54 protein-coding genes and 1 pseudogene (2 of these 55 cut by a window edge) are annotated in these 55919 nt (G+C 72.9%); 24 read left to right on the top strand and 31 right to left on the bottom strand.

All coding sequences use genetic code 11. The features are described 5' to 3' along the window. The 4 genes from OG462_RS27420 to OG462_RS27435 all read left to right on the top strand — a co-directional run. Positions 1 to 220: the 3' portion of a biotin--[acetyl-CoA-carboxylase] ligase gene (locus OG462_RS27420; protein ID WP_406061570.1), read on the top strand. Its footprint begins 626 nt before the window's first position; 220 of the gene's 846 nt are visible here — the last part of the coding sequence; the start codon falls outside the window, past its left edge; it ends in the stop codon at positions 218 to 220. Between the two features lie 240 nt (positions 221 to 460). Beyond that, a complete protein-coding gene (locus OG462_RS27425; RefSeq protein ID WP_406061572.1) occupies positions 461 to 1600 on the top strand; it encodes an adenylate/guanylate cyclase domain-containing protein in 1140 nt (379 codons plus the stop codon). 59 nt (positions 1601 to 1659) lie between these two features. Further along, a complete protein-coding gene (locus tag OG462_RS27430; RefSeq protein WP_406061573.1) occupies positions 1660 to 2454 on the top strand; it encodes an enoyl-CoA hydratase/isomerase family protein in 795 nt (264 codons plus the stop codon). Positions 2455 to 2534: 80 nt separating this feature from the next. After that, positions 2535 to 3776: a diguanylate cyclase domain-containing protein gene (locus OG462_RS27435; protein WP_406061575.1), complete on the top strand. Its 1242-nt coding sequence runs from the start codon at positions 2535 to 2537 to the stop codon at positions 3774 to 3776. Positions 3777 to 3832: 56 nt separating this feature from the next. Here OG462_RS27435 and OG462_RS27440 read toward each other — a convergent pair whose 3' ends face one another. Next, positions 3833 to 4603 (bottom strand): transposase, encoded by a 771-nt coding sequence (locus OG462_RS27440; protein WP_406061577.1) that lies wholly within the window; start codon positions 4601 to 4603, stop codon positions 3833 to 3835. 40 nt (positions 4604 to 4643) lie between these two features. After that, a complete protein-coding gene (locus tag OG462_RS27445) occupies positions 4644 to 5111 on the bottom strand; it encodes a MarR family winged helix-turn-helix transcriptional regulator (RefSeq protein WP_406061578.1) in 468 nt (155 codons plus the stop codon). Between the two features lie 67 nt (positions 5112 to 5178). Here OG462_RS27445 and OG462_RS27450 point away from each other — a divergent pair, with 67 nt between their 5' ends. The 4 genes from OG462_RS27450 (at position 5179) to hutH (ending at position 9233) form a co-directional block, all read left to right on the top strand. Then, positions 5179 to 5835 (top strand): TIGR03086 family metal-binding protein, encoded by a 657-nt coding sequence (locus OG462_RS27450; protein ID WP_406061580.1) that lies wholly within the window; start codon positions 5179 to 5181, stop codon positions 5833 to 5835. Then, positions 5829 to 6221, top strand: a complete 393-nt coding sequence (locus OG462_RS27455; RefSeq protein ID WP_406061581.1) for a hypothetical protein — start codon at positions 5829 to 5831, stop codon at positions 6219 to 6221. Before OG462_RS27450 ends, OG462_RS27455 begins: the two co-directional genes overlap by 7 nt. 1032 nt (positions 6222 to 7253) lie before the next feature. Continuing rightward, on the top strand, positions 7254 to 7535 hold the full coding sequence (locus tag OG462_RS27460) for a hypothetical protein (protein WP_406061582.1): 282 nt from the start codon (positions 7254 to 7256) through the stop codon (positions 7533 to 7535). 156 nt (positions 7536 to 7691) lie between these two features. Beyond that, positions 7692 to 9233, top strand: coding sequence for a histidine ammonia-lyase (hutH, locus tag OG462_RS27465; RefSeq protein WP_406066741.1), 1542 nt, complete (start codon positions 7692 to 7694; stop codon positions 9231 to 9233). A gap of 69 nt (positions 9234 to 9302) precedes the next feature. Here hutH and OG462_RS27470 read toward each other — a convergent pair whose 3' ends face one another. Next, positions 9303 to 9572 (bottom strand): hypothetical protein, encoded by a 270-nt coding sequence (locus OG462_RS27470; protein WP_406061584.1) that lies wholly within the window; start codon positions 9570 to 9572, stop codon positions 9303 to 9305. A 111-nt stretch (positions 9573 to 9683) separates the two neighbouring features. Here OG462_RS27470 and OG462_RS27475 point away from each other — a divergent pair, with 111 nt between their 5' ends. Then, positions 9684 to 10025 (top strand): hypothetical protein, encoded by a 342-nt coding sequence (locus tag OG462_RS27475; RefSeq protein WP_406061585.1) that lies wholly within the window; start codon positions 9684 to 9686, stop codon positions 10023 to 10025. 211 nt (positions 10026 to 10236) lie between these two features. Then, positions 10237 to 11508 (top strand): Ig-like domain-containing protein, encoded by a 1272-nt coding sequence (locus OG462_RS27480; protein WP_406061587.1) that lies wholly within the window; start codon positions 10237 to 10239, stop codon positions 11506 to 11508. A 97-nt stretch (positions 11509 to 11605) separates the two neighbouring features. On the opposite strand, the gene OG462_RS27485 is transcribed toward OG462_RS27480, so the two are convergent. Then, entirely contained in the window at positions 11606 to 12466 is an 861-nt protein-coding gene (locus OG462_RS27485; protein ID WP_406061589.1) for a helix-turn-helix domain-containing protein, read from the bottom strand. Between the two features lie 128 nt (positions 12467 to 12594). Here OG462_RS27485 and OG462_RS27490 point away from each other — a divergent pair, with 128 nt between their 5' ends. Then, positions 12595 to 13647, top strand: a complete 1053-nt coding sequence (locus OG462_RS27490; RefSeq protein WP_406061591.1) for an NAD(P)-dependent alcohol dehydrogenase — start codon at positions 12595 to 12597, stop codon at positions 13645 to 13647. 70 nt (positions 13648 to 13717) lie between these two features. Beyond that, entirely contained in the window at positions 13718 to 14074 is a 357-nt protein-coding gene (locus OG462_RS27495; RefSeq protein WP_406061592.1) for a DUF1330 domain-containing protein, read from the top strand. Here the strand turns inward: OG462_RS27495 and abc-f are convergent. From abc-f to OG462_RS27515, 4 genes are all read right to left on the bottom strand, one after another. After that, the gene (gene abc-f, locus OG462_RS27500) at positions 14057 to 15694 is read right to left on the bottom strand and encodes a ribosomal protection-like ABC-F family protein (RefSeq protein WP_406061594.1); all 1638 of its coding nucleotides are present in this window, start codon (positions 15692 to 15694) and stop codon (positions 14057 to 14059) included. The two genes, OG462_RS27495 and abc-f, sit on opposite strands and share 18 nt — an antisense overlap. A gap of 157 nt (positions 15695 to 15851) precedes the next feature. Next, complete coding sequence (locus tag OG462_RS27505) at positions 15852 to 16520, bottom strand: hypothetical protein (protein ID WP_406061596.1); 669 nt, start codon at positions 16518 to 16520, stop codon at positions 15852 to 15854. A gap of 37 nt (positions 16521 to 16557) precedes the next feature. Next, complete coding sequence (gene msrA, locus OG462_RS27510) at positions 16558 to 17220, bottom strand: peptide-methionine (S)-S-oxide reductase MsrA (protein WP_406061597.1); 663 nt, start codon at positions 17218 to 17220, stop codon at positions 16558 to 16560. 302 nt (positions 17221 to 17522) lie between these two features. After that, a complete protein-coding gene (locus tag OG462_RS27515; protein ID WP_406061599.1) occupies positions 17523 to 18629 on the bottom strand; it encodes a hypothetical protein in 1107 nt (368 codons plus the stop codon). 72 nt (positions 18630 to 18701) lie between these two features. Here OG462_RS27515 and OG462_RS27520 point away from each other — a divergent pair, with 72 nt between their 5' ends. Next, complete coding sequence (locus OG462_RS27520) at positions 18702 to 19856, top strand: cystathionine gamma-synthase (RefSeq protein ID WP_406061601.1); 1155 nt, start codon at positions 18702 to 18704, stop codon at positions 19854 to 19856. Between the two features lie 60 nt (positions 19857 to 19916). Here the strand turns inward: OG462_RS27520 and OG462_RS27525 are convergent, their stop codons facing one another. Genes OG462_RS27525 through OG462_RS27540 form a run of 4 tightly spaced genes read right to left on the bottom strand, consistent with a single transcriptional unit; the run spans position 19917 to position 21522 of the window. Next, positions 19917 to 20108, bottom strand: coding sequence for a DUF1059 domain-containing protein (locus OG462_RS27525; protein WP_406061602.1), 192 nt, complete (start codon positions 20106 to 20108; stop codon positions 19917 to 19919). 55 nt (positions 20109 to 20163) lie between these two features. Beyond that, positions 20164 to 20415 (bottom strand): hypothetical protein, encoded by a 252-nt coding sequence (locus OG462_RS27530; RefSeq protein WP_406061604.1) that lies wholly within the window; start codon positions 20413 to 20415, stop codon positions 20164 to 20166. After that, positions 20412 to 20891: a sigma factor-like helix-turn-helix DNA-binding protein gene (locus tag OG462_RS27535; RefSeq protein ID WP_406061605.1), complete on the bottom strand. Its 480-nt coding sequence runs from the start codon at positions 20889 to 20891 to the stop codon at positions 20412 to 20414. Before OG462_RS27535 ends, OG462_RS27530 begins: the two co-directional genes overlap by 4 nt. A 31-nt stretch (positions 20892 to 20922) precedes the next feature. After that, positions 20923 to 21522 carry a MarR family winged helix-turn-helix transcriptional regulator gene (locus tag OG462_RS27540; RefSeq protein WP_406061607.1) on the bottom strand — a complete coding sequence of 200 codons (600 nt, stop codon included), beginning with the start codon at positions 21520 to 21522 and terminating at the stop codon, positions 20923 to 20925. A gap of 149 nt (positions 21523 to 21671) precedes the next feature. Here OG462_RS27540 and ilvA point away from each other — a divergent pair, with 149 nt between their 5' ends. Further along, positions 21672 to 22901, top strand: coding sequence for a threonine ammonia-lyase (gene ilvA, locus OG462_RS27545; RefSeq protein WP_406061609.1), 1230 nt, complete (start codon positions 21672 to 21674; stop codon positions 22899 to 22901). Between the two features lie 123 nt (positions 22902 to 23024). On the opposite strand, the gene OG462_RS27550 is transcribed toward ilvA, so the two are convergent. Beyond that, the gene (locus OG462_RS27550; RefSeq protein ID WP_406061611.1) at positions 23025 to 23495 is read right to left on the bottom strand and encodes a helix-turn-helix domain-containing protein; all 471 of its coding nucleotides are present in this window, start codon (positions 23493 to 23495) and stop codon (positions 23025 to 23027) included. 375 nt (positions 23496 to 23870) lie between these two features. Here OG462_RS27550 and OG462_RS27555 point away from each other — a divergent pair, with 375 nt between their 5' ends. Continuing rightward, positions 23871 to 24908 (top strand): ATP-binding cassette domain-containing protein, encoded by a 1038-nt coding sequence (locus OG462_RS27555; protein WP_406061613.1) that lies wholly within the window; start codon positions 23871 to 23873, stop codon positions 24906 to 24908. 5 nt (positions 24909 to 24913) lie between these two features. Beyond that, positions 24914 to 25711: an ABC transporter permease gene (locus OG462_RS27560; protein ID WP_406066743.1), complete on the top strand. Its 798-nt coding sequence runs from the start codon at positions 24914 to 24916 to the stop codon at positions 25709 to 25711. A 21-nt stretch (positions 25712 to 25732) separates the two neighbouring features. On the opposite strand, the gene OG462_RS27565 is transcribed toward OG462_RS27560, so the two are convergent. The 4 genes from OG462_RS27565 to OG462_RS27580 form a co-directional block, all read right to left on the bottom strand. Beyond that, positions 25733 to 28054, bottom strand: a complete 2322-nt coding sequence (locus OG462_RS27565; RefSeq protein WP_406061615.1) for a protein kinase domain-containing protein — start codon at positions 28052 to 28054, stop codon at positions 25733 to 25735. 77 nt (positions 28055 to 28131) lie between these two features. Then, positions 28132 to 30546 carry a protein kinase domain-containing protein gene (locus OG462_RS27570; protein WP_406061617.1) on the bottom strand — a complete coding sequence of 805 codons (2415 nt, stop codon included), beginning with the start codon at positions 30544 to 30546 and terminating at the stop codon, positions 28132 to 28134. A gap of 131 nt (positions 30547 to 30677) precedes the next feature. Continuing rightward, positions 30678 to 31175 (bottom strand): transcription elongation factor GreA, encoded by a 498-nt coding sequence (greA, locus tag OG462_RS27575; RefSeq protein ID WP_406061619.1) that lies wholly within the window; start codon positions 31173 to 31175, stop codon positions 30678 to 30680. 189 nt (positions 31176 to 31364) lie between these two features. Further along, positions 31365 to 31766: a DUF4307 domain-containing protein gene (locus tag OG462_RS27580; RefSeq protein WP_406061620.1), complete on the bottom strand. Its 402-nt coding sequence runs from the start codon at positions 31764 to 31766 to the stop codon at positions 31365 to 31367. A 98-nt stretch (positions 31767 to 31864) separates the two neighbouring features. Here OG462_RS27580 and mca point away from each other — a divergent pair, with 98 nt between their 5' ends. Next, positions 31865 to 32746 carry a mycothiol conjugate amidase Mca gene (gene mca, locus OG462_RS27585; RefSeq protein ID WP_406061622.1) on the top strand — a complete coding sequence of 294 codons (882 nt, stop codon included), beginning with the start codon at positions 31865 to 31867 and terminating at the stop codon, positions 32744 to 32746. Beyond that, entirely contained in the window at positions 32739 to 32984 is a 246-nt protein-coding gene (locus OG462_RS27590; RefSeq protein WP_406061624.1) for a hypothetical protein, read from the top strand. The genes mca and OG462_RS27590 overlap by 8 nt, the downstream gene beginning before the upstream one ends. An 85-nt stretch (positions 32985 to 33069) precedes the next feature. Here the strand turns inward: OG462_RS27590 and OG462_RS27595 are convergent, their stop codons facing one another. After that, positions 33070 to 36549, bottom strand: coding sequence for a tetratricopeptide repeat protein (locus OG462_RS27595; protein WP_406061626.1), 3480 nt, complete (start codon positions 36547 to 36549; stop codon positions 33070 to 33072). A gap of 219 nt (positions 36550 to 36768) precedes the next feature. Here OG462_RS27595 and OG462_RS27600 point away from each other — a divergent pair, with 219 nt between their 5' ends. Next, positions 36769 to 37014: a hypothetical protein gene (locus OG462_RS27600; protein WP_406061628.1), complete on the top strand. Its 246-nt coding sequence runs from the start codon at positions 36769 to 36771 to the stop codon at positions 37012 to 37014. Between the two features lie 79 nt (positions 37015 to 37093). Continuing rightward, entirely contained in the window at positions 37094 to 39115 is a 2022-nt protein-coding gene (locus OG462_RS27605; RefSeq protein WP_406061630.1) for a thioredoxin domain-containing protein, read from the top strand. 79 nt (positions 39116 to 39194) lie between these two features. On the opposite strand, the gene OG462_RS27610 is transcribed toward OG462_RS27605, so the two are convergent. Both OG462_RS27610 and OG462_RS27615 read right to left on the bottom strand, forming a co-directional pair. After that, on the bottom strand, positions 39195 to 39602 hold the full coding sequence (locus OG462_RS27610) for a rodlin (RefSeq protein WP_406061632.1): 408 nt from the start codon (positions 39600 to 39602) through the stop codon (positions 39195 to 39197). Positions 39603 to 39696: 94 nt separating this feature from the next. Beyond that, positions 39697 to 40737, bottom strand: coding sequence for an LCP family protein (locus OG462_RS27615; protein ID WP_406061634.1), 1041 nt, complete (start codon positions 40735 to 40737; stop codon positions 39697 to 39699). Positions 40738 to 40855: 118 nt separating this feature from the next. Here OG462_RS27615 and OG462_RS27620 point away from each other — a divergent pair, with 118 nt between their 5' ends. Further along, on the top strand, positions 40856 to 41062 hold the full coding sequence (locus tag OG462_RS27620) for a hypothetical protein (protein WP_406061636.1): 207 nt from the start codon (positions 40856 to 40858) through the stop codon (positions 41060 to 41062). 82 nt (positions 41063 to 41144) lie between these two features. On the opposite strand, the gene OG462_RS27625 is transcribed toward OG462_RS27620, so the two are convergent. Further along, positions 41145 to 41555: a rodlin gene (locus OG462_RS27625; protein ID WP_406061637.1), complete on the bottom strand. Its 411-nt coding sequence runs from the start codon at positions 41553 to 41555 to the stop codon at positions 41145 to 41147. A 218-nt stretch (positions 41556 to 41773) separates the two neighbouring features. On the opposite strand from OG462_RS27625, the gene OG462_RS27630 reads away from it, so the two are divergent. Next, on the top strand, positions 41774 to 42184 hold the full coding sequence (locus OG462_RS27630; RefSeq protein WP_406061639.1) for a rodlin: 411 nt from the start codon (positions 41774 to 41776) through the stop codon (positions 42182 to 42184). Positions 42185 to 42352: 168 nt separating this feature from the next. Further along, positions 42353 to 42586 (top strand): chaplin, encoded by a 234-nt coding sequence (locus OG462_RS27635; protein WP_406061641.1) that lies wholly within the window; start codon positions 42353 to 42355, stop codon positions 42584 to 42586. Positions 42587 to 42656: 70 nt separating this feature from the next. Here OG462_RS27635 and OG462_RS27640 read toward each other — a convergent pair whose 3' ends face one another. Beyond that, complete coding sequence (locus OG462_RS27640) at positions 42657 to 43913, bottom strand: FAD-dependent oxidoreductase (RefSeq protein ID WP_406066745.1); 1257 nt, start codon at positions 43911 to 43913, stop codon at positions 42657 to 42659. A 26-nt stretch (positions 43914 to 43939) separates the two neighbouring features. Beyond that, a complete protein-coding gene (locus OG462_RS27645; protein WP_406061643.1) occupies positions 43940 to 45292 on the bottom strand; it encodes an ATP-grasp domain-containing protein in 1353 nt (450 codons plus the stop codon). A gap of 158 nt (positions 45293 to 45450) precedes the next feature. Here OG462_RS27645 and OG462_RS27650 point away from each other — a divergent pair. Further along, a pseudogene (locus tag OG462_RS27650) lies at positions 45451 to 46659 on the top strand (glycoside hydrolase family 26 protein); the annotation flags it as partial. A gap of 497 nt (positions 46660 to 47156) precedes the next feature. Here the strand turns inward: OG462_RS27650 and OG462_RS27655 are convergent. The 8 genes in view from OG462_RS27655 to OG462_RS27690 are tightly spaced (at most 12 nt apart) and all read right to left on the bottom strand, a layout consistent with a single transcriptional unit that may run on beyond the window. After that, positions 47157 to 48317, bottom strand: a complete 1161-nt coding sequence (locus OG462_RS27655; protein WP_406061645.1) for a GNAT family N-acetyltransferase — start codon at positions 48315 to 48317, stop codon at positions 47157 to 47159. Beyond that, positions 48314 to 49015, bottom strand: coding sequence for a lipopolysaccharide biosynthesis protein (locus tag OG462_RS27660; RefSeq protein WP_406061647.1), 702 nt, complete (start codon positions 49013 to 49015; stop codon positions 48314 to 48316). The genes OG462_RS27655 and OG462_RS27660 overlap by 4 nt, the downstream gene beginning before the upstream one ends. A 12-nt stretch (positions 49016 to 49027) precedes the next feature. Further along, positions 49028 to 50161 carry a glycosyltransferase gene (locus tag OG462_RS27665; protein ID WP_406061649.1) on the bottom strand — a complete coding sequence of 378 codons (1134 nt, stop codon included), beginning with the start codon at positions 50159 to 50161 and terminating at the stop codon, positions 49028 to 49030. Further along, positions 50158 to 50961 carry a polysaccharide deacetylase family protein gene (locus OG462_RS27670; RefSeq protein ID WP_406061651.1) on the bottom strand — a complete coding sequence of 268 codons (804 nt, stop codon included), beginning with the start codon at positions 50959 to 50961 and terminating at the stop codon, positions 50158 to 50160. Before OG462_RS27670 ends, OG462_RS27665 begins: the two co-directional genes overlap by 4 nt. Next, positions 50858 to 52852 (bottom strand): lipid II flippase MurJ, encoded by a 1995-nt coding sequence (locus OG462_RS27675; protein ID WP_406061653.1) that lies wholly within the window; start codon positions 52850 to 52852, stop codon positions 50858 to 50860. Before OG462_RS27675 ends, OG462_RS27670 begins: the two co-directional genes overlap by 104 nt. Continuing rightward, positions 52845 to 54158: an O-antigen ligase family protein gene (locus OG462_RS27680; RefSeq protein WP_406061655.1), complete on the bottom strand. Its 1314-nt coding sequence runs from the start codon at positions 54156 to 54158 to the stop codon at positions 52845 to 52847. The genes OG462_RS27675 and OG462_RS27680 overlap by 8 nt, the downstream gene beginning before the upstream one ends. A gap of 2 nt (positions 54159 to 54160) precedes the next feature. Further along, complete coding sequence (locus OG462_RS27685; protein ID WP_406061657.1) at positions 54161 to 55606, bottom strand: sugar transferase; 1446 nt, start codon at positions 55604 to 55606, stop codon at positions 54161 to 54163. Further along, on the bottom strand, positions 55603 to 55919 hold the final stretch of the coding sequence (locus tag OG462_RS27690) for a glycosyltransferase (protein ID WP_406061658.1). Its footprint extends 820 nt past the window's final position; 317 of the gene's 1137 nt are visible here — the last part of the coding sequence; its start codon lies beyond the right edge, outside the window — the gene reads right to left on this strand; its stop codon occupies positions 55603 to 55605. The genes OG462_RS27685 and OG462_RS27690 overlap by 4 nt, the downstream gene beginning before the upstream one ends.

A 55919-nucleotide genomic window follows, 5' to 3' on the forward strand; every position in this document is an offset into this window, starting at 1 on the left:
GGTGCGGGCCGACGGCGACCCCGCCGCCTCCGGCCTCCAGGCGGCCTACGAGACCGGCTGCGCGACCCTCGGCCGCCGCGTCAGGGCCGATCTGCCGGGCGAACGGATGCTGGAGGGCGAAGCGGTGGCCCTGGACAGCGACGGGCGCCTGGTGGTCGCCACAGAGGGCGGCGGCACGGAAGCGGTGGGCGCGGGCGACATCGTCCACCTGAGGACCTAGGAGGCTTCTTGTCGAGCGGGCCGTTCACCCGGGGGGCCCGTGCGCCCAGGAGAACGCGGGCGACCCGAGGGTGGCTCGGGCACGGGCCGGGGAGGGCCACAGACGGCTCGGACCCCGGCCATGGGACGGAATGACTCGCCGTTCAGGCGTGAGGCATTCCACAGCTGTCGTATCGTGGAGCGCGATCCAGGGCGACAGATCGGCAGGGCAAGTGGGCAGGGAACGGGCAGGAGGCGGCCGGTGACCGTCGACGACGAGAACGAGGGCGGCGCGCCCGAGCCTCCCACGTACCCCACTCCCCACCACGAGGTCGACCACACGGCCGAGCCGAGTGACGATCCCCTGGCCATCCGCCTCGAACAGCTCATCCTCGGCGCGGACCGTCGCTACACCCCGTTCCAGGCCGCCCGCACGGCCGGCGTCTCCATGGAGCTCGCCTCCCGGTTCTGGCGCGCCATGGGCTTCGCCGACATCGGCCAGGCCAAGGCGCTCACCGAGGCCGACGTCCTCGCGCTGCGCCGGCTGGCCGGTCTCGTCGAGGCCGGGCTGCTCAGCGAGCCGATGGCCGTGCAGGTCGCCCGTTCCACCGGGCAGACCACCGCACGGCTGGCCGAATGGCAGATCGACTCCTTCCTGGAGGGCCTCACCGAGCCGCCCGAACCCGGCATGACCCGCACCGAGGTCACGTATCCGCTGGTCGAGCTGCTCCTGCCCGAACTGGAGGAGTTCCTCATCTACGTCTGGCGCCGGCAGCTCGCCGCCGCCACCGGCCGGGTCGTGCAGGCCGCCGACGACGAGGAGATGGTCGACCGGCGGCTCGCGGTCGGCTTCGCGGACCTGGTCGGCTTCACCCGGCTCACCCGCCGCCTGGAGGAGGAGGAGCTCGGCGAGCTGGTCGAGGCCTTCGAGACCACCTGCGCCGACCTGGTCGCCGCGCACGGCGGCCGGCTCATCAAGACCCTCGGCGACGAGGTGCTCTACTGCGCCGACGACCCCGGCACGGCCGCCGAGATCGCACTCCGGCTCATCGAGACCCTCGGCCACGACGAGACGATGCCCGCACTGCGCGTCGGCATCGCCTTCGGCACCGTGACGACCCGGATGGGCGACGTCTTCGGCACCACCGTGAACCTGGCGAGCCGTCTCACCTCGATAGCGCCGAAGGACGCCGTCCTCGTCGACGGCGCGCTCGCGGAGGAGCTGTCCAGGACGGGGGAGGCACCCGTCTCGGAGGCGGAGGCCGCCGAGGAGGCGGCCCAGGCGGAGAAGGAGGGCCGCCGGTCGGCCACGTACCGCTTCGCGCTCCAGCCGATGTGGCAGCGCCCGGTCCGAGGCCTCGGCGTCGTCGAACCCTGGCTCCTGACCCGCCGCCCGACCTAGGATCACTTCCGAGCGCCTGTTAACAGCCGTTAACGGGTCCGAATCGGGAGGGTGCGGTCATGTCCGAGCAGCGCTTCGGTGAGTTCGTGGTGGTCCGGAAGGACGGGGACGGACACGTCGCCGAGCTGGTCCTCGACCGGCCCAAGGCGATGAACGCCGTCTCCTCCGAGATGGCCCGCTCCCTCGGCGCCGCCTGCGACGCGCTCGCCGCCGACGCCTCCGTCCGCGTCACCGTGCTGACCTCGTCGAACGACCGGGCCTTCTGCGTCGGCGCCGACCTCAAGGAGCGCAACTCCTTCACCGACGCCGAGCTGGTCCGCCAGCGGCCGACCGCCCGCGCCGCCTACACCGGCGTCCTGGAGCTGCCCATGCCGACCGTCGCCGCCGTGCACGGCTTCGCCCTCGGCGGCGGCTTCGAGCTGGCGCTCGCCTGCGACGTGATCGTGGCCGACGCGACCGCCGTCGTCGGCCTTCCCGAGGTCTCCGTGGGCGTCATCCCCGGCGGCGGCGGTACGCAGCTGCTGCCGCGCCGGGTGGGCGCGGCGCGCGCCGCCGAGCTGGTCTTCACGGCCCGCCGGGTGGAGGCGGCGGAGGCCCGCGAGCTGGGCCTGGTCGACCTCCTGGAGGAGGACGCGCGGACGGGCGCCCTGGAGCTCGCCGGGCGGATCGCGGCCAACTCGCCGGTGGGCCTGCGCGCGGCGAAGAAGGCCATGCGGCTGGGTCAGGGCCTGGACCTGCGGGCGGGCCTTGAGGTCGAGGACGCGGCCTGGCGGTCGGTGGCCTTCTCGGGGGACCGCGCGGAGGGCGTGGCGGCCTTCAACGAGAAGCGGAAGCCGAACTGGCCCGGCGAGTAACTTCTACGGTTTTGCACCAAATGTCACTTACGGTGACATCTCGGAAGGGAAAACGGATCAAACCTCCCTAAGCTGGAGGAATGGGTGAGGACGTGCGGCTGCGGGCCGTAGTGGCGCTGGCGCAGGGGATGGCGGCGGCGCACACTCCACGCGAGTTCTGGCGGGCGGCGGCGCTCGGGTCCTGCGAGGGGCTCGACGGGACCTTCGCCGCCCTCTCGGTCTGGCAGCGGGACCACGGCCGCCTCAAGGTCCTGGTGAACGCCGGGGAGCGGGCCGTGGGCGAGGAGGAGTTCCCGGACTCGGAGACGTATCCGGTGCACCAGTTCCCCGAGATCACCGAGTTCCTGCACGAGCAGTGGGCGGGCGGCGGCGAGCCGGACGCCTGGGTGGAGACCGCCGGGGACCCGGTACCGACGGGCCGGGTGGCCGGTCTGCGCCGACGGGGACGCGGCTGCTGCGTGGTGGCCCCGATCGTGCTGCACGGGCGCGCGTGGGGCGAGCTGTACGTGGCGCGGCCGCCGGAGGAGAAACCTTTCACCCGCGCGGACGCCGACTTCGCCACGGTCCTTGCGGCGGTGGTCGCGGCGGGCATCGCCCAGGCCGAACGCCTGGAGGAGGTCCGCAAGCTCGCCTTCACCGACCCGCTGACCGGCCTCGCCAACCGGCGGGCCGTCGACACCCGCCTGGACGAGGCCATCGAGCGCTACCGGGTGGACGGCTCGGTCGTCAGCCTGATGGTCTGCGACCTGAACGGCCTGAAGCGGGTCAACGACACCCACGGCCACGCGGTCGGCGACCGCCTCCTCGAACGCTTCGGCTCCGTCCTCTCGCGCTGCGGGGCCATGCTCCCGGGCGCCCTCGCGGCCCGCCTCGGCGGCGACGAGTTCTGCCTCCTGACGGTCGGCCCGACGGCGGACGAGGTGGTGGCGGTCGCCGAGGAGCTCTGCGTACGGGCCGCGGAGCTGGAACTGGGTGAGGGCGTGGCCTGCGGGGTGGCGTCCACCGGCGACCCCATCGGCCCGCTCAGGTCGGCCCGCCGCCTCTTCCGCCTCGCGGACGCGGCCCAGTACCAGGCCAAGGCGGCCCGTTCGTCGAAACCGGTGGTGGCGGGCCGCGACGGCACGGTCGTCCGCCTGGCCGACGCGCCGCCGGGAGCCCGAGACCGCCGCCGCTTCAGGGACGCACCACCGGTGGACCTGGCTCCGCCGGACCCGGCGCCCCTGGACCCGGCGCCCCTGGACCCGGCGCCCCTGGACCCGGCGCCGGTGGACCCGGCGCTGGTGGACCCGCCTCCGCCGGAGCCGCCGTCGGACCCGGTCTAAAGGGTGTTGCAGAAGGTCCGGCTTCGGCAGGCCGAAGTGGCGTCTGACCTGGTGTTTCACCGTGTCATGGCGAGGTTGTGCATGGCGGCGACGGCCTGGACGGCATGGTGGAGGCCGTCGCCTCGCTGGCGGCAGTCGCGAAGGATCTTCCAGTTCTTCATCCGCGCGAATGTGTGCTCGACGCGGGCACGGACGCGTCGGTGTTCGGCGTTGTCCTCCTCCTGCCCGCGAAGGAGGGGGCGGCCGGCTCTCTTGCGGTGCGGGACGATCAGGCCGGTGCCGAGGTAGGCGCCGTCCGCGATCACGGTCGTGCTCGCCGCCAGGGCGGGCAGGTCCGACTCGCGCCAGACATGTGCGTCGGCCTTGTTGCCCGGCGCTGGCCGGGCCGCCGCGATGACCAGGCGGGTGTCCGCGTCGATGATGACCTGCACGTTCGCCGAGAACCGGTAGTTGCGGGACGAGGCGCCGACCTTCCGGTCTCGGACCGGGATCAGGGTGCCGTCCACGATCCACAACCGTTCGGTGTCCGCCACCGGCCGCGGAGCCCGCTCCAGCGCCAGCAGCGGACGGAGCCGCTGGATGACCCGGCAGACCGTGGCCGGGGAGATCCCGAAGAGCGGGGCGAGCTGCCGCATGGTGAGGTTGGTGCGGTAGTACACGGCCACCAGCAGGACCCGGTCGGCCAGCGGAAGGCACCACGGACGGCCCCCACCGGGACCGTTCCCGCCCCGCTCCTTCACTACCTTCACCAGCCTCGCGAACCGCTCGATCCGCAAGCCCGTGAACGTCTCAACCCACACCGGCTCAGCCCGCAACACCCCACCCATACAGGCAAAATGCCCAGAACTAGGCCTTCTGCAACACCCTTTAGGGTCGGTTTCGCTCGTACAGGGCTCGCAGGCCCCTGAGGAACCCCTCACGGTCGGCGGCCGGCAGCTCGTCGAGCAGACGTTCCTCGCCCTCCTGGATCGCGGACTGCACGGTGTCGCGCAAGCGGCGGCCCTCGGCGGTGAGGGAGAGCAGTCGTGCCCGCCGGTCCTGGGGGTCGGGCTGCCGGCGCAGCAGCGCGCGTGCCTCCAGGTCGTCGAGGACGGGGATGATCCGCGTCTTGTCCGCCCGGATCGCCTCGGCCAGCGCGATCTGGGTGCGGATGGGCTTCTCGTCGAGGTGGAGGAGGACCGTGTACGCCCACATGGTCAAGCCGTGGGCGTCGAGGACCGGCTGCTCGGCGGCCATCAGGGCGCGGCCGAGCGGGACGACCATGGCGGCGAGGTCGGGGCGGGAGGGGCTGCCCGGGGTCGCGGTCGCTGCGGTCGCTGCGGTGTTCTCGGCCATGGCCACGAAAATACCCGTTGGCGAAATGGCCGTTGACAATTGATACGCACGCGCAGATCGTAAGTGCATGCCTACGAATATGAAGGGGCTCACGAGCCCCGCGGACTTCGACCGGCTGCGGCGCCTCCACGCGCGCGTGATCCGGGACAGCGTGGCCCTGGTGCACCGGATCGGCCCGGCCGATCTGGCCCGGCCGACCCCGTGCGGGGGCTGGACCCTGGCCGATCTGCTCGCCCACATGACGGCCCAGCACCACGGGTTCGCGGCCGCCGCACGCGGCTACGGGCTGAATCCGGCGCACTGGGAGGTCCGCCCGGCGGGCGGGGACGCGCCCGCGCGGTACGGCGAGGCGGTCGAGCGGTACGGCGAGGCGGCCGAGCGGGTCGTCGCCGCCTTCGCGGCCGTGGACGGGCCGGACACGGCCTTCGCCCTGCCCGAGTTCAGCCGGGACCGGACGTTCCGCGCCGCCCGGGCCATCGGCTTCCATCTCCTCGACTACGTCGTGCACGGCTGGGACGTCGCCCGCAGCCTCGGCCTCCCGTACGACCCCGGGCCCGACGTCCTCGCCGTGGCCCTGCCGATCGCCGAGGCCGTTCCGGTCGGCGAGGCCCGGACGGCCCCGAGTAGCCCCTTCGGGCCGGAGCTGCCGCCGGCCACCGGGGCGGACCCGCTGGATCGGATCCTCACGACCCTCGGCCGCCCGGCGGCGTGGCGCCCGTGCTGAGGTCGTCCTGGACGCCCGGACCGTACGAGGGGCGGGGCGGGCCGGGGCCGGTCCTGGTCAGCGTCACCGACTTCCGGCTCGACCGGATCGGGGACCTGCCGGGCGTCCACCGCGCGGCCCGACGGCTCGCGGCGGGCTGGCGGGACCTCGAAGGGGCGTACGGGATGTGGCTGTGGGCGCAGCCCCTGGCGCGCCGCTGCGGTGCGGTGGCCGTCTGGCGCGACGAGGCCGCCCTCCAGGCCTTCGTGGCCTGGCCGCCACACATCGCGATCATGCGGGAGTACCGGGGGAGGGGCGCGTTGACCTCGACGACCTGGGAAAGCCCGACGTTTGCGCCGGCGACGACCTGGATTCGGGCGCGGGGGGTGATCGGGGCGGGCGGGTAGGGCGCGGGTCGGGTGCGGCGGGTTGTGGCGGGGGAGGTGTCTGGGGTGGGGGTTTCGGGTGGGGTGCGGGTGCGGCCGCCCTCTTTCCGAGTGTGGCCGCCTCCACCGCCGCGTCAAGGGCGCTCCTTCGTCGCGTCGGCTTCGCCGATTTCGCTGCGCTCCACCCTTGACCCGGCGGCGGAGGCCGCCTTTTCACACTCGGAGGGCGGCCGGGGGGGGCATGGCCTACGCGGACTGTCCGGGCAGCGTCCGGGGTCGGGGGGCGTGTGCCGGTCGGTGGGTGGGGGCTTGGTTTGTGGCGGGGCCGGGTCGCGACCTTCCGTCGGTCGGGGGTGCGCAGTTGTTGAATGGGGCGGCCGGGCTGGGCTCAGCGACTGCCGGAGCGGCTCGTGGTGGGGCTTCAGGCCCCGCTGGTCGCTCCCGGTGGGTGGAAAGCGGGGAAACCCTGCATTTCTCCGAGTAGCAGGCGCGGGATTACCCCTCAAAGGGGTCAAATCCCCCACTCGTGCCCGAGTTACTGCGAGAAACCTCCGCCAGCGCCGCCGACCACCCACCCACACAGACCAGCGGGGCCTGAATCCCGACCAACCGACGGCCGTCGGTCGCTAAGCCGAGCCGGGTCGCCCCATTCAACGGTCGCGCACCCCGAACCCAGGGACGCGGTCCACCCACCCCTGCCGCGACCCAAGCCCCCACCCACCGACCCGTCAGGCGCCCTCCCGCCCCGGATGCTGCCCGAAGCCCGGCGTGGACCCGCCCCCCGGACCGCCCTCCGAGAGTGTTCTCGCTCCTGGAGGTGGTGGGTCAAGGGTGGCCGAAGGCCATCGCGCAGCGACGCGACGAAGGAGCGCCCTTGACGCACCACCGGAAGGAGCGACTCTCGGAGAGAGGGCGGTCCCACCCGACACTCACACACCCGGCCCACCCTCAGGGCCAAGGAGCCCCGAAGCCTCGAAGCCGTTTCCCTCTTATTGGGCGTCAGTTCACCTTCCTCTCACCCGCGTTGGTCGATCGCGGCCGTACCTTGGCTGTATGGACCTTCCCGTCATACCCGACGCGTTCCGCTGGGTGGCCTTCGCCCTCATCGCTCTCCATCTCCTCTCCCTCATCCCCGTGCTGCGGAGGATGCGCCGGTCCGGGACCGGGGCGCGGGGCGACGTGGTGCTGGACCTCGTCGACTCCGCCACGGGTGTGGCGCTGATCGTCGGCCTCCTGGTGGGCAGCAGCGCGATCATGCTCGTCGGTCTCGTCTGCATGGGTGTGGTCATGCTGGTGAAGGGGACCCGCTGGGTCCGGGGTCGGCGGCCTGCCTGATCCCGGTGCCCGACGGGAGTCTCCGGCGTCGCCGGGCGGCGGAGGAGGGCCCGACCGGCGATCATCGGAACGGTAAGGGTCCGTCCCCCGTCCGGACGGTGACGAAGTCACCTAGTGACATGGCGGTCTTCAATCCGTAGGGTGCTGAATATGGATATGCAGACAGTCGTCCTCGGCACGTCCGGCACGACCCCGCAGGACGTCATCGACGTCGCCCGCCACGGCGCCCGCGTCGAGCTGTCGCCCGAGGCCGTGGAGGCCCTGGCCGCCGCCCGGAACATCGTCGACGCGCTCGCCGCCAAGCCCGAGCCCGTCTACGGGGTCTCCACCGGCTTCGGCGCGCTCGCCACCCGGCACATCGGCCCCGAGCTCCGCGCCCAGCTCCAGCGCAACATCGTCCGCTCGCACGCCGCCGGCATGGGCCCGCGCGTCGAGCGCGAGGTCGTGCGCGCCCTGATGTTCCTGCGGCTCAAGACCGTCGCCTCCGGCCACACCGGCGTCCGCCCCGAGGTCGCGCAGACCATGGCCGACGTCCTCAACGCCGGCATCACCCCGGTCGTGCACGAGTACGGCTCCCTCGGCTGCTCCGGCGACCTCGCCCCGCTCTCCCACTGCGCCCTCGCGCTCATGGGCGAGGGAGACGCCGAAGGCCCCGACGGTGAGCTGAGGCCCGCCGGCGAGCTGCTCGCCGCGCACGGCATCGCGCCCGTCGAGCTCAAGGAGAAGGAGGGCCTCGCCCTCCTCAACGGCACCGACGGCATGCTCGGCATGCTGATCATGGCCCTCGCCGACCTCGACACCCTCTACAAGTCGGCCGACATCACCGCCGCGCTCTCCCTCGAAGCCCTCCTCGGCACCGAGAAGGTCCTCGAACCCGAGCTGCACGCCATCCGCCCGCACCCCGGCCAGGCCGCCTCCGCCGCCAACATGCTGGCCGTGCTCAAGGGCTCCGGCCTCACCGGCCACGCCCAGGCGGGCGAGGCCCCCCGCGTCCAGGACGCCTACTCGGTGCGCTGCGCCCCGCAGGTCGCCGGCGCCGGCCGCGACACCATGGCCCACGCCCGGCTCGTCGCCGAGCGTGAGCTCGCCGCCGCCGTCGACAACCCCGTCGTCCTGCCCGACGGCCGGGTCGCCTCCAACGGCAACTTCCACGGCGCCCCCGTCGCGTACGTCCTCGACTTCCTCGCGATCGCCGCCGCCGACCTCGGCTCCATCGCCGAGCGCCGCACCGACCGGCTCCTCGACAAGAACCGCTCGCACGGCCTGCCGCCCTTCCTCGCCGAGGACGCCGGCGTCGACTCGGGCCTGATGATCGCCCAGTACACGCAGGCCGCCCTGGTCAGCGAGATGAAGCGGCTCGCCGTCCCGGCCTCCGCCGATTCCATCCCGTCCTCCGCGATGCAGGAGGACCACGTCTCCATGGGCTGGTCCGCCGCCCGCAAGCTGCGCACTGCGATCGGCAACCTCAACCGGGTCATCGCGGTCGAGCTGTACGCCGCCACCCGCGGCGTCGAGCTCCGCGTGGGCCTGACTCCGGCCCCCGCCTCGCGGGCCGCCATCGACGCCCTGCGTGCCGCCGGCGTCCAGGGTCCCGGCCCGGACCGGTTCCTCGCCCCCGACCTGGCGGCCGCCGACACTTTCGTACGCGAAGGGAAGCTGCTCGCCGCGGTGGAGCCGGTCACCGGCCCGCTGGCGTAAGCACGGACGGACGGCGAAGGGCCCGCCCCGGATCTCCCGGGGCGGGCCCTTCGTGATCTCTGCGGCCGTTCAGGACGTCCGGTCGCGCCGGCGCATCGCCAGCGCCACGAAAGCCGCCCCGACGCCCAGGAAACCCGTCCCGCCGATCAGATACGGGGTGGTGTCCCGGCCGCCGGTTTCCGCGAGGCGCCCGTCGCCCGTGGCGGGGCCTTCCTGGATCACCCCGATCCGTACCCCGCCCTGCTCGTCGGTGGCGTTGGCGGACGGTACGAACCACAGGGCGCACAGCAGCGTGCCCGCGGCGGTCGCGGTCAGCAGTGGGCGTCGGGCGGCGGACACGGAAATTTCGATCCCCCTTGCGGAAACCGCGAATTGGTCGGTGCGCCGATGCTAATGAACACAGCGGGTCGTGGGAAAGCCGAGGGCCCGGGGACGCCTACGCTCCGACCCATGAGTACTTCTGAGACACCACGCTATGTACGCCTTCGAGTCGATGTGGTCCTGGAGATCGACGGACCGGCCGAGCTGTCGGAGGCCGCCGAGGCCCGGATCAACGCCGACGAGTTCATGCCGGAGGAGGAGCGGGTGCCCGCCCGCGCCGCCGCGCACGAGGACAGCGCCGAGGCCCTCGCGTACCTCGTCGAACCCTTCGACCTGATCCGTGACGTCCCCGGCATCGAGATGGTCCAGGCCTCCTGGAGCAGCGAGGAGATCGAGTACGACCCCGATGCGCTGGAGTGGGACCTCGGAGAGGAAGATGGGGACGCGGAGGACGACGACGCGCGGGCGTAGGGGCGAGGGCCGGCCGTAAGGCCGGAGAACACCCTGCTCACAGGTCCCGGGACGGCGTCCCGGGGCCTTTCGCGTGCCCTGGGAACCGGACGGACCACCCGTGCGTGTCGAACAGTGGTGTTCCCCACAAACCGCTCGGTTCCGGAACCGAACGCGGTGTCATGGGTATTTAGGTAAGCAGCGAAGCAAGCGTTGGCAGGACCCGGCGACGATGGAGATGCGTGTGATGACGGACGGCAAGCGCCGCAAGAGCCTGGCGGTCGCGGCCGCGGTGCTCGGCGGCGTGTTGGTGCTCTCGGCGTGCAACGACGGCGACCAGGGCGGCAGCGCCTCCGGCTCCCCGACGCCACCGTCACAGTCCCAGGTCGACGAGGCGGCGGAGGCGGCCAAGACCTCCAAGGCGCAGATCGTCATCGCGCCCAAGACCGGCACCCAGAACGCGTCGATCAACAACGACGCCAAGGTCACCGTCACCGAGGGCAAGCTCACCGACGTCACCATGACGTCGGCCGAGGGCACCAAGGTCAAGGGCGAGATAGCGGCCGACGGCCTCAGCTGGAAGCCGAGCGAGCAGCTGGAGCGGGCCACGGTCTACAAGATCGCCGCCACCGCCACGGACGCGGAGGGCCTGGAGGCGCACGAGAACTCCTCGTTCACCACCGTCTCCAAGGCCAACAGCTTCATCGGCAACTTCACGCCGGAGGACGGCTCGACCGTCGGCGTCGGCATGCCGGTCTCGATCAACTTCAACAAGGCGATCACCGACAAGAAGGCCGTCCAGGGCGGCATCAGCGTCACGTCCAGCACCGGCCAGGAGGTCGTCGGGCACTGGTTCAACCCCCAGCGCCTCGACTTCCGCCCGGACGACTACTGGACCGAGGGTTCGACCGTCACCCTCAAGCTCGACCTCGACGGCGTCGAGGGCGCCGACGGCGTCTTCGGCGTCCAGCAGAAGACCGTCACCTTCAAGATCGGCCGCAACCAGGTCTCCACCGTCGACGTCGCCACCAAGACCATGACGGTCACCCAGGACGGCAAGACGATCAAGACCATCCCGATCTCCGCCGGCTCCCCGGAGAACCCGACCTACAACGGTCAGATGGTGATCTCCGAGAAGTTCAAGGAGACCCGGATGAACGGCGCGACCGTCGGCTTCACCGACGACGACGGCAAGGGCGAGTACGACATCAAGGACGTGCCGCACGCCATGCGCCTGTCCACGTCGGGCACGTTCATCCACGGCAACTACTGGGGCCCGGACTCGATCTTCGGCTCGGCCAACACCAGCCACGGCTGCGTCGGCCTCAACGACGCCAAGGGCGCCGGCGACCCGAACCAGCAGGCAGCCTGGCTCTACGACCACTCGATCGTCGGTGACGTCGTGATCGTCAAGAACTCCAAGGACAAGACGATCGCCCCCGACAACGGCCTCAACGGCTGGAACCTGAGCTGGGCGGACTGGCAGGCCGGCTCGGCGGTCTGACCCCCGGCACACGCGTACGAGAACGGCGGCCCCCTCCACGACGGAGGGGGCCGCCGTTCCGCGTCACCCGCCGTTCCGCGTCACCCGCCGTTCCGCGTCACCGTACGACTTCCTCCACGCCCCACTGCGCGAGCAGCCGCAGCGCGTCCGCCGACGCCGTCCCCGACTCCGCCTGGTACGTCACGAGCACCAGGTCCGGGTCCCCGCCCGCCACCTTCAGGCTCTCGTACGCCAGCGTCACCTCGCCCACCAGCGGATGCCGCAGCCGCTTCGTCCCGTGCCCCTTGTCCGCGACGGTGTGCGCCGCCCACAGCGAGCGGAACTCCTCGCTCCGCACCGACAGCTCGCCGACCAGCGCGAGCAGCGCCGGATCGTCCGGGTAGCAGCCCGCGTACAACCGCAGCACGCTCACCACCTCGGTCGCCTTGGCCTCCCAGTCCAGGTAGAGATCGCGTGCGTTGGACCCGAGGAAGACCAGCCGGGCCATATTGCGCTCCTCCGGCTCCATCGCCGCGAAGTCGCCCATCAGCGCCCGCGCCATCCGGTTCCACGCGAGGATGTCGAGCCGCCGGCCGACGAGGAAGGCCGGGACGCCGTCCATCGCGTCCAGGAGATGCTGCAGACCGGGCCGCACCAGCTGCGGGCGGGCGATCGCCGCCCGGTGCTGCTTCTTCTTCGCCGTCGGCTTCGCCAGGTGCGTCAGATGCGCCCGCTCGGTGTCGCTCAGCCGCAGCGCCCGCGCGATGGAGTCGAGGACCTCCATGGACACATTGCGGCCGTTGCCCTGTTCGAGCCGCGTGTAGTACGCCACCGATACCCCGGCCAGCTGCGCCAGCTCCTCCCGGCGCAGCCCCGGTACCCGGCGATGGCGCCCGAACTCCGGCAGACCCACGTCCTCCGGCTTCAGCCGGGCCCGGCGGGAGCGCAGGAATTCACTGAGTTCGGCACTGAGATCCATGCGTCCCGATTATCCCAGGTCGTACGTCCCGGCGGACGGATGTTCCTGTCCCTGCCAGTGGTAGGCACGCTGGACGTAGGCAGACCAGGGGGCTGGGTGATGCCGGCGTCCTCCCGCAGGCTGGGGCCATGACCACGAACGTGACCACCGTCCCCGCGTACGCCGCGCCCGCCGCCAACGCCCCGCTGGAGCGCACCACCGTGCCGCGCCGGCCCGTCGGAGAGCACGACGTCCTCATCGACATCAAGTACTCCGGCATCTGCCACTCCGACATCCACCAGGCCCGCGACGGCTGGGGCGAGGGCATCTTCCCGATGGTCCCGGGCCACGAGATCGCCGGAATCGTCGCGGAGGTCGGCCCCGGGGTCACCAGGTTCCAGGTCGGCGACCGGGTCGGCGTCGGCTGCTTCGTCGACTCCTGCCGGGAGTGCGAGTACTGCCTCCAGGGCCTGGAGCAGTACTGCACGGGCGGCATGACCGGCACGTACAACGCCCTCGACAAGAACGGCGAGCCCACCTACGGCGGCTACTCCCGCCACATCGTCGTCGACGAGAACTACACCCTGCGCATCCCCGAGGGCATCGGCCTCGACGAGGCCGCGCCGCTGCTCTGCGCCGGCATCACCCTCTACTCGCCGCTCGCCCACTGGCAGGCCGGCCCCGGCAAGAAGGTCGCGATCGTCGGCCTCGGCGGCCTCGGCCACATGGGCGTCAAGATCGCCCACGCGCTCGGCGCGGAGGTGACCGTCCTCAGCCAGTCGCTGAAGAAGCAGGAGGACGGCCTGAAGCTGGGCGCCGACCACTACTACGCGACCGGCGACCCGGAGACCTTCACGAAACTCGCCGGCTCCTTCGACCTGGTGATCTCCACGGTCTCCGCGCCGCTGGACTTCAACGCCTACCTGAGCCTGGTCAAGACGGACGGCGCCCTGGTGAACGTCGGCGCCCCCGAGGAGCCCGTCTCGATCGGCCTCTTCTCCCTCATCGGCGGCCGCAAGACCCTCGCGGGCTCGATGATCGGCGGCATCGCCGAGACGCAGGAGATGCTCGACTTCTGCGCGGAGCACGGCCTGGGCGCGGAGATCGAGCTGATCCGCGCCGAGCAGATCAACGAGGCGTACGAGCGGGTGCTCGCGAGCGACGTCCGCTACCGCTTCGTGATCGACGCGTCGACGATCTGACGTCGACCGCGCCGGGGCATGACCTGCGGGGTAATCGACCCCGTACGGCATGCCCCGGCAGTCTTGGGCCATGACCGCATACGCCATCGGAAACCTGCACCCGAAGCCCCTCCTCGACGAGGAGGTCTTCACCTACATGGAGCGCGTCCAGGGCACCCTGGACCCCTTCGGCGGCCGCTTCCTCGTCCACGGCGCCCGCGTCCGCGAGGTCCCCGAGGGCGACTGGCCCGGCGCCGTCGTGATCATCGGCTTCCCGTCGTACGAGAACGCCCGCGCCTGGTACGACTCCGCCGCCTATCAGGCCCTGATCCCGCTCCGCACCCGCCACATGGCCGGTGACATCCTCCTGGTCGACGGCGTCGCCGACGGGTACGACCCGGCGGCGACGGCCGCGGCGATGCGGGCCGCGTCAGGCGGTGCGGCCTGAGCGGAGCTCAAGCCGTCGCCCGCCGAAGCCCGAGCGGAAACGGTGGTCGTGGGAGACCGCGACCACCGCACCCGGGAAGACGGCGAGGGCCGCCTCCAGGTCCTCCACCAGGGACAGCGCCACATGGTTGGTCGGCTCGTCCAGGACGAGCAGATCGGCAGGCCGGGTCACCAGCCGGGCCAGCTCCAGACGCCGCTGCTGGCCCACCGAGAGCCGGGCCACGGGCACGGACAGGTCCTCCTCCCGGAAGAGACCGAGGGCGAGCAGCTCCGCCGCGTGCTCCTCGGGCAGACCGGGGCGACCGGCCGCGTACGCCGTGAGCAGCGGTTCCGGGGACGGCACGGCGGGCAGCTCCTGGCGCAGATAGCCCACCCGGCCCGGACGGCCGACCGTCCCGCCGTCGGGGCGCAGGTCACCGGCGAGGACGCGGAGCAGAGTCGTCTTGCCGGCGCCGTTGGGCCCGGAGACGAGCAGCCGGTCCCCGGCCGAGATCCGCAGCTTGTCGATCCGCAGCCGCTCGCCGACGACGACGTCGACGAGTTCGGCGAGAAGACCGTCCTCGGGGCTTCCTGCTGTCTCCGGGCCCCCCGTCGCGATGCGGGCCGTGAAACGCAGCGGCTCCGGTGGGGCCGGGAGCGGGGACCTGAGCAGCTGGTCGAGCCGGACCCGGGCCGCCCTGACCTGGCCCGACAGTTTGTTCTCGTGCGAGCGGCGGTGCTTGCCGAAGCCCTGCCGGGGGTCCTTGCCGGATCCCGCGAGCCGCTGCCCGGCCGAGGCCACCAGCTCCTCGGTACGGGCCAGCTCCTCCCGCCACTCCTCGTGCTCCTGAACCCGGCGGCGCCGTGCCGCGGCCTTCGCCGCGCGGTAGCCGGACCAGCCGTCGCCGTACCGGGTCACCGCGCGGGTGTCCCGGTCGACCTCCAGGATCGTCGTCGCCATTCCCTCCAGGAACGCCCGGTCGTGGGTGACCGCGACCACCGTGCCGCGGTGGGTGCGCAGCCGTTCCTCCAGCCAGCCGGCGGCGGCCCGGTCGAGATGGTTCGTGGGTTCGTCGAGGAGCAGCAGCTCGGCGCCCGAGGCGAGGACGCAGGCGAGGGCGAGCCGCGACTGCTCGCCGCCGGAGAGCGTGCCGACGCGGCGCTCGTACGGGACGTGGCCGAGGCCGAGACCGTGCAGCGCCGCGTCCACGCGGGCGTCGGCCTGGTAGCCGCCCCGTTCCTCGTACCGTGCGGCGAGTTCGCCGTACGCGAGGAGTTCCTCGGGTGTCGCGCTGCCGAGCGTCTCCTCGGCGGCCTGCATCTCCCGTTCCATGGCACGGAGTTCGGCGAGCGCCGCGTCGACGGCGGCCCGCACGGTGTGCTCGGGCCCGAGGCCGAAGGTCTCGGCGAGCGTCTGCGCGAGATGCGCGACGCCGCCGGGGAAGCGGACGGTCACCTCCCCGCCGTCGGGCTCCTCGGCCCGGGCCAGGAGCCGGAGCAGCGTGGACTTGCCGGAGCCGTTCTCACCGATGACGGCGGCCTTCTCACCGGGGCGGACGGTGAGCGTGAGCTGTTCGAGGACGGAGCGGTCCCCATAGGACTTGGAGGCGTCTTTCAAGGTCAGTTGGGCGCGGTCGCGCATGGGATCTTTCCCTGGGTGCTGGGGTGCGTTCGGACCGGGGGAAGGGACACCGGGACCACCACTGCCGCGCCCGAGGGGCGCCGGATCAGCGGGTCAGACCGTGTCCGCGGCCGGAATCAGAGAAAGAAGTAGAACGAACCCATGCGCCCGAGTGTAACTACCGGGCGGGGGAGACCGCATGGGCATAAGCGAGAAGGTCCGCGAAGCGCAGCCACTGGAAGAGGGGCACGTTCAGCGGCGCGTGGCCCGGAGCGAGGTGGCGGTGGATGTCGGCGACGATGTCGGCCGACGCGTCCCGGGCCGGACCGTCCGGCTGTCCGAGGGCGGCGAGATAGGCCGCCCCGCAGGCGTCGAGGCGTCCGTACAGGTCCGCGATCCGCCGTGCCCGGTCGGCGGGGACGAGGGTGTCGTCGGGCAGGGGGAACCTGCGGAACGCCGCCTGGCGGTTCGCCACGGCGGCGACGAGTCCCAGGCGCGAGGGCCCGGCCCCACCGGGCCAGTGGGGCCGCCACAGCCGCACTGCGAGGTCGTCGCGGCGAGGGGTACGGAGACCGGCCTCCTTCTCCATGCTGCGGCGGGCCGCGAAGGCGGCCACCTCTTCGAGCCGGGCCGCGCGGCTGGCCTCCAGGGTGTCGAGCGCGCGCAGCAGCGCGGACATGTCGCGCCGGAGATCCGGCGCGGGCAGTGCCGTCGCGGCGAGGTAGGCCCAGGTCGCATGGAAGCCGAGCGGGCCGTACTCCGTGACGGCCCACCGAAGTGCCCTGTGCCGCCGGGCGGGCGGCGACTGTTCGTCGCGCACCCGCCGCGCGAAGGTTCCGAAGCTCACGGGAGAAGGCCGGCCCGCCGGTCGTCGGTCGCGGGACTCAGCCGTCGGCCTTCGCGACACCGATCGGGCAGGAGACGCCCGTACCGCCGATGCCGCAGTAGCCCGCCGGGTTCTTGTCCAAATACTGTTGGTGATAACCCTCGGCAGGATAGAAGGTGCGGCCCTCCGCCGGGAGGATCTCCGTGCTGATCGTGCCGTACCCGGAGCCCGTCAGGACCTTCTGGTACGCCTCGCGGGACGAGTCGACGGTCGCCGCCTGGGCGGGCGTGTGGGTGTAGACGGCCGAGCGGTACTGGGTGCCCACGTCGTTGCCCTGGCGGAAGCCCTGGGTCGGGTCGTGGGACTCCCAGAACAGCTTCAGGAGGGACTCGTACGAGACCTTCGCCGGGTCGAAGACGACCCGGACGGCCTCGGTGTGGCCGGTCAGGCCCGAGCAGACCTCCTCGTACGCCGGGTTCGGCGTGTAGCCGCCCTGATAGCCGACGAGGGTGGTCCAGACGCCGTCGGTCTGCCAGAACTTGCGCTCGGCGCCCCAGAAACAACCGAGGGCGAAGTCGGCGACCTCCAGGCCCTCCGGGTACGGGCCGAGGAGCGGGTTGCCGAGGACCGTGTGGCGCTCGGGCACGGCGAACTCCGGCTCGGGACGGCCGCGCAGGGCCTGCTCGGGGGTGGGGAGGACGGGGGTGCGGGACAGGAACATGCTGCATCTCTCCTCGACGGTCGGCAGTGGTCACAACGCCGACGGGCGGGGAGGGATTCCCCGAGGGGTCCCTCCCCGCCCGCCGGAGGGAGTCGTGCGCCGGGGGAGCCGCCCGCCGGGGGAGCCGGGCGGGGAGGGCGCCGGGCCGCCGACCGGGGGCGCCGTCCCGCCGCCCGGGGAGCCGCCCGCCTCGCCGACCGGGGGCGCCGTCCCGCCGCCCGGGGAGCCGCCCGCCTCGCCGACCGGGGGCGCCGTCCCGCCGCCTGGGGAGCCGCCCGCCCGGGAAGCCGTGTGCCCGCCCGTCAGCGCGGCAGCGTCGCCGGGTTGCCGCCGTTCGCCTCGTACCCCGCCACCGCCAGGTTCCGGAAGACCGTGAACTCCGCCGCCGGGTCCCCGCTCAGCGTCCACGGCACCGAGCCCACGTGCCCGTCGACCTTCACCAGCTGGTGCATGGCCTCCGCCCACCGCTCGCCCCGCACCAGGAACCAGACCAGCAGATGGCGCACGTGCGCCAGCATCGGGTCGTCGGGCCGGGCCGAGTGCACCGCGTACAGCGCGCCGTCCATCGCCTTCGACACCACGGCCGTACGGAAGAAGTCCTGCACGAGCACCACGTCCGGCACGTGCTCGAACACCGCGAACAGCGGCAGCGCCGCCAGCAGCGAACCCCGAGGGGCGCGCGCCGCGGCCGTCGTCGCGAAGTGGTCGGCCTCCTCGCGCGAGCCGTGCCACTTCTCGCACCAGTAGTGCAGCGCCGCCAGATGGGCGCCCATGTGCTGCGGTGCCCGGTCGATGACCCGCGCCCACACCTGGTCGAACTCCTCGTGGCTGTAGCCGAGACCACGGGCCACGGCCAGCTGCGTGATGTACGGGACCGGGTCGCCCGGAGCGAGCAGCGCCGCCTCCTCGGTGACCTTCCGCGCCTCCTCCAGGATGATCCGGAAGTCGTCGGTCCCCGCCGCCGAGGAACGCCAGGCCTGCTGCACCAGGAACTCGGCGTGCACGGCCGCGCCGCCCGCGTCCTTCGGGGCCTCCGCCCGCCAGGTCCGCAGCCACGCGCCGCCGACGCCCGGCCGCTGCTGGAGCTCCAGGGAGGCGGCGCCGGCGAAGGCCTGGACGCGCTGCCAGCGCACCTCGCCCTCCTGGTCGGTGGCGGCGAGCAGCCGTGACGCGGCCCGCCAGTCCTGGGTGGCCTGGACGACGTCGAGGACGTGCAGGAGCTCGTCGTCCTCGCCCGGGAGCCGTACGTCCTGGTCCTCCTGACGTACGAATCCGTACGCCTCCGGATCCGCCGCGTCCGGCGCGCCCGGCGCGACCTGGCGGATCCCGCCACCGCGGCGGCGCAGCAGGTAGGGGCCGAGGACGCCGAACAGCAGCCCAAGGGCGATCAGGAACCAGAGAATCTCCATGTGTCCATTGTCCAGGACGCGTGGTGAGACGAACGCGGCGACGGGGGCCGCTCGGGACTACGCTCCTGACACATGAGCGACCAGCACTCTCACCAGAGCTTCGAGACCCGCGCGATCCACGCGGGCAACACCGCCGACCCGCTGACCGGCGCGGTCGTCCCGCCCATCTACCAGGTGTCCACCTACAAGCAGGACGGCGTGGGCGGGCTGCGCGGCGGTTACGAGTACAGCCGCAGCGCCAACCCCACCCGTACGGCCCTCGAGGAGAACCTGGCGGCCCTGGAGGGCGGCCGGCGTGGTCTCGCCTTCGCCTCGGGCCTGGCCGCCGAGGACTGCCTGCTGCGCACGCTCCTCGCGCCCGGCGACCACGTGGTCATCCCGAACGACGCCTACGGCGGTACCTTCCGGCTCTTCGCCAAGGTCGTGCAGCGCTGGGGCGTCGACTTCTCGGTGGCGAACACCTCCGACATCGACTCCGTGCGGGCGGCCGTCAACGACCGTACGAAGTTGATCTGGGTCGAGACCCCGTCGAACCCGCTCCTCGGCATCACCGACATCGCGGCCGTCGCCGACGTGGCCCGCTCGGCCGGCGTGAAGCTCGTCGTCGACAACACCTTCGCCTCGCCGTACCTCCAGCAGCCGCTGGCGCTCGGCGCGGACGTCGTCGTGCACTCGCTCACCAAGTACATGGGCGGTCACTCCGACGTCGTCGGCGGCGCCCTGGTGACGGCCGACGAGGCGCTCGGCGAGGAGCTCGCGTACCACCAGAACGCGATGGGCGCGGTCGCCGGTCCCTTCGACTCGTGGATCGTGCTGCGCGGCATCAAGACCCTCGCGGTCCGCATGGACCGGCACAGCGAGAACGCGGAGAAGATCGTCGAGATGCTGACCCAGCATCCGAAGGTCGCCCAGGTCCTCTACCCGGGCCTCCCGGAGCACCCGGGCCACGAGATCGCGGCCAAGCAGATGCGTTCCTTCGGCGGCATGATCTCCTTCCGCGTGCAGGGCGGCGAGGAGGCGGCCGTCGAGGTCTGCAACCGCGCGCAGCTCTTCACCCTCGGTGAGTCGCTCGGCGGCGTCGAGTCGCTCATCGAGCACCCGGGCCGGATGACCCACGCGAGCGTCGCGGGCTCCGCCCTGGAGGTCCCCGCCGACCTCGTCCGCCTCTCGGTGGGCATCGAGAACGTCGACGACCTGCTCGCCGACCTGCGCCAGGCGCTGGGTTAGTCGGAACGGGCCGGGCGGACGCTCCTGTCGTACGGAGTGTCCGCCCGGCCCTCCGTGCGTTCAGGTGCCGGGCAACGGGTCCTTCAGCGAGGCCCGGACCTCTTCGCGGAGCTCGGGAGTGTCCGAGTGCTCGTGGACGGAGACCGCGTGTGCGACGGCCGCCGAGACGAGTTCATCCTCCTCGCCCGACATGTAGAGCGAGCAACCGGAGACACTCGGGGTGTCCCGGCAGTCGGCTGCTTTCCTGGCCATGACGACCTCCAGACGGGCCTGCGGGCAGGCCCCTCATTCCAGGCTAGGGCCGTCCTCACACGCCGTCGAACGGCGGCGTCGTCTCCGCCGCCGGGACCTCCCAGGGCTGTGCCACCGACGCCCACAGCACGAAGGCGAGCACCGCGAGCGCGAACAGTGTCCACGCCACCCGTCGTGCTGCCCGGTTCCGCCGCCGCATCCGGGAGCCGCGCTCCACGGCGTGCCCGGCGAGGTCCCCGGGGACCGGCGGATGCGGGGTGTCGAGGAGCCGCCGGACCGCCGCCTCCTTGTCCTCGTGCCGGGTCACGCGGCCGACTCCCGGCGCGCGCCTTCCCTGCGTTCCGCCGCCCTGAGTGCGGCGATCGCGCGGGCGCAGACGGCGCGGACGCGGGTCTCGGGCACCCCGAGCAGTGCGCCGACCTGCTCCTCGGCGACCCCCTCGTACAGCCGGAGGACGACGACGAGCCGTTCCTGCGGATGGAGCGCGGAGAGGACGCCGCCCTGGCCGCCGTGGTACCGCCAGGCGGTGCGCGCGAAGCGGGCGGCGAGATCGCGCCGGGTGAGCTCGTACGGATCCTCGTCCCGGAGCCGGTCCCATACCGCGTAGGTGTGCGCCAGGGCGGCGGTCAGCAGGGCCTGGGCGTGCGGATTGCGGGTGCGGGTCTCGGCGGTGAGCAGGGTCGCGGCGTGCAGCAGCCGACCCGCCGCCCCGGCCACGAACGCGTCGAACTCCCGGGCGCGGTAGGCGTGTTCGGTACGGTGTCCGCTCCGCTGGTCTCCCACGTCCTCATCTGAGGACAGTGCGGGGGTGAGGTCAAGAGGTCGGCGCGGACCCGCTCGACACGTCGCTCGGCCGCTCGGCCGAACCCTCGGGTGCGGACGTGGCCGCCGACGTGCCTGCCGACGGGAGCGCGGACTCCGTCACCGGACCGCCCGCGTGCGCCGACTGCCGTGCGGACAGGGCGGTGTTGAAGCGTGTGAGCAGGGTGCAGAAGGACTCCCGCTCGTCCGGCGTCCAGCCCTCCGTGACCTCCACCATCAGCTGGCGGCGCGAGGATCGGACCTCCTCCAGGCGGGCGAGCCCGCGCGGCGACAGCTGCAGCACGACCGCGCGCCCGTCCTCCGGGTGCGAAGTGCGCTTCACCAGACCGGTGTCGACGAGCGGGGCGACCTGGCGGGTGACGGTCGACGAGTCGATGCCCATGCCCGCCGCCAGCGCCTTCACGCCCATCGGGCCTTCCTGGTCGAGGCGGTTGAGGAGCAGGTACGCGGCGCGGTCCATCGAGTTGCGGAGCTGCCCGGTGCCACCGAGGCGCGTCTGCTCGGCCCGGCGGGCGAAGACGGCCACCTGGTGCTGGAGGGCGTCGAGGAGACCGGGGTCGAGCTCAGTCGTCATGTCCTGAGATGTGGGCATGGCTGTGGGTCTCTCTCGTGCGGGGGTGGTCGGTTGGTGGGGGACAGAGTACGCGGCCCCGGGGAGGTCCGTACCGGGGCTGCGCAAACCCGCTGAGACGCCTGTCCGCCGGGCGGCCACCAGGGCCGTGAGCTGCGAGACTTGCTGTCATGAGCTTCCGTACGCCAGACCCCTTGCACCGGCTGATGCTCGACGACGTACGAGGGGCGCAGAAGATGCTGTCCGGGGTGGCCCGGATGACGGCGATGGAGGGCAGCCGTCATCTGTCGTCGCTGGTGGGGGCGCCGGTCCACCTCAAGTGCGAGAACCTCCAGCGGACCGGTTCGTTCAAACTGCGCGGGGCGTACGTACGGATCGCCGGGCTGCGGCCCGAGGAGCGGGCGGCCGGGGTCGTCGCGGCCTCGGCCGGCAACCACGCGCAGGGTGTCGCGCTCGCCTCGAAGCTGCTCGGGGTGCACGCGACCGTCTTCATGCCGGTCGGGGCGCCGCTGCCGAAGGTCGCGGCGACCCGGGAGTACGGCGCCGAGGTCCGGATGCACGGTCATGTCGTGGACGAGACGCTGGCGGCGGCGGAGCAGTACGCGCGGGAGACCGGGGCCGTGTTCATCCACCCCTTCGACCACCCCGACATCATCGTCGGGCAGGGCACGGTGGGCCTGGAGATCCTGGAGCAGTGCCCGGAGGTCCGGACGATCCTCGTGGGCATCGGCGGCGGCGGTCTCGCCGCCGGCATCGGGCTCGCGGTGAAGTCGGTGCGCCCGGACGTGAAGGTGATCGGCGTCCAGGCGGAGGGTGCCGCCGCCTACCCGCCCTCGCTGGCCGCCGGGCACCCGGTGGTGATCGAGTCGCCGGTGACGATGGCGGACGGGATCAAGGTGGGACGGCCGGGCGACGTGCCGTTCGCGCTGATCCAGGAGTACGTCGACGAGGTCGTCACGGTCTCCGAGGACGCGCTCTCCTCGGCGCTGCTGCTCTGCCTGGAACGGGCCAAGCTGGTCGTCGAACCGGCCGGTGCCAGCCCGGTCGCGGCCCTGCTCAGTGACCCGAAGGCCTTCGAGGGGCCGGTGGTGGCGGTCCTGTCCGGCGGCAACGTCGACCCGCTGCTGCTCCAGCGCATCCTGCGGCACGGCATGGCCGCCGGCGGCCGCTACCTGAGCCTGCGGCTGCGGGTCAACGACCGGCCCGGGGTCCTCGCGACCCTGCTCGCGGTCCTCACGGTGGCCGACGCGAACGTCCTGGACGTCAGCCATGTACGGACCGACCCGCGGCTCGGCCTGACCGAGGCGGAGGTCGAGCTGCACCTGGAGACGAAGGGCCCGGAGCACTGCCGCGAGGTGGAGGACGCACTGCGGGACGCGGGGTACACGGTGCTGGGCTGAGCGCCGTAGTCCCGGGCGCCCGCCCGTCGGGGTGCCGTAGCTCCGGGCGCCCGCCCGTCGGGGTGCCGTAGCTCAGGGCCCCGCTCTTCGCGGCACCCCGGCCCTTCGTGGCGTCCCGCCCGGTCAGCCCGTCCGGCGCTGCCGTCCCGCGCGGGACAGGAGGGTCACGAGTCCGCCGATCACCGCACCCGCAGCGACCAGCCCGAGGGGCTGGACGACTCCCGCGCCGCGGCGGGCGCCGGTGCGGGAGTCCCGGCGGACGACGAGAGCGGCGGGAGCCCCCTGCCGTACGGCGCCGGCCTCCCGTGCGGCACCGGTCTCCCGCACGGAACGGGCCTCCCGTACGGCCCCCGTGCGCAGGCCCGTCTCATGGGCGAGGGAACGCTCCAGGCGGATCAGGAGCGGACGCGGATCCTGCCCGGAGGCGAGCGCGAACTGCTCGACGGCGACCCTGGTCGGCAGCTGCTTCTGGTTCAGGAACCGCTCCCACGAGGAGCGGCTGTAGTGGGTGCGCTGCGCGAGCTGGCCGTAGCTGAGTTCCGTGGCTCCTTTGATCCGCCGCATCTCGGCGGCGAGCTCCGCCCAGGGCGTCACCCCGCACCCTTCACACCCGGCGCATCCCCCAGCCATCGCATGCGTCCCACCGGCCTGTTCCGTCCCGCCAGTCATCTACGGCTCCCCCCGATTTCCGTCGAACTCCCTGCCAGGCCCCCACCTTCCCCCGGCGGATCAACGGCCCACCAACAGCCGATCAACGGCGTCCCGCTCCCCGTCCCGAACCTCGTCCCGACCCCGTCCCGCCCCATCCCGCGCTGTCCCACCTCTCGTCCCGCCCCGCCCCGTCCTGTCCAGCCGGACCATGATCGTGTGGCGCGGATCACAAATTCACTGGGCGAGGCCGCCCCGGCAAACCTAGGATCGGTAGGAAACGCCCGAATTCAACGTCCGCATCTCCCTGGGAGTACCCACATGCCAGGCGCGATCTATGCCGAGGGTCTGGTGAAGACCTTCGGTGACGTACGAGCTCTGGACGGCGTGGACCTCGACGTACCCGAGGGCACCGTCCTGGGTCTGCTCGGTCCGAACGGCGCGGGGAAGACGACCGCCGTGCGCGTGCTGACCACCCTTCTCCAGCCCGACAGCGGTCGGGCCGTCGTCGCCGGGGTCGACGTCCTCAAGAACCCCGACGAGGTACGACGCTCGATCGGGCTCTCCGGCCAGTTCGCGGCCGTCGACGAGTACCTCACCGGCCGCGAGAACCTCCAGATGGTCGGTCAGCTCTACCAGATGAAGGCGAAGGCCGCGAAGGTACGGGCCGACGAGCTCCTGGAGCGCTTCAACCTCGCCGACGCCGCCGACCGCACCGCCAAGACGTACTCCGGAGGCATGCGCCGCCGTCTCGACCTCGCGGCGGCCCTCGTCGTGTCCCCGCCGGTCATGTTCATGGACGAGCCGACCACCGGCCTCGACCCGCGCAACCGGCAGGGCCTGTGGGAGGTCATCAAGGAACTCGTCGCGGGCGGTACGACCCTGCTGCTCACCACGCAGTACCTGGAGGAGGCCGACCACCTGGCCCACGACATCTGCGTGGTCGACCACGGCAAGGTCATCGCGCGCGGCACCTCCGACCAGCTCAAGGCCCAGACGGGCGGCGAGCGTGTCGAGGTCGTCGTGCACGCGTCGGAGATGATCCCCGGCGCCCGGGACGTGCTCGCCCGCTACGGCATCGAGGGCGTCGGCCACGGCGAGGTCTCCGTCGAGCAGCACACCCGCATGCTCACCGTCCCCGTCGCCGGCGGCGCCAAGCTGCTCGCCGAGGTCATCCGCGACCTGGACGCCGTCGGCGTCGAGATCGACGACATCGGACTGCGCCGTCCCACCCTCGACGACGTCTTCATCTCCCTCACCGGCCACGCGGCCGAGCGGGAGGCGGAGGAGAAGGAGAACGGTGCCGCGGCAGGGCCGGACGACCGCGGCCGCAAGCTGGTGAAGGAGACGGCCGAGTGAGCACGATGAACGACTCCCTGGTCATCGCCCGCAGGAACTTGATCAGGATGTCCCGGATCCCCGAGATGATTCTGTTCGGGCTCATCCAGCCGGTGATGTTCGTGATCCTCTTCACGTACGTCTTCGGCGGCTCCATGCAGATCGGCGACAGCACCGACCCGGACGTCTACAAGAACTTCCTGATGGCCGGGATCTTCGCCCAGACCGTCACCTTCGCCACGGCGGGCGCGGGCGCGGGCATCGCCGACGACATGCACAAGGGCCTCATCGACCGATTCCGCTCGCTGCCGATGGCGCGGGGCGCGGTCCTCACCGGCCGTACCCTGGCCGACCTCGTCCAGACCGCGCTGACCCTCCTGGTCCTCGCGATCGTGGCGCTGATCATCGGCTGGCGGCCCGGCTACGCGGAGCCGACCAACTTCGCGAGGGTCATGGCCGGCTTCGGCCTGCTGCTCCTCCTCGGCTACGCCTTCACCTGGATCGGCGCCCTGATCGGCCTGTCGGTCCGCACCCCGGAGGCGGCCACGTCGGGCGGCCTGATCTGGCTCTTCCCGGTGACGTTCATCTCGAACGCCTTCGTGGACTCCAGCAAGCTGCCCGGGTGGCTCCAGCCCGTAGCGGAGTGGAACCCGTTCAGCGCCACCGTCCAGGCCTGCCGCAAGCTCTTCGGCGACCCGGGCCTGTCCCCGTCCGACGCCTGGCCGATGCAGTACCCGGTGTGGGCGTCGCTGATCTACTCGATCCTGATCGTCGCCCTCTTCCGCACCCTGTCCGTACGCAAGTACCGCCGGGCGAACGGCTGATGGTTCCGGACCGGTGACCCGTCAGGGCAGATAGCCGGAGACGACGAGGCCGTCGGGGAGGGCGAGGAAGACCGCCCCTCCGGCGGCCAGTGCGTCTCCGGTGGCCTGCGGGCGGATGTCGTCCGGCACGTTGGCCTCGAAGCTCTCGTAGTCCTCGTCGTCGGAGGGGCCCGCAGCCGCGACGGAGGTCACCTCGTTCTGGCCCAGCGTGATCACCCGGTCGCCCGCGAAGTAGACCCGCTGCGGATCGCCTCCGATCATCGTCGGCGTCAGCGACCAGCGCTGCCGGCCGCTCCGCAGGTCGTAGGCGCTCACGGTCTGTCCGTTCGTGACCGCCACCAGACCGTCCGCGTTCACGGCGGGCCCCGCCGTCACCCCCGAACCGAGGGACCGCTGCCGCTTCAGCGACCCGGCGTCGAGCACGGCCACCGAGCCGTCCGGGGTGCCCGAGCACAGCACGCTGCCGCTCCGCTCGTGCACGGTGATCTCCTGGCAGCCCTCCGCCCCGCGCGCCGCCTCCTTGCCGGTCCGCGCGTCGAGCGCCACCGGCACGGTCCCGAGGGGGACGTACACGCGCCCGCCCGCCGCCACCGGCTGCTCGGGGATGCCGTCGACCGGCGCACGCCACAGCTCCCGGCCCACGTCCTTCCCGCTCCCGCCCAGCTTCACCGCCGTCACGAGCCCGGTGCCCTCGGCGTCCGCCAGGTTCATATAGGTGACGTTGAGGACGCCGTCGGCCAGGTCGGAGCCCTTCATCGCCCACTCGGCGCCGGGGCCGGGGAGCGTGCCCTGCTTCTCGCCGTCCTGGAGGCCGTACGCGACGGTCCCCGCCGCCTCCGTGACGTACACCCGGTCGTCGATGACCGCCGGGTACTGCGGTGCGGACCGCAGCCCGTCGGCGTTGGTGCGCGCCGGGACCGACCACAGCTCGTGGCCGTCCGCCGCGCTCAGCCCCATGAGCGCGCCGCCGGAGCCCGCGCAGACCAGCACCTTCGGGGAGAGGGAGCAGGCACCGTCGGCCGCCGTGGTCCGCACCATCCAGGGCGACCAGCCCGCCGGACGGTTTCCCCGGTCCGTCGCCGCCGTGCCGAAGTCGTTGGTACGGCCCTTCCCGCCGTACGGCAGGACGACCTGGCTCAGTGTCGCCGGGGCGGGATTTCCGGTGCCGGTCGCGCCGGGGGAGGCGCTGTCCGAGGCCGGGGGTCCCGCCGTTCCGCCGCCTTCCTCGCCGTTCCGGTTCAGCAGCACCACGCCCGCCGTCGCCAGGACGGCCACCGCCACGGCACCGGCCACGACCGTGCCCCACCTGCGGCGACGGGGTTCCTCGGGCGCGGCCGAGGAACCCCGTCGCCGGTTCGGGACGGCGGTGGGGGAGTACGGCACCACCGGGCCGAGCGTCGGCAGGTCCGCCACGCCCGCGCCCGAGGCCGCCGCCTCACCGGCCGTCCGCGCCGCCTCCCCGTACTCGGCGAGCAGCGAGAGCACCCCGCCCGGCCAGGGGAAGACCTCGGGGGCCTCCCCGCCGCCGAGGAGCGACACCACCTCCGCCGCCGAGGGCCGCTCGGCCGGGTCGAGCCGCAGACAGCGCTCCACCACCGGCCGTACCTCCTCCGGTACGCCGGTGAGGTCGGCGTCCGCGCGGATGATCCGGTAGACCACCGCGGCCATCTCGTCGTCCTGGAAGGGCCCCCGGCCGCTCGCGGCGAACGCGAGGACCGCGCCCAGACAGAACACGTCCGAGGCGGGCACCACCGCGCGGCTGCCGGCCAGGTGCTCCGGTGACATGAACCCGGGGGAGCCGACCACCAGACCGGTCGAGGTCAGCGCGGTCGCCTCGAAGGCCTGCGCGATCCCGAAGTCGATGAGCTTGGGCCCGGCCGCACCGAGCAGCACGTTCGCCGGCTTGAGGTCGCGGTGCAGCACCTTCACCCCGTGGACGGCCCCCAGGGCCGTGGCGAGGGCGATGCCCAGGGCCCGTACGGCCGCGGCCGGCAGCGCCCCGGACCGGACGACGGCCTCCGCGAGCGAGGGACCCGGCACGTACTCGGTCGCCAGCCACGGCGAGGGGGCGTCGGCGTCGGCGTCCACGAGCCGTGCCACCCCCGGCCCGTCCACCGTCCGCGCCGCCGCGATCTCCCGCCGGAACCGGGTCCGGAAGTCCCCGTCGACCTCCAGATCGCTCCGTACGGTCTTCACCGCGACCATCCGGTACGGATCGGCCGTCGGCGCGTCCGCCCGGCAGGCGAGATGCACCTCGCCCATGCCGCCCGCGCCGAGCCTGGCGAGCAGCCGGTAGGGGCCGACGAGCGTCGGGGGCTGCGCTGCGGGCAGAGCTTCCAGCACCGGACAGGTCCTCTCAGAAGGGTCACTCGGGCGTGATCAGGCGGGTGGGGTCAGGCGGATGCGATCACGCGGTGGGGTCACTTGGGGAGTTCGACGGAGGTGACGGCGCCCTTGTCGAAGACGATGTAGGCGATGCCGCCCACCGGCAGCACCTCCGGCTGCCGGATCGTCTTGAAGAGGTACTCGCCGAAGTTCGGGTCGTAGGCCTCCTCCTCGGCGCGCGGGCCGGGGGCGCCCGGCAGTGGCGTGACCGTGAGCCCGCCCGGCTTGCCGTCGGCGCCGAGCCGCACGGTGTAGAGCGCGGAGTAGTCGGCGTACACGACCTGGTCGCCCGCGAGCAGCGGTGCGGACCAGCTCTGCGCCAGGCCGGACGGAGCCTGCTCGGCCGGGAACGAGGCGAGTGTCCCGCCGGTGCGCGGGTCGAGGATCCGCAGGCCCTTGTCGAAGGCCACGACGGTACGCGGGCCGACCGCGGTGGGGGCCGCCCTGCCGAGTGCGCCGGGCAGCGACGCCTTCGAGGCGAGGGTGCGGGCGTCGAGCAGGTGCAGGTCCGTGTCGGTGTCGCTGCCGTACCCGGCGTCGGCGCAGTACGCCGACGCACCGAGCACCTTGATGTCCCGGCAGTCCTTGGCGTCGGGGTCCACCTGCCCGAGCTGGGTGCCCTTCCTGCCGTCGTACGCCACGAGCCCGCCCTGGCTGAGGGCGTAGACGATGCCCTGGGCATAGGCGACGGGCTCGTACGACCGGCGTTCGGCGGAGGAGATCTCACCGTTGGTGAGCTCCTCCGACCAGAGGCGCCGCCCGTCGGTCAGGGAGAACGCCGTCAGGGCGGCCCGGATCGTGCCGGTGTCCTCCGCCACCTCCGTCGTCGAGAAGACGATCTTGTCGGCGACGAGGGGCCGGGTGGTCCAGAAGCCCTGCGGGCCCGCGGCCGGCTTCTCCCAGCGGACCGCCCCCGTGCGCGCGTCGCGGACCTGGAGGGAGCCGCCGGTGACGAGGACCACGCTGCCGTCGTGGACCGTGGGACGCGTGGCATCCCCGCCCGTGAAGGGGTACCCCGTGGGGCTGATGTAGGTCTCGCCGGGCGTGTTCTCGGGGGTCGGGACGTCCCACAGCTTCTTGCCCGTCGCCGGATCCAGTGCCTCGTACCGCCCGTCCGTGGTCCGGCAGACGAGCACCTTCTCGCCGGCCGAGCAGCCGAACGCCGAGGTGCCGAGCTTCGCCTGCCAGGGCTTCCAGCCGGCCGGGCGCTGGGCGGTGTTCTGCGGGACGACCCCGGAGGCGTCGGCGAGGCCCCGGTCGTCGACGCCCGCGATCCGGGGCGCGGCGGGCGGCGCCGCCTTCGAGGGTGCCTGCGGCTTCTTCGGGCCGCCCTCCGGCCACAGCAGGTACGTGCCGACCCCACCGGCCACCACGGCCAGGGCCACGACGGCCGCGACCAGCCGCCTCCGGCGCCGCTGCCGTACGGGTGCGGCGGGGGCGGCGGCCGGCGCCCCCGGTGCCTGCGTCGGTACGGAGTGCAGCCCGGGCACCGCGGGGTTCACCACCGGGCGCCGGGGATCGAGCGCCGGGGCGACCTCGACCAGCGGGCCGCCCGAGGCGACGAGCTGCGCGAGCTCCGTCCCGTACGCGCCGATGTGGTCCCTTATCGGCTCGGGCCACGGGAAGACCTTCGGTGTGCCCCCGCCGAGCGTCTCCGCCAGCGCCTCCGGGGTGGGCCGGGCCGCCGGGTCCCGGGCCAGACAGGCGGCGACGATCCCGCGCAGCTCCTCCGGGACCCGGGTGAGGTCGGCCTCGGCCTCGGAGACCCGGTACAGGACGGCGGCGAGCGGCCCGTCGCCGAAGGGGTCCTCGCCGGTCGCGGCGTAACAGAGCAGCGAACCGAGACAGAAGACATCGGACGCGGCGGTCACCCGCCGGGCTCCGGCCACGTGCTCGGGGGACATGAAGGCGGGGGTGCCGACCATGAGACCGGTCGCGGTCATGGTGGTGGCCGTGCTGCTGCGGGCGATGCCGAAGTCGATCAGACGGGGCCCGTCGACGGAGAGCATCACGTTGCCGGGCTTGAGGTCGCGGTGCAGGACCCCGACCCGGTGCAGATCGGCGAGGGCCCGGGCGATGCCGGTGCCGAGCGCGCGGACGGTGGCGACGGGGAGGGCGCCGCCGCGCCGTACGGCCTGCGAGAGGCTCGGCCCGGGAACGTACGCGGTGGCCAGCCAGGGCACCTCGGCGTCGGCGTCGCCGCCGAGCGGGGCGGCGGCGTACGGGCTGTCGACGAGTGAGGCGACCCGGATCTCCCGGCGGAACCGGTCCCGGAAGGCGGGGTCACCGACGACGTCCTGCCGCACGGTCTTCACGGCGACGAAGGTCCCGTCCGTGTCGGAACCGTCCCGCCCGAGGAAGACCTCGCCCATCCCGCCCGCCCCGAGCCGGGCGAGCACCTCGTACGGTCCGATCCGGCGTGGTGCGCCCTCGCGCAGTGGTCCCAGCACTTCGCCATCCCCCTTGTGACGCGACGTCAGGCCGCGTCGGTCAGGCCGCATCATTGCATGTGCATGCGGCACCGAACGCAGCACGAAGGGCCGGCCCCGGTGGGGCCGGCCCTTCACGGAGAACAGGTGCCTCAGCCGGTGTACGGCTTCGCGCTGAGGATCTTCACCGCGGCCTTCTTGCCGTTCGGCAGCTCGTACTGGGCGTCGTCGCCGGCCTTCTTGCCGTTGACACCGACGCCGAGCGGCGACTGCGGCGAGTAGGTCTCGATGTCACCGCTCGCGTACTCGCGGGAGGCGAGCAGGAAGGTCATCGTGTCGTTCTCGTCGCCGTCGAAGGCGATCGTGACGACCATGCCCGGCTCGACGACGCCGTCGTCCGCCGGGGCCTCGCCGACCTTGGCGTGCTCGAGGAGCTGGGTCAGCTGCCGGATGCGGAGCTCCTGCTTGCCCTGCTCCTCCTTGGCCGCGTGGTACCCGCCGTTCTCGCGCAGGTCCCCCTCTTCGCGGGCGGCGGCGATCTTGATGGTGATCTCCGTGCGCGCGGGACCAGACAGGTACTCAAGCTCGTCCTTGAGCTTGTTGTACGCCTCCTGGGTGAGCCAGGTGACGTTGTCGCTGGTCTGGGTCACAGGTGCTCCTCGTAGGTACTGGGAATACAAAGCATCGCCCTACACGGGAAAGCTGTGTGTCCCGGGTGGGCGAAACCACGAGCCTAACAATGAGTGGCGAAAAGCGGGAGGACATAAACCATCGGGATGGCGTCACCCCAGGTCACCGCAGTGACTCGCCGGGACTCGACACCCCGTCCCTACCCACCGCTACCGAGCCGTACACCCCAGGAGCTCCGCGCTGGTCGCGCGCGCGGTGGTGCGGAGCGAGAAGACCTGGTCGACCCGGGTCGCGGGGTCGTCGACCCGGACGTCCTTGCGGGCCACCTCGGCGCCGTCCTCGGAGCGGGAGCGCAGGGTGCAGACGCCCTCGACGCCCTCGTCCTTGCGGATCTCCAGGTGCACCTGGACCTCGGTGGCGCTCACCACGTCGAACTTGATCATCTCGGCGCTGATCTTGCTGTCGACGACGTAGTACCAGCCGAACCAGCCCAGCAGGCCGAGGAAGAGGACGCCGAGCACCGCGCCCGTGATCTTGAGCTTGCGGTCGGCCGCCTCGTCCGCGGAGCGTCCGTAGCGCCCCTCGGGCAGCTGCTCTCGCACCGCGCTCATGATCGATCCTCTCGAAGCCGGGGGTGGCGGAATTTTCACTCCCCCGATTCCGTCACTATAGAGACCACCCTCCGCGTCGAATCACTGAGGATCGAGTCTTGACTGAGCAGCTGCGACTGATGGCCGTTCACGCCCACCCCGACGACGAGTCGAGCAAGGGTGCGGCCACGATGGCCAAGTACGTGTCCGAGGGGGTGGACGTCATGGTGGTGACGTGCACGGGCGGCGAGCGCGGCTCGGTCCTGAACCCCCAGCTTCAGGGTGACGCCTACATCGAGGCGAACATCCACGAGGTGCGCCGCAAGGAGATGGACGAGGCCCGCGAGATCCTGGGCGTCTCCCAGGAATGGCTGGGATTCGTCGACTCGGGCCTGCCCGAGGGCGACCCGCTGCCGCCGCTTCCCGAGGGCTGCTTCGCCCTGGCGGACGTGGACGCCGCGGCCGGGGAGCTGGTCCGCAAGATCCGCTCCTTCCGTCCGCAGGTCGTCACGACCTACGACGAGAACGGCGGGTACCCGCACCCCGACCACATCATGACCCACAAGATCACGATGGTGGCCTTCGACGGTGCGACCGACACCGAGAAGTACCCGGAGGTCGAGTTCGGCCCGTCGTGGCAGCCCCTGAAGCTCTACTACAACCAGGGCTTCAACCGTCCCCGGACGGTCGCCCTGCACGAGGCGCTGATCGCCCGCGGGATGGAGTCCCCGTACGGCGAGTGGCTGGAGCGCTGGAAGGAGTTCCAGCGCGCGGAGCGGACGCTCACCACCTTCGTTCCCTGCTCCGAGTTCTTCGAGACCCGCGACAAGGCCCTGATCGCCCACCGCACCCAGATCGACCCCGACGGCGGCTGGTTCCGGGTGCCGATGGACATCCAGAAGGAGGTCTGGCCGACGGAGGAGTACGAGCTCAGCAAGGCACTGGTGCCGACCTCCCTCCCCGAGGAAGATCTCTTCGCGGGCATCCGCGACAATGCCTGACATGAGCGCACACCTGGCACTGACCCAGCTTGTCCCCTTCGCCGCCGAAGAGCTGGACGAGAACAAGGTGACCCCCGGCGTCCTCGGCTTCGTCGTCTTCGCGGTCCTGGCCCTCGCGGTCTGGCAGCTGATGAAGTCGATGAACCGCCACATGGGCAAGGTCTCCTTCGAGGAGGCCCCGGACCCGGCCGCCGCCCCGGAGACCCCGGCCTCCTCGGCCGGCGCACCGGGCAAGTAGCGACGGACGCCCCCTGTCCCGTACCTCGGTGGTACGGGACAGGGGGCGTTTCCGTATCCGTTTCCGTATCCGTCTCCGTACGGAGCTACTCCACCGGCACCCCGAGGACCTCCCGGGCGTGCCGGCTCGGCACCATGCCCAGGTCCCAGGCCTGCCAGGGCGTCGACGGGTGGACCCCCCGGTCCAGGAGCACGGCATACGCCTCGGCGCAGTCGTCGAGCCGCGGGTCGCGCGCCGGATGCCGGTCCGCGACCAGCGCGGCGAGCTCCTCGCGGGCCGTGACCGTCCCCGGCTCCGGGCTGCCCGGGACCGCGTGCGGGAGCAGGGTGCAGCGCAGGAATCGGGCCCAGTCGGCGCCCCGCAGATCGCCGTACGAGCCGAACAGGGCACGGGCCTCGTCGCACAGCCCGAGCGCCTGCGGCACCCGTGCGTTGCCGGCGTCGATGATCGCCAGCTCCAGACAGGTCCAGGCCTCGCCGTGCGGCACCCCGATCCGGTGGAAGTCCGCCCGCGCGTCCACCAGCAGCTGCCGGGCGAAGCCGGAGTTGCGCAGGCCGCCGGTACGGGCCGCGAGCTGGTCGCGGGTGACCCGGCCCGAATGGTGCCGGGCACTGGCGAGCCCGTACACGTCCCGCATCCGCGAGAACATCGTCCGGGCCCTGCCCAGTTCCCGTACCGCGTCGTCCCGGTCGCCGCGCTCCTCCAGGGCGTGCCCCAGGTGGTACAGCGTCCACGCCTCCCCGCGCGCGTCCTCCTGCTCCCGATGCCGGGCGAGCGCGCCGCGCAGCTCCTCGACGGCGGGCTCCGCGTCCCCGGCGGCGAGCCGCGCCCGGGCGAGCTGCGTCAGCGCCCAGGCAGCGCCGCGCCCGTCGTGGATCCGCCGGTAGCCGTCGAGGGCGTCCCGCAGCTCGGCCTCCGCGCCCGGCACGTCACCGCGCAGCAGCAGCACCTGGCCCCGCTGGAAGTGCGCCCACGCCTGGCCGTGCGGCGACTCGTGCTCCCGGTGCAGGGTGAGCGACCGGTCGAGCAGCGCCGCGGCCTCCGCGAGGTTCCCCCGGTCCCGCTCCACGGCCGCGAGCGCGTGCAGCGTCCAGCCCCGGTCGACGGCGAGCGCGTCCGGCTCCTGGAGCGCGAGCGCCTCCCTCAACCGGGCCGCCGCCTCCGCGAGTCGGCCCTGGTGGTGCAGCGTGATGCCGAGCGAGCAGAGCGCGAGCGCCGCCTCCGCGTCCTGGTGGGCCTCCTGGTAGAGCGAGACCACGGACGTCAGGGTCGTCCGCGCCTTGTCGAGCTCGCCGAGCTGCCGGGCCGCGATCCCGGTCCGCCACTGCACCGAGCGGGACAGCTGCCCCTGCCCGACGGACTCGGCCAGCTCGTTGATCTCGCCGAGCCGGTAGAGGTCACCGCGGAGCAGGCAGTAGTCGCAGAGCGCGCCCAGCAGATCGAGCACGGTCTGCTGGTCGACGCCCTCCGTGTGCCGCAGGGCCGCCGTGATGAAGCTGGACTCCTCGTCGAGCCAGCTCAGGGCCGCCTCCAGGGAGCCGAACCCGTGTCCGTCGAAACGGTTGGCTCGGGTCGACATCTTGCCGTCGACCATCCGGATCACCGCGTCCGCGAGCTCCGCGTAGTTCCGTATCAGCCGCTCCTGCGCCGCCGCGGTCTCCGCCGCGTCCTCCTCGTCGCGGAGCCGGGCCGCCGCGAAACCGCGCACCGCGTCGTGCAACCGGTACCGCTCCCCGCGCACAGGGGCGAGCAGCCCCGCGTCGGCGAGCTCCCGCAGCAGCCGGGCGCCCTCGGGGCCGCTCCCGCCGAGCAGCGCGGCGGCGGCCGCGGCACCGAGCGAGGCCCGCCCGGCGAGCGCCAGCCGCCGGAGCAGCCGCCGGGCGTCCTCGTCGAGATCGAGGAAGTACCGTACGGAGAGGGCGCGTTCGACGGGATCGGGATTCCAGTCCGGCCGGCCGAGCTGCCGCGCGAGCTCCTCCATGGAACGCCGCCCCAGCAAGGAACCCGCCGTGCGCAGGGCCAGAGGAAGCCCGCCGCACAGCTCCCGGATCCGGTCGAAGGCCTCCGCGTCGTACGGGCCGGGGTCCGCCGCCTCCGCCGCAGCCCGCAACAACTCCTCCGCCCCGGCCGCGTCGAGGGCCGCCACCGGCAGCGCGTGCACGTCGGCCGGTACGTCCGCCCCCATGTCCAGCGGCTCCCGGCAGGTCACCAGGACCAGGCTGTCGGAACGCTCCGGCAGCAGGGCCCGCACCTGGGCCGCGTCCACGGCGTCGTCCAGGATCACCGTCACGGGTACGCCGGTCAGCTGCCGCTGGTACAACTCGGTGAGCCGCCGCACCTGTTGGTCCGCCGTGGCGCCCTCCCGGAACAGCAGCCGCTCGCGCGGGGCGCCGAGCCGGTTGAGCAGATGGAGCAGCGCCTCCCGGGTCGCGAGGGGCCGCTCACCGCTCGCGTTCCCCCGCAGGTCCACCACGCACGCGCCGCGGAACTGGTCGCGCAGCGCGTGCGCGGCCCGCACCGCGAGCGCCGTCCGCCCGGACCCGGGCTCGCCGTGCAGGAGGACCACCGTCGGCCGGGTCGCCGCCGAGGCACGCCCCGTCTGCACCCACCGGGTGATCCGCGCCAACTCCTCCCGCCTCCCCGCGAACTCCCCACCGGGATCCGGCAGATGCCCGAACGACCGCTCAAGCACGGCCCGTCGCCGAGCGGCCGCACTCCGATCGCCCCCACGCATCCGCTCGGGCCGCGGCCCCGCACCGACGGCACCCCCGGCCCCACCCCACCCGCCGGCCCGCGCGCCCTCGGGGCCGGTCCCGGCCCACGCGTCGCCCTCGGGATGGGCCCCGGTCCGCGCCCTCTCGTCGCCGGCCGGCGTCCGCCCGCCGGCCCGCGCGCCCTCGGGACCGCCCCCGGGCAGCGCCGCCTCGGGAAGGGCCCCGGCCCGCGCCACCTCGGCGCCGTGGGCGTCCGGGAGCGGTGCCCGTTCCTCTCGCCGGCCGCCCGCGCGAACCGGGCGAGCCTCTCCGGCGCCACCCGCGCGATCCCCACGCTCCCGCTCCAGGAAGGGCCGCATCCCCCGAGCCTCCAGCGCGGCAAGCCACCGCAGCCGCGCCGCCTCGACGACGCCGGGCCGACCACCCGCTCCCGCCCGGCCGGGCCCGACCGCCGCCCCGCGCCCCGCCGTCGCCTTCAGCACGGTCGCCGCCGCGCCCGCCACCGCCACCACCGCGCCCGCGCCGAGTGCCGTCCCCGTCGTCGTACCGAGCGCGAGGTCCGCGCCGACCGCGGCGACGGCCGCGACTCCGGCGACGAGCGCCGGGCCACCGAACACCGGACCGGAGGAACCGCTCGCTGCAGACGCAGACGCAGGCCCGGCCTCCGCCTCCTCCACGGCCCGCAGATACGCCGCGTACTCCTCGGCCGCACCGGCGGCCATCACGTCCAGCGCGGACCGGCCGCGGGCGAGGAGCGCCTCGGCGCCCACCCGGCCCCCGGAACTCCGCAGCTCCTCCTCCACCACCCGCTGCCACAACCGCTCAGCCTCGGCCCGGTGACTCTCCCGCATGCTTCCCCCTGGCGCGCGTTCCCGACGATCGGCCCCTGAGACCCCGTCAGGCCCCGGACCGTGCGCGTCCAGTGTGCTGCGCGGCGTGCGTCGGCGCGAGAGAGCCGGAGGAGGGAAGAGGCGGCTGCTGTCGGGACGGGCGAATCGAAGCGGAGATCGCGCACATCGCCCTTCACCGTCCAGGGCGCGTCGACACTCGCCGCGTTCCAGGAGCAGGCCATGTGGGTCACGCTCGCGAAGATCCGGCCGGTGGTGCGGATCGCGGGTCTGGACGTGGCGGGCGTCAACGGGTCGTACGCGGGACTCGTCGTCGTCCTGCTCGGCGTCCTCGTGATGAACGAGATGCCGACCGCGCCCGGCGCGGCTCTGACCGCGCTGGGTATCGCCGCCTGCTGCGTATGGGCGGGCCTGCGCCGGACGGGATGGTCCCTCCGCCCCCTCATCACCCGCCTCGGCCGGGTCTAGGGGTTGTCGAGAGTGGCTCCCGGTCCGACGGGGGCAGGGCTCCCGCGCGAGTCCGCGGCGGCAGGGCAGGATGGGCACCATGCCGAACCGACTGGCCCATGAGACCTCCCCGTATCTCCTTCAGCACGCCGACAACCCGGTCGACTGGTGGCCGTGGTCGGCCGAGGCCTTCGAGGAGGCCCGTCGCCGCGACGTCCCCGTGCTGCTCAGCGTCGGATACAGCTCCTGCCACTGGTGCCACGTCATGGCCCACGAATCCTTCGAGGACGACGCCACCGCGGCCCTGGTCAACGAGAACTTCGTCGCCGTCAAGGTCGACCGCGAGGAGCGCCCCGACGTCGACGCCGTCTACATGGAGGCCGTCCAGGCCGCCACCGGCCAGGGCGGCTGGCCGATGACCGTCTTCCTCACCCCGGACGCCGCCCCCTTCTACTTCGGTACGTACTTCCCGCCCGAGCCCCGCCACGGCATGCCCTCCTTCCCGGAGGTCCTGGAGGGCGTCACGGGCGCCTGGGCCGACCGCCGCGACGAGGTCGGCGAGGTCGCGGAGCGCATCGTCAAGGACCTCGCGGGCCGCTCCCTCGCCTACGGCGGCGACGGCGTCCCCGGCGAGGAGGAGCTCGCGCAGGCCCTCCTCGGCCTCACCCGCGAGTACGACGCGACCAGCGGCGGCTTCGGCGGCGCCCCCAAGTTCCCGCCGTCGATGACCCTGGAGTTCCTGCTCCGCTGCCACGCCCGTACGGGCTCCGAGGGCGCCCTCCAGATGGCCGCCGACACGTGCGAGGCGATGGCCCGCGGCGGCATCTACGACCAGCTCGGCGGCGGCTTCGCCCGCTACGCCGTCGACCGCGCCTGGGTCGTGCCCCACTTCGAGAAGATGCTGTACGACAACGCCCTGCTCTGCCGGGTGTACGCGCACCTGTGGAAGGCGACCGGCAGCGATCTGGCCCGCCGGGTCGCCCTGGAGACCGCCGACTTCCTGGTCCGCGAACTCCGCACCCCCGAGGGCGGTTTCGCCTCCGCGCTCGACGCGGACAGCGACGACGGCACCGGCAGGCACGTCGAGGGCGCCTACTACGCGTGGACCCCGGAGCAGCTCACCGAGGTCCTCGGCGCGGAGGACGCCGCCCTCGCCGCCGCCCACTACGGCGTCACCGAGGACGGCACCTTCGAGCACGGCAGCTCCGTCCTCCAGCTCCCGCAGGAGGCCGGTCCGGCCGACGCCGACCGGATCGCCTCGATCGCCGCCCGGCTCCTCGCCGCCCGCGAGGAGCGCGAGCGTCCGGGCCGCGACGACAAGGTCGTCGCCGCCTGGAACGGCCTCGCGATCGCCGCCCTCGCCGAGACCGGCGCCCTCTTCGACCGCCCCGACCTCGTCGAGCGCGCCACCGAGGCCGCCGACCTGCTCGTCCGGGTCCACATGGACGAGTCGGCCCGCCTCACCCGTACGTCCAAGGACGGCCGGGCCGGCACCAACGCGGGCGTCCTGGAGGACTACGCCGACGTCGCCGAGGGTTTCCTCGCCCTCGCCGCCGTCACCGGCGAGGGCACCTGGCTGGAGTTCGCCGGCTTCCTCCTGGACCTCGTCATCGACCGCTTCACCGCCGAGGGCGGAGCCCTCTACGACACGGCCCACGACGCCGAGGCCCTGATCCGCCGCCCGCAGGACCCCACGGACAACGCCGCCCCGTCCGGCTGGACCGCCGCCGCCGGCGCGCTGCTCTCGTACGCCGCCCACACCGGCTCGGACGCCCACCGCACCGCCGCCGAAGGCGCCCTCGGCGTCGTCAAGGCCCTCGGCCCCCGCGCTCCCCGCTTCATCGGCTGGGGCCTGGCCGTCTCGGAGGCCCTCCTCGACGGACCCCGGGAGATCGCCGTGGTGGGCGCCCCCGGCGACGAGGCCTTCCGGGAGCTGCGCCGTACCGCGCTCCTGGCGACCGCCCCCGGCGCGGTGCTCGCCTTCGGCGCCCCCGACAGCGATGAGTTCCCGCTGCTCAGGGACCGTCCGCTGGTGGCCGGTGGTCCCGCCGCGTACGTGTGCCGTCACTTCACCTGTGACGCGCCGGTCACCGACCCGGCCGAACTCCGCCGGAAGATCTGAGCCCTCCGGCGGAACGGGTACGGCCCCGCGACCCCTCCGAGGAGGGGCGGCGGGGCCGCACCGTGCCGAGCGTCGTCGCTCAGCTGTTGCCGGCGCCGTTGCCGGACAGCACGGGGATGTCGCTGAGGATGTGCGACAGCGGCTCGTCACCCTTGGCCTGGGTGGAGTTCTCGGTGCACTGCTGGTTCTGCGGGGAGGACAGGACGTTGATGTCCTGGACGGCGATCGGGACGGCGCCGCCGATGGAACCGGCGTTGAGCTTGGCCGGCAGGCCGATGCACGGCTTGTTCAGAGAGCCCTGGACGAGCGCGAACTGCGGGCTCATGTCGCCGTGGGTGGTGGAGTTTCCGAACGACTGGTGCGCGCCGTTGCCGGACAGCGAGGTGGTGCCACCGTCGTCGGCGATCGCGAGCGCCTGTCCGGCACCCGCCGCCGTCGCGCCGAGCACCGACGCGGCCACAGCAGCCGTAGCCAACAGCTTCTTCATTGTTCAGGCCTTTCGGATCGTGGCTCGCTGAGTGCCGAGCCGTGCTGATCAACTGGTCAGAAGCACGGAGGTTCCGCGAAGTCCACCGGACGGACTACGGGCAGATGAGCGAAGTCCCCGGCGTCGGCCGGTAGGCGCCCACGGGAATCTCGCTGGGCGCGACCTGGTCGGCGGCCGGCAGCGGCCGGTCCTCGCGCAGGCGCCCGAAGACCTTCGCCGCCCCCTCCTCGTCCCAGGCGAGCGTGGACCCGACGCCCGCGATGTCGGGGTTGAAACCGCGTACGGGAACGGTCGCGAACTCCATGCGGTCCGGGGGCAGGTCCCGCAGTCGCCCCGCGAGCGTGAGCAGCTCCGTCGGGGAGATCCCTCGTTCGGTCGCGCCGGTCCCGCGCAGGGTCTCCGCGAAGTCCCTCAGTCGGTCGGGGTCGTCGAGGAAGCCCTCGTTGAGCCGCTCCAGGGTGTTCACCACAAACTTCTGCTGCTTCTGGATGCGGCCGAAGTCCATCTGTCCGTCGGCCTTCCGCGACCGTACGTACTGGAGCGCCTCGCCGCCGCCGACCGGCCTGGTCCCGGGCGCCAGGTCGATTCCGGTGGCCGGGTCCTTGAGGGCCTTCTCCGTACAGATGGGGACCCCGCCGTCGACGCGGTCCACGGTGTCCATGAAGCGCCGGAAGTCGATCTCCAGGTACCGGTGGACGGGCAGCCCGGTCATGGACTCGACGGTCTCCACCGTGAAGGAGGAACCGCCCTCGGCCCAGGCACCGTTGATCTTCGCCTGGTGGGCGGCGTGCAGCTTCCCGGTGCGCCGGTCGCGGTGCTGGTCGGGGAAGGAGGTGAGCGAGTCGCGCGGCAGACTCACCACGTCGACCCGGTCGTTCTGGGCCGAGACGTGCACGAGCATCATCACGTCCGTGCAGTCGCACTCCTTCCCACCGAGCCGGAAACGTTCCTTCTCCTCCTCGGTGACGCTCTTGCGGCTGTCGATGCCGACCACGAGAAGGTTCAGCCCCCGTTCGGGGGCGGGGAGATCGGTGGGTGCGGCGGCGAGGGCGCCCGGAGCGAGGGCGGCGAGGGCGGCGAGCGCCGCCGGGACGAGCAGCGGACGTCGCGGTCGCCGTGGTCGCGGGAATTTCATGCCCGCACGGTAATTCGATCGTGCTCGCACACAGATACACGACGCGACATGAACAGGGCGAATCACTCTCCTGCGGCGCCTGTGGAATGATGCGGGAATCGCAGCGGAAGGAGCGAAGATGGCGCCGGATCCCGGGAAATGGGAACGGATGGCCTTCATTCCGAAGAGCCGATATGTGAGCGACCCGCCCCCGACCGACCGCACACCATTCCCTGTCTATTCCGCACTGGTCACCCAGTGGGTACAGGCGGGGCGGACGGTGCCGGGCATGCCGGACCGGGAGTGGGAACGTCTGATGGCGACCCCGATCTGGCCGAACTGGTAGCGACGGGAAGCGGGGACACGAAAGGGGCCGCCCCGGAGGGCGGCCCCTGACGTGTGAACGTCGTCGCGCGAAGTGCGGAACGTCAGTTGTTGCCGACGCCGTTGCCCGACAGGACCGGGATGTCGTCCAGGATGTGCGAGAGCGCCTCGTCACCCTTGGCCTGGGTGGAGTTCTCGGTGCACTGCTGGTTCTGCGGGGACGACAGGACGTTGATGTCCTGGACGGCGATCGGGACGGCGCCGAGGATCGAACCGGCGTTGACCTTGGCCGGCAGGCCGACGCAGGGCTTGTTCAGGGAGCCCTGGACGAGCGCGAACTGCGGGCTCATGTTGCCGTACGTGGCGGAGTTGCCGTACTCCTGGTGCGCGCCGTTGCCGGACAGCGACGTGGTGCCGCCGTCGTTGGCAATGGCGAGCGCCGGGGCGGCCATCGCTGCGGAGGCGCCGACGATGGAGACGGCGGCGGCCGCGGTGGCCATAACCTTCTTGATCACGGGAGTTCCCTTCTAGAACCGGCTCCGTGCAGGGAGCGCCCTGATCAACTGGCTTCGGACGCAGGGGTTCCGCTGTGTCACTCCCTTGGCGGAGCGCACTCGGCAGCGCGAAACGAGGACCCAGTCGAACGAGTGAAGCGCCGGAACCAAAGCCCTCGCGCGCAGTTGATCCCCTCGCATCAATCAGGTCGATTGGTGGGAACAGGAACGGAATCACCGTGATCAAGAAGATTATGGCGGCTGCGGCTGTTACGGCCTCTGTTGTCGGCGCTTCTGCCGCGATGGCCTCCCCGGCGCTCGCCATCGCCGACGACGGCGGCACCACCTCGCTGTCCGGCAACGGCGCGCACCAGTCGTTCGGAAACTCGAAGACCACCGGCGACTTGAGCCCGCAGTTCTCGGCCGTCCAGGGCTCGCTGAACAAGCTCTGCCTCGGTGCTCCGGTCAAGGCCAACCTCGGTTCGATCGGCGGCGCCGTCCCGATCGCCGTCCAGGACGTCAACGTCCTGTCCTCCCCGCAGAACCAGCAGTGCACGGAGAACTCCACCCAGGCCAAGGGTGACGAGCCGCTGTCGCACATCGTGGAGGACATCCCGATCCTCTCCGGGAACGGCGCCTACAACGGCTGATCCGTCTCGCGCACGCCAGGGCCGGAGGGAACGAACACGTTCCCTCCGGCCCTGTTGTGCGCGCAATGGAGTGAAAGAGCGAATGTCGTCGCTATTGCGGTTTCCTTTGTGAGGCATGTTCGTTGTGTTGCGTGAAAGTGTTCCGCCACCGAAAGGATGCAGACGAAAATGAACTGTAAGAAGGCTGCTGCCGTCGTCGCCGGAATCATCATGGCCATGGGTGCAGCGACCCCCGCCTTCGCCGACGCGGAGGCCGAGGGCCTCGCGTTCGGTTCGCCGGGTGTCCTCTCGGGCAACGTCGTCCAGATCCCGATCCACGCGCCGATCAACGTCTGCGGCAACAGCGTGAACGTCATCGGCCTGCTGAACCCGGCCGCGTTCAACACCTGCGTCAACGCCTGAGTCCCCAGCGGCCCGTAGGTGAGGGGGCCGGCCCCCGGAGAGCATCCGCTCCCCGGGGGCCGGCCCTCCGTCATGCCGACACCGGCGCCTTCCCGCCGGTACGCGGCCTGCTCACCGCCCCGCCCCGGGCACCCGCCCGCAGCCGCTGCCGCACCCCGCGCACCAGACGCCCCGCCGTGTACTCGGCGCCGAAGACGAACCGCATCGAGGGACCGTACGAAGGAGCGGTGAGCAGCCCGGCGAGGAAGAGGCCCGGCCAGGAGGACTCGAAGAGACCACCGACCTCCGGGGCGGCGCCCGCGCCGACCGTGCGCAGCGCGCCGCGCAGCTCCGGGGAGAGCACCCCCGCCCGGTCCAGGCTCGGAGTGAAGCCGGTGGCCGCGACGACGTGGTCGGTCTCCAGGACCGTCGTCCCGTCCGGCCCGGTCACGTCGAGCCGCAGCCGCTCGTCCCCGGTCACGGTCGCCGAGGTGATCCGCTGCCCGAGGCGGACGTCCCCGACCGCCGCGAACCGCTCGCGGAGCCACCAGGCCCCCGCCGGGCCGAGCGCCGAGTCGAAGATCCGCTCGCGGGTGGTGGCCGGCAGCCGCCGGAAGACCCCCGGGGTGTCCGCGTACAGCTTGTTCCGCCAGCCGCAGCCGAGCCCCGTGTGCGGGGCGCGGACGGTCGGCCACAGGCCCCGGTCGAGGGCCGGGGGCAGGGTGTTCCAGTTCAGCCGGTCCGCGCGGGCGAGGATCCGTACGGTCGCGGCGCCCTGTTCGACGAGGAGCGCGGCCGTCTCCAGGGCGGCCTGCCCGGCCCCGACGACGGTGACGTCCCGGCCGGCGAAGCGGTCGAGCTCGCCGTGGTGGCTGGAGTGGGTGACGTACCGCCGGGGCAGCCCCCGCAGTGGCCCGGGGATCTCCATGAACGGCAGGACGCCGACCGCGAGCACCACCGTCCTGGCCCGGAGCGCCTCGCCGTCCTCGGTGCGCAGCTCGAAACCGTCCGCGTCGGGCGCGACCGAGCCGATCAGGCGCGCGTCGAGCGTGGGCACGGCCTGCCGGGCGAACCAGTCTCCGTACGCGGCGAAGAAGTCGACCGGCAGCGGCACGCCGTGCGCGGCGCGCACCCCCCGCGTGGCGGCGTACGCGTCGAGCCCGTACGCCCCTTCCGGGTCGGAGAGATGAGAGGCCCAGGGCTCCGACTTCAGGAACATGCCCGAGGGCATGGCGTGCCAGGACTCCATCGAGCGGCCGAAGGTCCGCAGGTGCAGCCCGTGGGCGGCCGCGTGCGCGGCCACGGACAGACCGTACGGTCCGGCCCCGACGACCACCAGGTCGTACATCGACTTCGACATCGTGCCTTCCACCTTCATCGTGGGGTGAGCTGGTTGGAGGAGCTGCGGGCCGGCGGCGCCGCCGGAGGCACGGGAGCAGGGAGCGCGCGCCGGGACCCGAACAGTCCGCGGAGCGCGGTCAGGGCCTTGCACAGCAGGTGTCCGAGCCAGGCGCGGCCCATCGCGAGCGCGGGCGCCGGGTCGTCGGTCGCGTACCAGGCGTACTCGGTCCGCCGCGGCGCCTCCCCGTGCCCGACCCCGTCGGAGGACCGGCGGCGCGGGGAGGTGAGCAGCGACAGCGCCGCGTAGTTCTCGACGACGAGCCGGCGGCCGTACGCGGGGGAGTGCGGCGGTACGGGACGCCCGGTGAGGTCCAGGTGGAGCGCCCGGACCACGTCCAGGCCGTCCCGGTCGGCGAAGAGCCGGAACTGCGCGCCGGGCCGGGGGTTGAAGTCCAGCAGGTGGTACGCGCCCGTCGACCGGTCGAGCCGGAAGTCCAGGTCGCACACGCCCCGGTAGCCGAGCGCGCCGAACAGCTCGCGGGCCGTGCGCTCCACGGCCGGGTTCGCCGTCCAGCGCCCCATGGCGGTGAGCCCGGCCCCGTCCGGCCAGGACCGCTCCTTGCGGCCGGTCGCCCCCACCGTGCAGCCGCCCTCCGCGTCCACGTACCCGTGGAAGAACCAGTCCAGGTCACGCCCCGCCGGAAGCAGCTCCTGGAGCAGCAGTCGGCTGCCGGCCTCCGGGGTACGGGCGTACAGCTCCCGGATCTCGGCCAGGGACCGCACGAGCGCGGTGCTGCGCAGCCCGCTGCCGGCCGGAAGCAGCCAGGGGCGGCTCCACTTGGCGACCACCGGAAGCCCGAGCGACCAGGCCATGGAGGCGGCCTCGTCGGCGCCGGTGGGGAGTTCGGTACGGGGATGGGGCAGGCCGAGGGCCGCGCAGGTCTCGGCGAGCGCCGCCTTGTCCGCGACCCGCAGCAACTGCTCCTCGGTCTGCTCGGGGAGGAGGAAGCGCGGGGAGAGCTCGGCGCGGCGGCGGGCCAGGGCGAGGGCGCTGACGTCGTCCAGGGGGAGGACGAGGAGGGAAGTTGACGGACCGTCCGGTGCCGTCTCGGTGTCGCCTGCGATCTCGCCCTCGATCTCGTCCGCGAACCGGTGGAGGAGCGCGGCCAGCTCGGTCGAGGAGATCGTTCCCGGACTCGCGCGGGCCGACCGGAGATATCGGGAGCGGGTGACCGGACTGGTGCTCGATTCGATGACGGCATGGACCGGAATCCCCGCCCGTCCCAGCGAGCGCGCGGCTCCGAGAGTGCCGTGATGGAAGGGATTCCGGTCGAGCCGCACAAGGACGGTGGGAACGCTGGTGTCGAAACTCTGACGGCGCGGCACGGCATGCCCCTTCATCTCGGGTGCCCCAACTGGGCGATGAAATCCTCTAATGGACTACTGATCAGAGGGAAGTCGAGTTCACGGTCGGCTCATTAGGAATACTTTCGGAGTATCGGATTGACGGATCATCAAAACGCGGACGACGCGAAGGAGCGGCCATGGCGGCTACACATCGGCGAACGGCGAGAGTGTGGCTGGGGGTGTTCACCGCCGGTCTCCTCGCCTCGGGCTCAGTCGTGCTGTCGTCCCCCGCCCACGCCTCCGAATCCGTAACGACGAGGGACCCCGGACCGACTCTCTCCAGCGCCATGGGAGCCTTCCTCGAATCGGGCGCGCTCGGGGTCGCCCGCATCGGGCAGCTGGAGCAGTGGCTCGGCGGACGCGAACTCCGCGTCGGCCACACCTACCTCCCCGGCGACCTCTGGAAGAACATCGAGGGCCCGCCCGGCTTCCTCGACGCCTGGGCGGACTGGCGCAACGAGAAGACCGACCGCCTGTTCGTCCTCAACGTGCCCATGCTGGAACGCAACGAGGCCGGCGTCTCCGACGCCGAGGTCCGCCGCCAGCTCCAGCTCGGCGCCGCCGGGTACTACGACCACCACTTCACGGCCCTCGCCGAGCGGCTCGTCCGGCTGCAGGCCACCGACACCGTCATCGTCCTCGGCTGGGAGATGAACGGGACGACGTACACCCACCGCTGTGCGCCCGATCCGACCGCGTGGAAGAAGTACTGGAACCGGATCGTCACCGCGATGCGGTCCGTTCCCGGCCAGAAGTTCCGCTTCGACTTCAATCCGAGCCGTGGCACCGACGCCGTTCCGTGGACCGAGTGCTACCCGGGTGACGACGTCGTCGACATCATCGGGATGGATTCGTACGACCAGCCCCCGGGCTCGCGTTTCGACCAGCACGTCAGTGAGCCGTACGGGCTCCAGAAGCAGGTCGATTTCGCGGCCGAGCACGGAAAGCAGATCTCCTATCCCGAATGGGGGCTCTTCCGGAACGGCGACAACACCGAATACATGCGGCGCATGCTGGAGTGGATGAAGCTCCACAAGCCGCTGTATCACACGATCACGGATTACTGTCCGCACGGCGTCTGGCAGTGCGACGACAATCCGCGGTCGTCGCTGTTGTTCCGTCAGATGATGTACGGCACGGAGCCGGAGGTCCCGACACAGCCGACGGATCCCACGGACCCGACGTGGCCGACGGACCCGGTGGACCCGACGTGGCCGACAGACCCGGTGGACCCGACGTGGCCGACAGACGACACGGACCCGACGGACCCGACGGTTCCTGAGCCGAAGCCCGAGCCGAAGCCGGAACCGAAGCCGGAACCGAAGCCTGAGCCGAAGCCCGAGCCGAAGCCCGAGCCGAAGCCGGAACCGAAGCCTGAGCCGAAGCCCGAGCCGAAGCCTGAGCCGAAGCCCGAGCCGAAGCCGGAACCGAAGCCTGAGCCGAAGCCCGAGCCGAAGCCGGAACCCAAGCCTGAGCCCAAGCCGGAACCGAAGCCGGAACCGAAGCCGGAACCGAAGCCGGAACCGAAGCCTGAGCCGAAGCCCGAGCCCAAGCCGGAACCGAAGCCTGAGCCCAAGCCTGAGCCCAAGCCGGAACCGAAGCCTGAGCCCAAGCCCGAGCCCGAGCCCGAGCCCGAGCCGGAACCCAAGCCCGAACCGAAGCCCAACTGTTGGACCGTGAACCTCGGTTCATGGGTCGAGAGTTGGATCGGTGGGCCGGTCTGCGTCCCGAAGGACTCCTGGAAGGACGAGGTCGACCTCGACTGGAAGGACGAGCTGAAGGGTGTCTGGCCCTTCTGACCCTCCACCCGGTCCGTACCGGGCCCGGACGGCGGCGGCGGAGATCATCCGCCGCCGTCGCCCGGCGGGCGCCCCTGGAGCCGGCCGAGCGCACGGCCCACCCAGGCGCGCTCCCGCGCCTGCCGGGCCGCCCAGCGGCGCGCGTGGGCGGCGCCCGCGCGGAGCCAGAGCAGCGGGGCCGTACCCCGTCCGGTGAGCATGAGCCGCTGGTTGCCCACGGTCTCGGGTCGCCAGTGGTGCTTGTACGCCTCGGTGCCCCGCAGCATGCTCAGCGTGGCCCGGCCGCCGGTACTGGTCTCCCCGGCCCCGTGCCGGAGCAGCATCGTGGCGACGTCTACCTTGCGGGCGCGCAGGGCCGGGTCGGCGCCGTACAGATAGCCGCCGGCGAGCCGCGGGGACATCAGGGTCAGGTCGGCGGCCACCACGTCCCCGGCGAGCCGGAACTCGGTGACCATCGCGTCCCCGCGCTCCACCATCGGCCCCACGGCCCGGGTGAGGTGCTGGGCGAACCGTTCGCTGGTGTGCTCGGCGGTCACGCCCCGCCCCTGCCACTGAAGCTGATGGAGCCTCAGGAGACGGTCGAGGGCGGCGGGCACCTCGGACCCGGTGACCACGCGCGTGTCGATACCGAGGGCGTCCAGCTTGCGCAGCTTGGCGCGGACCCGCTGGGCCTTCCCGGCGGGGATGCGTGCGAGGAGCCCCTCCATGGGTACGGCGGGCAGCTCCAGGCACAGCGAGTCGGGCAGCCGTCGGCGTGGCCCCCGCCAGTGGACGAGGACCCGTTCGCTGGCCGCCCCCGGCCGTACCTCCCGCAGGTCGATCACCGCGCCCCGGGCGGTCCGGGCGAGCGCCCGGGCCAGGGCGGGGGCCGCCTGGGGGCAGTCGTCGTCGAGGAGCACGTCCGTGAAGTCGGTGATCGAGCCGCCGAGCTGGGTGAGGACGGGCAGCGGACCCCGGGCCCGCATCAGGGGCGCGGCGGCGACGAGTTCGCCGTCCTCACGCCGTACGAGCACCAACCGCAGCGCACCGGGCCTGCCGTACGAGAGCCACCAGGAGTACAGCCAGGCGTGGGACTGGAAGGGGGTGGCGGTGGAGCAGCACCCGTACAGCGCCGTCCACTCGGCCGCCAACCGCCCGAAGCTCTCCTCGTCACGGCAGATCTCGGTCCGCAGGGCCGACGGGCCGCCCGGCGCTCTCGGGCTCACACCGCCTCCGGCTGGTGTGCGGCCGCCGACGGAGCGGGCACCGCGGCGGAGGCGGACGGGGACGCCGGCGAGGTCCCGGATCCGGGCGCCGCCTGCCGGGAGTGCCGGGCCTCGCCGCGTGCGGCGGCGCGCTTCGGCCGGACCAGGAGCGCGAGGCCGCCGAGGAGCCCGCCCGCACAGCCGCCGACGAGCGCCGAGAGCGGCGCGGAGGGGGAGACGGGCGCGACCGGCTTGGTCGCGCGGGAGAACTGGACGACCTTGACGCCCGTGCTGCCGGCGACGTGCGTGCTGTTGAGGACGAGTGCGCGGGCCACCCCGTCGGCCATGGACACGGCCTTCGCGGGCTGTGCGGCCTTGGCGGTGATGGAGATCATCGGCGCGTCGGGGGAGGTCGCGGCCTGCACGCTCTTGCGCAGGGTGTCGGCGGTGACGCCCGCCCACACCTGGGCGTCGCCGGTCACCGCGATGTCCGTGGCGACCCGCCCGTACGCCTGGGCGAAGCCGAGCGCGGCGGCCGGGTCGGACTTCTCCGCCGGTACGACGATGACGTAGCTGGTCGCCGCGTACTGCGGGGTCTTGAGGGCCCCGTAACCGCCGCCGAGGACGGCTCCGGCGAGGACGGCGGCGGGCAGGACCGCCCAGCGGCCGGGCCTGCGGAGGCCGGCGGGGAGGAGGGCACGGCGTGGGGTGGAGTTCATGGGAGGTCTCTCTCACTTCGCGGGGGAGGGGGTGCCGTGGACGGCCTGGTCGTAGAGGGACATCAACTGCTGTGCGCTGTGCGCGATGTCGTAGCGGCGGGCGGCGGCCGGCAGGGGGAGCCGGGCGAGCCGGGCGTCGCGGATGCCGCGCAGCGCGGAGATCAGCTCGGGTACGGACTCGCCGATCCGGCGCGCGCCCGGTGCCGCCGCCGGTGCCAGGTCGTCGATGGCCGGGCAGGCCACGTACAGGACGGGCAGTCCGGCGGCGAGGGCCTCGACGACGGCGAGCCCGAAGGTCTCGTCGGGGGAGGTGGACACGAAGACGTCCATGGCGGCGAGCAGTTCGGGCAGCGAGGGACCGGGCGAGGCGGCGTTCGGCGGGTCCTCGCAGGCACCGGCGAGCAGCACCCGGTCGGCGGCCCCGCACTCGCGGGCCACCCGGAGGAGCTCCTCGCGCTGCTCGCCCTCGCCGACGAGGAGCAGCCGTGCCGCCGGGACCGAGGCCACCGCCCGGACGAGCCGGTCGAACCGCTTCCCGGGCGTGAGCCGCCCCACCCCGCCGACGACATAGGCGTCCTCGGGCAGCCCGAGGATCCCCCGGGCGAGGCGGCGGGCGCGGGCGTCGAAGGCGAAGCGGTCGGTCTCGATGCCGTTGGGGACGACCTGGATACGGTCGGCGGGCACCCCCCAGTCGGTGAGCCGGCGGGCCACGCTCGGCGACACGGCGACGGTGGAGGTGCCGAGCCGCTCGGACGCCAGGTAGAGCGCGCGCGTGCCCGCCGAGAGCGGCCTGCCCTCGATCTGGGTCTCGCCGAGGGAGTGTTCGGTGGCGATGACCCGCCGCACCCCGGCGAGCCGGGCCGCCGTCCTGCCGTACACGCAGGCCCGGTAGAGGTGGGTGTGGACGAGGTCGTAGCGGCCCTGCCGGACGATCCGGGCGAGGCGCGGCAGGGCGCCCAGGTCACGGTTCCCGGCCATGCCCAGGTGGGTGACGGGGGTTCCGTCGGCCTCGATGCCGGCGGCGACGGCGCCGGGGTTGGTGAGCGTGACCACCCCGCTCTGTACCGGCAGATGGCGGAGCAGGAGCCGCAGTTGCTGCTCGGCGCCGCCGATGCCCAGTCCGGTGATGACGTGCAGGACCTTCATGGCGCACCGACCACGGCGGGGCCGTACTGCGCGGGGATCAGATCGGCGGGGTGGCGGCGGCGCAGCGGGTGCAGGACGCGCTTGGCGGTGAGCCGCCACGACGTGTCGTCCTCGCCGACGTGGACGCGGGGCAGGGCGTACGTGCCGGTGTACGGGCCCGGGTCGATCGCGCAGCCGTAGCGGTAACCGGCCCTGCGCACGGCGTGGATCGCGCGCGGGTCCACCTGCCCGTACGGGTAGCAGAAGCCCTCGACGGTGGTGCCCGTCATCTCCTCCAGGAGCTCGCGGCTCTGCCGGGTCTCGGCGGCCAGCTCCGTGTCGTCGGTCCCGGTGAGCGAGACGTGCGTGAGACCGTGCGAACCGATCTCCATGCCGGCCTCGGCGATCCGCAGGATGCCGTCCTCGTCGAGGAGCGGCTTGCGCGGACCCGCCGCGTCCCAGGTGTTCTCGCCGCCGAGCCGCCCCGGCAGGACGTACACGGTCGCCGTGAAGCCGTGCCGGCGAAGGAGCGGAAGCGCCGAGTCGAGGAAGTCCGCGTAACCGTCGTCGAAGGTCAGGCCCACGAGCCCCTTGGCGCGCCCCGCGGCGGTGGCGGCGAGCAGCTCCCGGACCGACACCCCGCGCAGTCCCCGGTCGCTCAGCCAGTGCAGCTGCCGGGCGAAGCGCACGGGGGAGACGGTCACCCGGTACGGATCGTCAGCGGTGTCCGTGATCGAGTGGTACATCGCCACCCATGGGGGCGGCTTCATCCACAGGGGCGGCTTCGGCAGCAGACGGCTCAGCGCGGTGGCGGCGGGCATGGGGGGTCCTCCGGGAGGCGGAGCGGGGCAGGGGCGGAATCTCGGGCGCCTTGGCGGCGCAGGCGATGAAGAGCAGGAAGACGCCGATCACGACCAGGCCCGCCACGGCGACGGCGAGGGCGGCGGGGCCGACCGCGAGCGAGCAGAGCCAGGCGGCGCCGGTGGCCCACGCGCCCGCGGTGGCGAGCCGGAGCAGTCCCTCGCCGAGCCGGTCGACGTGGACCGGGACGGCCTGGCGGTGCGCGCCGCGCAGCAGCAGTACGGCGGTCAGGGTGATGCCGAGGGCGTTGGCGGCGGCGATGCCGACGGCGCCCCAGTAGTGGGCGCCGGGGAGTCCGGCGGCGGCGGTGGTGACGAGCCCGGCGGCCATGGCGGCGGCCGGGTACCAGAGCGGGCGCGCGGCGGAGAAGTAGCAGCGGACCAGGGCGCCCACCATCGTCTGGCCGAGGAGACCGAGGGCGTAGACCCGCATGACGGCGGCGGTGGAGACGGTGTCGGTACGGGTGAACTCGCCGCGCTCGAAGAGGAGCTCGACGATCCGGGGCGCGGCCGCGATCACCGTCGACGCGCCGACGAGGACGACGACGGCGGCGAGCAGCAGATCCCGCTCGACGCGCCGGCGGGCCGCCTCGGTGTCGCCCGCCGCGAGGGCGCGGGCGACGACCGGGAAGCTGACCGTGCACAGCATCAGGGAGAGGATCATCGGCATCTGCGCGACCTTCTGCGCGTAGTTCAGATGCGAGATGGCGCCGGCGGGCAGCGGCGAGGCCAGGAAGCGTTCGATCAGGGTCTGGGACTGGCGGGAGAGCGAGAACGCGACGACGGGCGCGATCAGACCGAGGACCAGGATGCGCCCCTCACCCGTGGAGGGGGGCGTGAGCGCCTCGGGCTCCCGCATCGGTACGGGGCGGGCGCGCAGCTCCCGGACGAGCGAGGGCGCCTGGACGAGGACCATCAGGACCCCGCCCACCGCGACCCCGGCGGCGGCCGAACGCACGCCCCACGGCTCGCGGAGCAGCAGGATGGTGCCGATGATTCCGGCGTTGTACGCCACGTAGATCGTGGCCGGCGGCAGGAAGGAGCCGTGCGCGCGGAGCGCGGCCGAGCAGTAGCCGACCAGGGCGAAGGTCAGGACGCAGGTCCCGGTCAGCCGCGTGCAGTCGATCGCGAGCCCGGGGTCGGGCAGCCCGGGCGCCAGGGCCGCGACGATCAGCGGGGCGGCGGCGACGAGGAAGGCGGCGACGACGCCGGCGGCGAGGGTGAGCCGGGGGAGCGTGCCGCGCACGAGGGCGCGCACCGGGTCGCCGAACAGGTGGCCGGAACGGCGGGCCAGGGCACGGGAGAAGGCGGGCACCAGGATCAGCGCCATGGCGTCCTCGATGAGGAGCGTCGAGGCGAACTCCGGCACCGTCCACGCCACCAGGAACGCGTCCGTCTCGGCCCCGGCCCCGAAGTACCCGGCCAGGATCTGGTCCCGTACGAGCCCGAGCACCGCCCCGACCGCGGTGAGCCCGGCGGTCACGAAGGCGGCCTTCGCGAGGAAGCCCCCGCCCTCGGGGGCGCCGGTACGGGCCGTGCGCCCGCGGGCGTGGGCGCGGCGGCCTGGGGCACGCGGGGCGGCGGTGCGGAAGGGGGCGGTGCGAGGGGCGGCGGTGACGGGGCCGGCGGTACGGAGGGCCGCGATACGGGGGACGGGAGGAGGCACGACTCCCGTTCCCGTCCCCGGCAGCACGACGGCCTCCGAGGGCCACGGGGTGTCCGTGGGGCCCGGAGGCGGGGTCGACCAGGGGTCGGTCAGCGGGGTGCCGCAGGGTGGGCCGCCCGTGGGGCGCGGTTCACCGGCCCGCGGGGTGTCCGTGGGCTCCGGTTCCCCGGCCCACGGGTCACGCACGCCGGACCTCCGCAAGCGCCCACCAGGCCGCGAGGCCCAGCACGACCGACATCAGGACCGTCGAGGGGCCGCCGATGTCCGCGTAGAAGAAGTCGATGAGCTGCCAGCCGAGCAGGCCCGTCGCGACCAGGGCGCAGTCCGCGCCGAGGCGGCGCCGCCGCAGCGCGCCGACGAGCAGCGCCACCCAGCTGCCCGCCAGGGCGAGGAGTCCGAACAGGCCCTGCTCGCTGAGGACCAGGAGGTACATGTTGTGCGGGGAGAGCAGCGGCTGCCGCTGGAAGGCGGCGCCGGCGCCCGCCGTGTCGCTGCCGGAGGACAGCGCGAGGGAGGCGTTCGAGTCGCGGTACTGCGGGAAGCCCTTGAGGCCGACGCCGGTGACCGGCTCCGCGGCCCACATCCGCCCGGCCGCCGCCCACATCGTGTACCGGTCCGTCACCGACTGGTCCGGCGCGGCCGCCACCTGCGTGATGCTGGCGACCCGCTCCTTCACCATCGCCGAACCGATGCCGAGCCCGCCGACCAGGACCACCCCGAGCGCGCCGGCGGCGAGCGCCACGCGTGCGGCCCGTCGGGGCCCCGAGAGCAGCAGCTGGATGCCGCAGGCGAGCACGGTCGCGATCCACGCGCCCCGGCTGAACGACAGGACGAGCGGCAGGAAGAGCAGTCCGGCGCAGACGAGCGCCGCCGTCCGCGTCCGCCCGGGGCCGCTGCCGAGCGCGATCCCCGTGACGATGACGAGCCCGTACGACACGACGGTCGCCATGCCCATCACATCGGTCGGCCCGAAGGTGCCGACGGCCCGGATGTCCTCACCCATGTACGAGGCGCCGGTGCCGGTCAGGTACTGGGCGACGCCCACCGCGCCCTGGAGCAGCGCGAGCCCGACCAGACCCCAGGCGACCACGGCGAAGTCCCGCCGGTCACGGATCATCAGGAGCACGGCCGCCGGGACGAGGACGAAGATCTGTACGTAGCGGGCGACGCCCGGCAGGCTCGCCGCCGGGTCGTTCGAGGTGATCGCCGCCAGACAGATGCCGAGCACCGGCAGTCCGAGGACGACGGCCGCCGTCCGGGTCAGCGGCCGGGCGCCGCCGCGCAGCACCCGGACGAGACAGATCAGGACGAGGAGCCCGGAGGCCGCGTCGGCGATCGTCCCCGTACCGCCGGTGCCGCCCTGCGCCCCGCCGCCGCCCGGCACGAGCAGGAGTGCGATCACGGCGAGGACCGGGGAGAGCGCCCCGGCCCGGCGCGCCCAGTCCCGTACGTCGTCCGGGGCAAGCGCCGGTACCGTCACGGCCGTGGCCATCCTCAGCTCCCTGTGGGTCGGACGAGCCCGGCCGCCGTACGCAGCAGGATGCAGACGTCCTGCCAGAGCGACCAGTGATCGATGTAGTGGTTGTCGAAGCGGCAGCGGTCCTCGATCGAGGTGTCGCCGCGCAGCCCGTGCACCTGCGCCAGACCGGTCAGCCCCACCGGCATCCGGTGCCGGGCCGCGTAACCGGCGTGGATCTTGCTGAACTGGGCGACGAAGTACGGGCGTTCGGGCCGCGGCCCGACCAGGCTCATATCGCCGCGCAACACGTTCCACAGCTGCGGGAGCTCGTCGAGCGAGGTCTTCCGCAGGAAGTTCCCGGCCGCGCTCATCCGCCGGTCGCCCGCCACGTTCCAGCGGGTCGCCGACTCGGTGTCGTCGGAGGGGCGGAGCGTACGGAACTTGAGCAGGGTGAAGTGGCGCCCGTGCTGGCCCACCCGCTCCTGCCGGAACAGGACCCCGGGACCGTCCGCGAGCCGTACGGCGAGCGCGCAGAGCAGCAGCACCGGCAGCGCGACCGCGAGCGCGGGCGCGGCGAGCGCGATGTCGAGGGCGCGCTTGGCGGGCAGACCGCGCCGCTCGCCCAGTGGGACGACGCGCTGCCAGGCGTACCCCCACATGTGCGCGCCCATCGGGCCGTCCTGGTGCCGTCCGCCGACCCGCCAGGTGGTGCAGCCGTAGTGCTGGAAGAGCGTCACGAGCCCCGGGTCGTCGTCGAGGAACACTGCGTCGCGCACGGTGTTCTGGATGACGGCCCGGTGGATCTCCTCGGTCGTGGTGAGCACCGGAAGCCCGGACTCCCCGGCCGACCGGGGCGCCCCGCCCTGCTCGGGCACACCGACGATGCCGACCGGCCGCACCCCGTACTCGGGGTGCTGGACGGCCGCCGAGGCGAACCGGCGCGCGGCCCCCGCCCCGCCGACGACCAGCGCCGACCGGGGGTGGGCCCGCGCGATCCGGCGCCGCCGGGTGATCAGCAGGGACCGGACCAGGCTCACGACACCGACATGCGCGGTGTACGCCGCGAGGAGCCGCAGCGGCCCGATCGCGGCAGGGGAGTACGCGGCCACCGTGGCCGCCGCCAGACACCAGGCGACGCCGGCGCGGGAGGCGAGCGCGGGCAGCTCGTCGAGGGCCCGGGTGTGCGGCGCCGGACGGTAGAGCCCCGCATGCCCGTCGAGGACGAGGACGAGCGCCACGATCGGCAGCAGCAGCCGGGCGTCGTGATGCGCCGTGCTCAGCAGCGTGGCGGCGGAGAACACGGCCAGGCAGTCGACCGCGACGAGCGGCAGCACGCCGGACCGCGGCCGCGCGGGGCGGTGCGGCAGGGTGAGCCGGTCGGTCGTGCCGCGGCGCGGCGCGAGGGAGGCGAGGCCGAAGGCCTGGCCCGCCGTGGGCCAGGGGCCCGGTGAGGGAGGGACGCTGGTGCTTTCGGTGGTCACTGCGCAATCGGCTCTCTCTGCTCGGTGCCCCGCACTCCGGCCAGTTCGCGGTAGACGTCCGCGACGGCCGCGCCGGTGCGCCGGACATCGAATCTGCTGAGTACGTGCTCGTGGGCCTCGCGGCCCAGGCGGTGCCGGAGCTCCTGCCTGCCGAGGAGGCGGCCGAGAGCGGTGGCGAGCGCGGCCGGGTCCTCGGGCGGGACCAGGCACAGGGGTTCATGGGCGGGCGGCAGGCTCTCGCGCGCCCCGTCGACATCGCTGACGACGACCGGCCGGCCGCTGGCCATGGCCTCCAGGGGCGCGAGCGCCATGC

The sequence above is a fragment of the Streptomyces sp. NBC_01077 genome (genome assembly GCF_045162855.1).
GTDB lineage: Bacteria > Actinomycetota > Actinomycetes > Streptomycetales > Streptomycetaceae > Streptomyces.

Excerpts from the sequence above, each read along its gene's own strand:
- OG462_RS27430 (WP_406061573.1), top strand. The coding sequence starts at position 1,660 with ATGTCCGAGCAGCGCTTCGGTGAGTTCGTGGTGGTCCGGAAGGACGGG.
- OG462_RS27435 (WP_406061575.1), top strand. The coding sequence starts at position 2,535 with ATGGGTGAGGACGTGCGGCTGCGGGCCGTAGTGGCGCTGGCGCAGGGG.
- OG462_RS27440 (WP_406061577.1), bottom strand. The coding sequence starts at position 4,603 with ATGGGTGGGGTGTTGCGGGCTGAGCCGGTGTGGGTTGAGACGTTCACG.
- OG462_RS27445 (WP_406061578.1), bottom strand. The coding sequence starts at position 5,111 with ATGGCCGAGAACACCGCAGCGACCGCAGCGACCGCGACCCCGGGCAGC.
- OG462_RS27450 (WP_406061580.1), top strand. The coding sequence starts at position 5,179 with ATGCCTACGAATATGAAGGGGCTCACGAGCCCCGCGGACTTCGACCGG.
- OG462_RS27460 (WP_406061582.1), top strand. The coding sequence starts at position 7,254 with ATGGACCTTCCCGTCATACCCGACGCGTTCCGCTGGGTGGCCTTCGCC.
- hutH (WP_406066741.1), top strand. The coding sequence starts at position 7,692 with ATGCAGACAGTCGTCCTCGGCACGTCCGGCACGACCCCGCAGGACGTC.
- OG462_RS27475 (WP_406061585.1), top strand. The coding sequence starts at position 9,684 with ATGAGTACTTCTGAGACACCACGCTATGTACGCCTTCGAGTCGATGTG.
- OG462_RS27480 (WP_406061587.1), top strand. The coding sequence starts at position 10,237 with ATGGAGATGCGTGTGATGACGGACGGCAAGCGCCGCAAGAGCCTGGCG.
- OG462_RS27485 (WP_406061589.1), bottom strand. The coding sequence starts at position 12,466 with ATGGATCTCAGTGCCGAACTCAGTGAATTCCTGCGCTCCCGCCGGGCC.
- OG462_RS27490 (WP_406061591.1), top strand. The coding sequence starts at position 12,595 with ATGACCACGAACGTGACCACCGTCCCCGCGTACGCCGCGCCCGCCGCC.
- OG462_RS27495 (WP_406061592.1), top strand. The coding sequence starts at position 13,718 with ATGACCGCATACGCCATCGGAAACCTGCACCCGAAGCCCCTCCTCGAC.
- abc-f (WP_406061594.1), bottom strand. The coding sequence starts at position 15,694 with ATGCGCGACCGCGCCCAACTGACCTTGAAAGACGCCTCCAAGTCCTAT.
- msrA (WP_406061597.1), bottom strand. The coding sequence starts at position 17,220 with ATGTTCCTGTCCCGCACCCCCGTCCTCCCCACCCCCGAGCAGGCCCTG.
- OG462_RS27515 (WP_406061599.1), bottom strand. The coding sequence starts at position 18,629 with ATGGAGATTCTCTGGTTCCTGATCGCCCTTGGGCTGCTGTTCGGCGTC.
- OG462_RS27520 (WP_406061601.1), top strand. The coding sequence starts at position 18,702 with ATGAGCGACCAGCACTCTCACCAGAGCTTCGAGACCCGCGCGATCCAC.
- OG462_RS27525 (WP_406061602.1), bottom strand. The coding sequence starts at position 20,108 with ATGGCCAGGAAAGCAGCCGACTGCCGGGACACCCCGAGTGTCTCCGGT.
- OG462_RS27540 (WP_406061607.1), bottom strand. The coding sequence starts at position 21,522 with ATGCCCACATCTCAGGACATGACGACTGAGCTCGACCCCGGTCTCCTC.
- ilvA (WP_406061609.1), top strand. The coding sequence starts at position 21,672 with ATGAGCTTCCGTACGCCAGACCCCTTGCACCGGCTGATGCTCGACGAC.
- OG462_RS27555 (WP_406061613.1), top strand. The coding sequence starts at position 23,871 with ATGCCAGGCGCGATCTATGCCGAGGGTCTGGTGAAGACCTTCGGTGAC.
- OG462_RS27560 (WP_406066743.1), top strand. The coding sequence starts at position 24,914 with ATGAACGACTCCCTGGTCATCGCCCGCAGGAACTTGATCAGGATGTCC.
- OG462_RS27580 (WP_406061620.1), bottom strand. The coding sequence starts at position 31,766 with ATGAGCGCGGTGCGAGAGCAGCTGCCCGAGGGGCGCTACGGACGCTCC.
- OG462_RS27590 (WP_406061624.1), top strand. The coding sequence starts at position 32,739 with ATGCCTGACATGAGCGCACACCTGGCACTGACCCAGCTTGTCCCCTTC.
- OG462_RS27595 (WP_406061626.1), bottom strand. The coding sequence starts at position 36,549 with ATGCGGGAGAGTCACCGGGCCGAGGCTGAGCGGTTGTGGCAGCGGGTG.
- OG462_RS27600 (WP_406061628.1), top strand. The coding sequence starts at position 36,769 with ATGTGGGTCACGCTCGCGAAGATCCGGCCGGTGGTGCGGATCGCGGGT.
- OG462_RS27605 (WP_406061630.1), top strand. The coding sequence starts at position 37,094 with ATGCCGAACCGACTGGCCCATGAGACCTCCCCGTATCTCCTTCAGCAC.
- OG462_RS27610 (WP_406061632.1), bottom strand. The coding sequence starts at position 39,602 with ATGAAGAAGCTGTTGGCTACGGCTGCTGTGGCCGCGTCGGTGCTCGGC.
- OG462_RS27615 (WP_406061634.1), bottom strand. The coding sequence starts at position 40,737 with ATGAAATTCCCGCGACCACGGCGACCGCGACGTCCGCTGCTCGTCCCG.
- OG462_RS27620 (WP_406061636.1), top strand. The coding sequence starts at position 40,856 with ATGGCGCCGGATCCCGGGAAATGGGAACGGATGGCCTTCATTCCGAAG.
- OG462_RS27635 (WP_406061641.1), top strand. The coding sequence starts at position 42,353 with ATGAACTGTAAGAAGGCTGCTGCCGTCGTCGCCGGAATCATCATGGCC.
- OG462_RS27640 (WP_406066745.1), bottom strand. The coding sequence starts at position 43,913 with ATGTACGACCTGGTGGTCGTCGGGGCCGGACCGTACGGTCTGTCCGTG.
- OG462_RS27660 (WP_406061647.1), bottom strand. The coding sequence starts at position 49,015 with ATGAACTCCACCCCACGCCGTGCCCTCCTCCCCGCCGGCCTCCGCAGG.
- OG462_RS27665 (WP_406061649.1), bottom strand. The coding sequence starts at position 50,161 with ATGAAGGTCCTGCACGTCATCACCGGACTGGGCATCGGCGGCGCCGAG.
- OG462_RS27670 (WP_406061651.1), bottom strand. The coding sequence starts at position 50,961 with ATGCCCGCCGCCACCGCGCTGAGCCGTCTGCTGCCGAAGCCGCCCCTG.
- OG462_RS27680 (WP_406061655.1), bottom strand. The coding sequence starts at position 54,158 with ATGGCCACGGCCGTGACGGTACCGGCGCTTGCCCCGGACGACGTACGG.